Consider the following 40,779-nt stretch of genomic DNA (forward strand, 5'->3'; position numbering starts at 1 on the left):
ACAACTTTGTTGCACTTGACTTGACAATTGGGAAAAAAATTCGCATTCTTTCTCCTAAATATTTGTTAAAGGTGTCGCCGTATCTGGCGATGTATCACAAATATGAAAATCATGCTCAACCGCCAAATCAGCCTGTGCTAATTGATTGATCATTGTGATATGAGCCAATTCTTTGGTATTATTTTCTTTGCTAAGATGCCCTAGATAGATTTTCTTAGTGCGATAACCCAACGTACGAATCATGGTTTCTGCCCCGTCATCATTCGACAAATGTCCTTGGTCAGATAAAATCCGCTGCTTCAGGCTCCAAGGATAAGCTCCGCTACGAAGGATTTCAATATCATGGTTGGACTCGATCAAATACCCGTCCGCATTTTCAATAATCCCCGCCATACGATCGCTAACATAGCCAGTATCCGTCAGTAGAACAAAACTTTTATCGTCTTTCATCAGTCGGTAAAATTGCGGTGCAACCGCATCATGACTAACACCAAAACTTTCAATGTCAATATCGCCAAATGTCTTGGTTTTTCCCATTTCAAAAATGTGCTTCTGACTAACATCAATCTTCCCAAGCGCTACTTCCATAGCATTCCATGTTTCTTGATTGGCATAAATGTCTAAATGATATTTCCGTGCCAAAACGCCCACACCATGGATATGATCCTTATGCTCATGCGTTACCAAAATGGCATCCAAATCCTCTGGTTTACGGTCAATTTCACTCAATAAGCTGGTAATTTTCTTCCCAGACAAGCCCGCATCAATCAACAACTTCTTCTTTGGAGTTTCTAAATAAAAACAGTTACCGGTAGAACCTGACGCTAAAATACTATACTTAAATCCTTTCTCGCTCATGGCTATCCTTCTAATTCATCTTCTTCCCAATCATCATCTTTGACAGCTTCTTTGTCATATGGCAGAACGATTGTAAACGTTGAGCCTTTGCCATACTCGCTCTTTGCCCAGATAAATCCGTGATGTTGCTTAATAATTTCCTTAGCAATAGCTAAACCTAATCCGGATCCACCTTGTGCACGACTTCTTGCTTTGTCTACACGATAGAAGCGGTCAAAAATTTTCGGTAAATCTTTTTTAGGAATCCCTAAGCCCTCATCTGATATAGACAAAATCATTTGGGTCTCGGTTGTTTTCATACTCACTGTGATCTTACCGCCGTCAGGAGAATATTTAATAGCATTATTGATGATATTATCAATCACCTGTGTCATCTTATCCGTATCAATTTCAACCCAGATGGAGTTAATGGGGTAATCACGAATGATTTCATATTTTTTATCAGCATTCTGACTTCTGATTTTGTCAAAACGATTTAAAATAAACGTGATAAAAGCTGTAAAATTCGTCAGCTCAATATCCAAATGACTGGTAGCATTGTCAATACGTGACAAACTCAGCAAGTCTGAAACCATTCGCATCATCCGATTGGTTTCATCTAACGAAACCTTAATAAAATCTGGTGCAACTGGCTCAGACAAAGCGCCCTCATCTAATGCTTCCAGATAAGACTTGACACTGGTCAAGGGAGTACGCAATTCATGACTGACATTAGAAACAAATAGTCTCCGCTCACGTTCCTCTTTTTCCTGCTCCGTTGTATCATGCAGCACTGCAACCAGCCCTGAAATAAAGCCTGATTCTCGCCGAATCAAGGCAAATCGAACACGTAAACTTAAAAACTCTCCATTTTCATCCTGCGAATCAATGGTCAGCTCTGGAACTTTCGTAATCAAGTCTCGTAAGTCATATTCGTCTTCGATATCCAGCAGTTTTAAGATATTCATCTTTCGTGCTTCAGATTCTTTAACTCCCAACTGCTTGGTCGCCATATCATTGATCATGATAATCTGCCCACGACGATTGGTCGCAAGAACGCCGTCCGTCATATAGGATAAAATACTCGACAGGCGCTTAGTTTCTTGCTCTAAATTTTCATGCGTTAGACGGATTACCTCAGATAAATCATTGATACTATTAGTAATATCCGTAATTTCTGGACCACCTTGCATATCTAAAACTTCTGAATAATCTCCTGCAATTAAGTCTTTCACTTTTTGATTCAATTGGCGAATACGAACATTATCACGTCGGTTTTCCAAGGAAAGCAAGGTAATCACCAAAATAAATCCTAAAATGAGTAAGACAAATACAAAATCTTTTGATACAACAAATTGTCTAATATTATCAATCATTGTTTCTCATGTAATATCCAACGCCACGCCGTGTTAAAATATACTCTGGTCGGCTAGGAATATCCTCAATCTTTTCTCTCAAACGGCGAATTGTCACATCGACCGTCCGTACATCTCCAAAATAATCATAACCCCACACCGTTTCTAGCAGATGTTCACGCGTCATCACTTGCCCGATATGCGTTGCCAAATGGTAGAGCAATTCAAACTCACGGTGTGTTAAATCTAATTCTTCGCCATGCTTTTTCACGACAAAAGCATCAGTCAAAATCTGCAAATCTCCAATCACAATTTCTGTCAGAGCAGCTTCTGCTTCTTGATTTTCAATTGTCAAATCTGTCCGCCGCAAAATGGCTTTAACACGCGCCTGCAACTCACGATTAGAGAAAGGCTTTGTCATATAGTCATCCGCACCGATTTCAAGACCAATAACTTTGTCAAATTCACTGTCTTTGGCAGAAAGAACGATGATTGGCACATTACTCGTTTTCCGAATCGTTCGCGCCACCTCTAAACCATCCATTTCGGGCAACATCAAGTCCAAAATCAAAATATCTGGACGTTCTGCTTCAAACATTTCTAACGCTTCGCGACCGTCGAAGGCTGTCACTACTTCATAACCTTCTTTTACCATGTTAAACTTTATAATATCTGAGATTGGTTTCTCATCATCTACAACTAATATTTTTTTCATTCTATTCACCTTTTTCTATCTTTTCATTATACCAAATTTTCCTTAAAATTTACCAATTCAACTCATAACACATCATTTCTTTACTTTACAAATTTAAAACAAATATGTTAAAAATATGACAGCAAAGACAGGCTTTCATATCAAAAAATAGTCCAGACAAAAGCGTCTTAGACCATTCATTGAATTTTTAGGAAAAACTATGAAACGCAATACACCTGTCTTAACTTTTCACTGCTACTGTAGTAATTTCCTAAAGAAGCAAATGCTCTGAACTACTAGATGTTCATTTACTTGTCTTTCTCCAGCGAAATATCCCATAACCTAACAGCATCCCCACCAATAAACAGATAAAATAGGCTGCATGATACAGTAAAATCCATTCACCAAAGATCATAATCGTCACAAAGAACATAAGCGTTGCTAAAAGCAAAAAACGGCAAGAAAAACCATATAGTCCAGCATAGACAGCTCCCACAAGGAATGTTGCCAGCGGTGAATATATCAAAACATTATTCACCACCAATCCCTTTCGTAACAATTCGTCCATCGGTATCACGTAAACAATTCCATAAAATAACAAATAGAAAAAGAGTAGTACGGCTAAAAAAGGAAGATCGCGTTTCATTTTCCCACCTCGCTAGTTTTGGAATTTTATTTCAGGTATTTCTGTATATTTTTGATTTGTCGTTTAGACGCTTTAAACATTCGTGCTGAACCATTTACAGGAAGAGCAATCGCTTTTTTAGGAAGATAGATAACCGATTTCGCTAATCGCTTACTAACAGACTCTTCCGGATGCAAATCATTGTTGAAATCTTTTGAAATGGTTAAATCCAAATAAAATTCATAGACACGACGGCCGAAGTTTTCAGCAGAGATTTCGTATAATTTTGCAGCGAGACTTTTCTCATCCAAATCCGGTGTTGCAATAACAGCTTCCAAAATCGCTCCTGCCAAATCACGTTCTTCATAATAAAGCGTTCCAAACATCTTGTCATTGATAACGTTGTCCAGATAAGGATTTCCGTGAGCAATAATAGGAGTGCCACTCGCTAGGCTTTCTAAATATGTCAAGCCCTGTGTCTCACTCGTTGAAGCAGAAATAAAGAAATCCGCTGCTTTATAATACAATGCGGTTTCACTTGGTGCAATCATTCCTGTGAAAATCACTGCATCTGTAATGTTCAACCGTTTGGCTTGCGCTTTTAAGTCAGACAAATAAGGACCGTCTCCTGCCACTACCAACTTCACATCTGGATTTTCTTCCAAAACAGCTGGCAGAGCAGCTAAAACTGCCTGAATGTTTTTTTCATAAGAAATGCGTGATAAGCTAAGCAACATGGTTTCTTGTTTTGAAATGCCTAATTTTTCTCGTAAATCAGCAATATTCTCAGCAGTAATTTCTGGACGTTCAAATTTGGCCAACTCAATTCCAGTCGGGATAACCCGTTTTTCTACTTTTACTTTGTATTTCATGAGTAAATCATAGACAATCTCGCTCGGACAAATCACACCGTCCAAATCACTCATAAATCCACGAACAATGTATTTGACCATACTAGGACGAATGACCATACCTTTAGCAATATAACGTACATAATCTTCATACTGTGTATGATAGGTATGAACAACTGGAATCCGCAGCTCTTTCGCAATCCAAACACCCAACAAACCCAAAGAAAATTCAGTCTGAGTATGAATAATATCCAATTGATATTGACGTGCAATCTCTAAAGCCGTTGAAAAACCGCGATAAGCAATTCGCCGATCTTTAAAGGCAAAAAACGGCACGCTGGGAATTCGAATAATCTGCCAATCCTCATAACGATTGACATCCTTATCTGTCGTTGTAAAAATAAAAACGGTATGTCCTAGCTTTTCTAATTCTGTTTTTAATGTCCGAATACTGGTTGCCACTCCTGAAACCTGAGGAAAATAGGTATCCGTAAAAAGACCAATTCGCATGCTACATCTCCAATACTTCTCGATAAGCATCCACAAGCTTATAAGCCACATCATCAATTGAACGACTCTGCGCTACCTTATAGCCAGCTTCTCGCTTATCCACCTTTCTATCCAAAATCTTTTGGATAGAGTCTACAAACTCATCTACATTGTGTCCCAATTCAGCCGATTGTTCATCAATCCAGCCCTCATATACAGGAATATCTCGCAAAACTACGTGCTGATGACTAGCCAACGCCTCTAGCACCACAATCCCTTCTGTTTCTTCATAACTGGGGAAAAAGAAGAGACTGCTACCGCTCATAGCTCCTTCAAAAACAGCACCTTTAAAATAACCCGGAAATTCAACATTTTTAGGATGATTAAAAAGTACAAGATTTCTGATTTTCCGTGGAATGATCCACTTGTTAATGCTGCCCAGCCAGATAAAGCGTACATCTGGCATTCTGCGTGCTACTTCTACAAAGTCTTCTATTCCCTTGCGTCTGAAATAAAGTCCCGCACACACAACCACCTTATCTCCTTCTTGGATATGAAAATGTTTTCTAAATACTTCTTCTTTATGTGGATCTTTTTTATATTTCTGAAGGTCAATCCCATTAGAAACCACCACAATTGGTGTTGTCACGCCATAGCCCTGAATCAACTTTTTGGAATACTCAGACGGTGTAATGATAAAATCCGCCATTTGGTACATGTGAGCTAGATATTTTCCAAAGGCTTCCGCAAAAAAGTTTGACCCGATAAAGGAATTGCGAAAATCTTCTTTAGTCGAATGCCCATGCATAATCACTTTTTTCCCTTGTTTTTTTGCTTTGTGCAAAAGTCGCAAACTTCTAGGCCCATAAGTATTGATATGAACCACATCATAATCTCCTGAAGAATCGGTCGTGTAGGGAATTCCAGCCAAATCTAGAGCTTTCATCTGATGTTGCAAAGCTCGTCCAATGCCTGATTTTTCCAAAACCGCTTTACCTTCTAAATACAGTAATACTTTCATATCTTCTATTATACCCAAAAGATAGAAAAAATAAAACCACAAAGGTATAAAGCCTCTTGAAAACAAAAAAGTCTGAGACACTAGTATCTCAGACATAAACTACTCTCATAATAAACGAGTAGCAAAATGATTGGACAACAAACTTAAAATTGAAAATTTCAAGTTCTGTCTAACTCTACTTACTTTCTTGTTGAACGGCGCTCAATAAGACCATGAGCTAATACTACTTCGCGTTCTTCCAGCTCTTCCTTGTGCATAATCTTAGTCAGCATGCGCATACTAATTGCACCAAGGTCATACAAAGGTTGACCAATAGTTGTCAAATTTGGACGAGTGAAGCGTGCTACCTGCGAATCATCGCTAGTGATGATTTCAAAATCTTCTGGTACATTTACACCCTTGTCTGATAAACCATTTAACAGCCCAGCCGCCAGCTCATCACCAGTCACAAAAGCTGCTGTGGCTTTGGAAGCAATGACCCGTTCTGCTAATTGATAACCATCATCATAGCTGTATTTTGACTCAAAAACCAATCCTTCACTATAAGTAAGTTTGGCTTTCTTCAAAGCTTCTTTGTAGCCAGCTAAACGAATCTTACCATTGATATCATCCACCAAAGGTCCGCTTACAAAAGCAATTTTTTGATTATTTTTTGTAAGACGTTCAACTGCATCCATGGTTGCTTGCTTATAATCAATATTCACACTTGGTAATTGATGCTCCACATCAACCGTGCCTGCAAGCACAACTGGCGTCCGCGAACGAGAAAACTCGGAGCGAATCTTCTCTGTCAAATGATAGCCCATAAAAATGATACCATCTACTTGTTTTGAGAACAGAGTATTGACAACAGAAACTTCCTTGTTATCATCTTCATCACTATTTGCTAAAACAATATTGTATTTATACATCTCTGCAATGTCGTCAATCCCTTTTGCAAGCGTTGCAAAATAACTGCTTGTGATATTTGGAATGACAACTCCAACAGTCGTCGTCTTTTTGCTAGCAAGACCACGCGCTACCGCATTTGGTCGGTAATCCAAGCGGTCAATCACTTCCAAGACTTTTTTTCTTGTATTTTCCTTTACATTTTTATTTCCATTTACCACACGGCTAACGGTTGCCATTGAAACTCCCGCTTCACGCGCGACATCATAAATGGTTACTGTATCGTCTGTGTTCATGCTTCTTCCTTTCTATATTGAAAATATCGTTTTCACATTCCTACCAAACTCATTTTATCACTTATTGGAAACACTTTCAAGCATTTTGATAACTTTTTGAAAAATCTTGTTTTTTAGGCAAATTTTTAGCAATTTTACCAATGATTTTACAAGAAAAATGTACCCAATCTGTAAAATTTCTGAAGTGAAAAAAAGTTCTTACTGTCCTCTTGATTTTTACCTATTTTTTTGCAAAAATAGAGGGGTAGAAAGAAGGTACTAGAATGACCAAAATAAATCAAATTATTTCTTATCTGGAAACAGAAAAAGCAGATGTTGCCGTAGTTTCTGATCCTGTCACGATTAATTATTTAACAGGATTTTATAGCGACCCTCATGAACGTCAGATGTTTCTTTTTATTTTCACAAATCATGAACCACTACTCTTTGTTCCTGCTCTTGAAGTAGAACGTGCTAGTGTAATTGTTGATTTCAAGGTTCTAGGTTATGTTGACTCTGAGAATCCTTGGAAAAAAATCAAAGCAGCCTTACCAGCGGACAGCGCCCGCAAAACTGCTGTTGAATTTGATAACTTGATTTTGACCAAATACAATGGATTGCGGACCGTTTTTGAACAAGCTGAATTTACAAACTTAACCCCATGTATCAATCGTATGCGCCTCATCAAATCAGCCGATGAAATCAAGAAAATGTTTGTCGCAGGAGAATACGCAGATAAAGCTGTTAAAATTGGTTTTGAGACTATTTCTCTCGATAAAACAGAAACAGATATTATTGCTCAAATTGACTTTGGTATCAAACAACTCGGATATGAGATGAGCTTTGAAACTATGGTTTTAACAGGTGATAATGCTGCTAATCCGCATGGCATTCCTGGTGCAAACAAAGTCGAAAACAATGCCCTGCTTCTATTTGACCTTGGCTGTATGGTCAATGGTTATGCCAGCGATATGACACGGACAGTTGCTGTTGGAAAACCAGATCAGTTTAAAAAAGACATTTACAATCTAACGCTTGAAGCTCAACGGGCAGCTCTTGACTTCATCAAGCCCGGAGTAACAGCTCATGAAGTAGACCGCGCAGCACGCGAAGTCATCGAAAAAGCCGGTTATGGTGAATATTTCAATCATCGTCTGGGACATGGTATCGGTATGAGCGTACATGAATTTCCATCTATCATGGAAGGAAATGATATGGTTATCGAAGAAGGTATGTGTTTCTCTGTCGAGCCTGGAATTTATATTCCAGGAAAAGTTGGCGTTCGTATCGAAGACTGCGGTCATGTTACAAAAGATGGCTTTGAAGTCTTTACAAATACAAGTAAAGATCTGCTCTATTTTGATTAAAAACTAAAAAGAAAGCTAAAATAGTTGATTTAAGGACTGAAGCCTGTATTGGATTTAGTCCTTTTGTTTTGGGTTCTAACTTTGTTGTAATCATTGAATTAACTAATTCTAACTCGTTTAGTAATTAAATCTGTTTTCAAATCTATAAAGCATCTTAACTTTTAACATACCAAAGAAAATTTTATTGTTCTTGATGTCAATTTCTTTTTATGCCATAAAAAGATGAAGAATTCTTTTCGACAAAAAATAATGACAAAATCAATTTTACATATTGTTATATTCTATTCATAACTTATTTCATAAGAAAAAACTCCATAGTTGAATTTTTAGCCAACTATAGAGATTTGTAGAGCTACTTATTATAGCTTTTTACTCACTATGTACTTTAAAAAAATCTTTTGACAAATAGCCCTTACCCGCCACCATATCATATTGAACAAGTTTCAGGTCTTCTGCAATTTGCCGCCCCTCCTCATCCAAATCTTTTTTATCAACACTTGCTTTGTGTAAAACTTCTGTTAATAAAGCATAATAAGGTGATACTTTTGAATTGGTTTGTTCTAATAATAGAGCTGTGAAGTCACTTGAATTTACAATTGGATAGTCCAATTTAGGTGTTTCATAATTACTCCACACAAAATAGTCTGTTAAATATTGACTCTCTGGATTATTTTTGAAAGTCGACTGTGGATAAAGCCCTGGTAAATGATCTCCATAAAAAACAACTGTAATTTTTTTATTTATTTTTGAAAGTTGATCAAGAAAATCCTTTGTGGCTACATCTGTGTGGTATAATAAACGAGTATAGTTAGTTAATTGGTCATTTTCATCACTAGAAAAATTTGAATTAGAAGCTTCAATATTATTTGGTTCTTCTTCTTTCCAAGGAGAATGATTTTGCATCGTCATAACAGAGAAAAATTGATTTTGGCTATCTTTCATATTATCAAGAATTAATTGATAAGAGGAACTATCACTATAATTTACTCCTTGATAATGAACATCTAGTCCTTTTGTTATTAAACTAACAAACTTAGAATACCCTAGAGATTTATAAATAACATTTCTAGAATAATTTGTTGGGGCAGCCAAGTGAATAGCGATACGATTCTTAGCTTCAAATTGGTCGCTAATAACAGGAAATTTGTTCATTTTAGGAACAACTTCTGTATAAGCAACAGAAATACTAGGTGACAAATTATAGAATGGTAGACCAGTTAGCGATTGAAACTCCATATTTGCTGTTCCACCACCATAGCCATCTGATTTCATTAAACCACTCGTAGTTTGGTTCTTAATGTCTTGAATATTTGAAATAGGATTTTGAGAAAGCTTAACCCCTTCAACACGAGCAGGATCAGAAAAACTTTCACTCAATATGTAAACAACCGTTTGTTCTTCTATCTTATTTGTTCGTTCTGTATTTAAAATTTGAGAAGCTTTTTGATATTTTTGCTCAATTGCTTTAATTTTTTCGGCACTATAACCCTGAGGTTTATACATGGTGCTGTCTGACAGTTGCGATAACCAAACAAATGCAAGTGAACGAGAGCGAGCATTTATCGTGTTTCCATACCAATTCAAATCTTCATAATTATTAAGAACAGAAATTATAGGTATGTTCTCTTGAATTTTACCGTCTTTTCTATTTGCAAATATCCCTACAATTGAGGTTAGAAATATTACAGTTAACATCAAAATAGAGAAACGATATTTGTAATTTTGTATGATCTTACTTGCTAATATTTTGTTTCTGAAAAAATAATACAAACTTACTATTACAAGAAGTCCTAGTAAAAGATATACTATATACGAAAATCCGTTAATGAATTCTAATAGTAGTTTAGGCTCCTTTAACCAAACTATATCACTAGGTAATATCGGTTCTTGACGAAATTGGAATTTAAGGCTACTTGCTACTGTCACCCCACTAATGACTAATAAGATAAATATTGTAGAAATTAAAAAACGATTAAATATTAGATAGATAATCAAAAAAATAACAAAGAAAATAATAATTTGAAATGGAGTTGCTCCTGTTGAAAGGCGAAATTCTGCATCCCCTCTTATACTATTTTGTATTGTAAAATTAAAAACAATCGCAAATAATAGACTTAATAAGCTCGCAACTGAAAAACTAGCTTTATTTTTACAAATATCCTTTATTGCTTTTACTGAGAAAAAACTAGGAATGATAAGTAGAATCGTTAAATAAACCAGTAATCCTATTAAAGAGAAAGCGAAGTAATCGGTTATTTGAAATTTATTATTAACAATAAATTTCTTTAAAAAACTAGTCTGCTTAAGAAAGTTTAATGTTTTACTATCTAATAATACGAAATTCAATAATATCTGTGATAAAAAGAATGTTTCTAAAATATCATGATTTTCATTATCAATTCTCAAACTATTGAATTTTATATTATTTAATTTAGGAATATATTTAAAAATAATTGCTATCAACAATGTAGGAATAATAAAAACTAGCGAATTATATTGTAAAAAGTGATTAGCTTTAAAATCCCATAGATTATAAGAAGATACCGTCAAATGCATAGACATTTCTAGCAAGTAAGAAAAAATTAAATAGCCAATATAAATAAATAATATAAAAGCATATAATTTTTTATTTACAAATTTTGATATAACATATCCTAAAAATATTTCTACTGCTAGTACACATAACAAGCCTAGCGTTAGATATGAATTGATTGTTATATTTTTACTTTCTTCTAATATAAAATTTAAACAAGCCCCTATTACATTAAAAAATAAGAAGCTGATTAACAATATACTAAATTGTCTATAATATTTAATTAAAAATTTCATAATGATTGCCCAATAAAATTGATTTATCTTAATTACTAAAAGACAAATCTAAGTAGTCTTTAATAAAGAAATTTCCTCAATGTTTGTTATAAGATAAAATCAACTTGAAAAGCTTCAAGAAATAATTCTTCTTTTTAATCTTCTCAGCAAATATTTAACAGCACTCCCTGGTCCACGATAGATATATTTCAGAGCACCTTTAATGCCGCCAATATTGTCAAAGTTTATATATGTATTTGGCAGGGTATCTGGACGGATATTTAAAACGATATTATCCACAAAAGGAGTGATATAAATCTCATTTTTAGAGATTGCATAGTCATAACGTTGAGACCAAGCTAAATAAACTAAAATTCGCTCAATGGAATGTAGAATGGTATGTTGAGGCAATGGTTCTGCTGGAATATCAGCATCTTGCAAATTCAAATCAAATAAAGGCTTTAGAGCATCATATTTGAACCAAATAAAGGTTCCATAACTCATGATAAATGTATTTAATTGATTGAAATCTATAGACCGTTTAATATTCATTCGTTCCCAGAGTAAATTCATATCATCTGCAAATTTATTCTCATTCCACGGATCAACAATCTTTGTATAACGGAAAAAAGTTGGAATATCAGCAATAACTAAACCTAACCGTTCATCACTTTCCAAACTAGCCATAATTTTATCCGCCGGTTTGATTAACATATCAAAAAGTTCATTTCTCCATGAATCTCCTACCCAATGCGGATATTCTGGAGATTTTTTCGTATGAAAATGACCAATATAATCATATTTTGATAGTTCATTTTTGAGTTTTAACATCGGAATAACATCACGACCGAGATTTCCAGTAATATAAACTTTGCCTACCTTACCACGTTCTGTTAGAATCTTCTCAATTTCTGCTTTCTTTTTCTCAGAATCTGTTGTCAAAAACAAATCATAATCAAAATGAAAATTTTCAAAAGCCGTTAAAAACACTTCCAAAAGATCTACATAATAAGTATGGAGATGCACCGCAACTTTCTTTTGATTTGAATACTGAAGTTGATTATCTTTTAATACTTTTCTATCAAGCAAATATGGAGGCGTTGGTAAACTCATATCAGACATGTGAGATAAAATAAATTCTGTCGGATAATCTGATACCTTTTCAATCTCTTGCAGTAAGTAAGGGGCTAAATGTTGAGTTAAATCAAACGTTTTTATCTTAATAAAAGGAACGTGATTTTCCAACAAAACATGCGGATAATGAATTGTGAAGTTACTATGGAAGAAGTCATCCTTTAAAGGCACTGTATCCAAAATTGTCTGGTATTTAAAACCTGCATCTACAAATTTCTTAGTGTACTGGGTCTCATAATTATCAATAACCTTTTGTACATCTATATAATTTTCAATTGATTGCCAGAAGTTTTGAAATACAGTTGACTGAACGATTCTCTTTTTAAAAGAAATAAAATAAGATTGAAGATGCTCATTAATGAACAGATTTCTTTGTTTTACTTCTTGATGATTTGTCATTCCCCAAAAATCTACTTCTGGATCAGACTCATATCTTTGATAAATAGGTTCCATATCCCAAAGTGGACCAAAACAGGTATCGTTCATTACGGTAATTGAATCATATTCTTTCAACTTATCAAAACCGACTAAAGCCATGCCATCATGCCAAGCTCCAAAATCATAGCCAGTATTTTCACGTTGAATAAATTCATCAATCAGCTTTTTGTCACGAAGTTTTTCCACTTCAGATAGGCTTAACTGACTATTTGAAATAAAAATAAGTTTTTCAAATAAAGGTCGCATATGTTCAATTTGGTAAAATACATGTCGACTGATATGGTCGTATTTGTTAAAATGAACATAAATTAATAATCGTTTCATTGTCTTCTCCTAAAGAAGTTAATAATTTTAGTCGGAATTATCCAGCGTCGGCTCCCTATAACCGCATTGTGTTCATGAACTAATTCTTGATAATTACATTCTAACTGGTGAATACGCTCTTCCAAATTCGTAATGTTCTCCAGCAATTTCTGGTTAACTTCATTCGCCTCTGATAGTTCAGTCAAAACTGAACCTTCTTTCATAGGATCAGAAATATCTTTCATTTCATACGAAAAAAGAAATTCTGAATCCTCAACATCATCAATCTGATAATGAAGTTGAGGATCATTTTTCCCGAAAAGCAATTCATTAGAAAGCAAGAGTCCGTTTGTAAAGGCAACTTTCAACTCTGTTTGTTTATGATAAGTTTTTAGACTAACGTTTTTATAATAATTGGGAATCTCAGATAAATCAATTCTCAATCTAGCTGCTTCATGTGGAATCTGAAAATAAAGCTCATCTGCATACTGTAATGGGAATTTCAGACTATTTGTTTCCGAAAATTCTTCATCTGCCCGTGCATAAAAAATCGTAATACGCTGCTTCTTTATATTCAATATGGAATGATTTGGCAACGTTTCTCCTAGCAAGGAGCTAATAGCTTGTAGTGATTTCTCTGTTCTTGTTGAAAGAGATGCTAGATGTGCAAGTAAATTATCATAACACTTATCAAGCGTGTAAAGCTGTTTAGCTCTCTCACTTGCAAGAACTGCATTACTCTTATTTATATCGAAATTTTCAAGAACATCTGCCATCTCATCAGCCAATGAATCAATATTTCCTAGCTGATAGGTTGTACCTACATCAAAATACTCTTTCACTGATTTATAGCCATTATTATTTGAAACTATTGTAGGAACTCCCCTTAAAATAGATTCAATGAAAACAAGAGGAAAGGCTTCGGATTTAGAGGTGTACACACAAATATCTGAATCTGTCACTTCTGTCCACGGCTGGTCATTATAACCTAAAAATTGGACATTAGTTAATTCATACTTCTCAATAAAAGCATCGCATTCCTTTTTCGCCTCTTTTTGCCAGCCGCCAATAAAAATTAAGGGAATATCATAGCGACTCAGTTTTTTATAGGCTTTGAGAAGCTCAATTTGATTTTTATTTTCATTTATGACACCAATTGATACGATTCTTCTTTGATTAGACTTGCCCAAAACTTCAGATGTAAATTGTGTGTAAGGAATAAATGTTTCTAAATTAGCAGGATTGTTGTTTAGCGCAGCTAATGTTTGAGCTAGATTTCCTCGTACAGAAAAAACTTTATCCGAATTCTCAAAAATAAAATTCATTTTTTTAGTATAATATTGAAATTCTCTCTCTGGAAATTCATGAATAAGCCAAAAATGTGGAATATTCTCACAGGCTGCAGCTACAGCTCCTTGAAAAACATTTGCTGTGTTAGAAATAACTAAATTAATATCTTGCTCAACAATAATATCCCGTATTTCTTTAATATTCTTTTGATAATATATTACCCTTTCTTCCTTAGAAAAGAGACGATCGCCTGGTGCTTCTTCCCACCACCATTTTATCGTAGATAGTGGAAATAAATGAACATTGGCATTCGACAGCTTGCTTTCATAACTTGCATGAGTTGGGTGCCCGTTTTCAGGATAGACGTTGTAAATGTCATAGCCTATTTCAGATAAATAAACCATTAAATTCGTTATTGATTTCTCGGCTCCATTATCTAAAGTTCCAGTTGGAGAGATAAATAAAATACGCTTTACCATATTAAGCCCTCGCTTTGTAAAGTTTTATGTGTGCGATTCTTGCCAACTTCCATTTCTAACAAGTAAACCTGTTGCCGAATCTAGTGCTGATTCGTCATCCTCTGGAATATCATTCCGTTCAATAAAGACGATTGGAGCTTTTGAAGATACGGCAAAGGCTAAAACACGTTTGTCAGAATCACGAATGGTTGCTTCCAATCTTAAACGAGCATGATTTAAATAAGGAAGTTTGCATGTATAGATGACTTTCTTTTCTCCTGTTCCACTAATTTTTAAATCCATAGAATTATCATTGTAATAGCCATAATTAGTGTTTATATCAACGAACGACATAGCAATATGAGTCTTAATATCTTGAAGCTGTGTAAAAGTAAATTCAAACTTCAATTCATCGTCTGGTGTTACTTGATTTGGAGATAACAATTTTACTTCAAAATTTTCAACCAATGCAACTTGTTTCGTTTTATTCTCTGAAGCAGCAGCTTTTTCTTGTGTTGGTTGAATCGCATTATCAAAGCTATATTGATTCGCAACATCATCCGGATTTCCAATCGCCTTAATCAATCCGTCCTCAATCAAAACAGCTTTATTGCAATATTTCTTAACAGCGCCCATGTCGTGCGTAACAAGAATGGTTGTTTTCCCAGATTTTTTTCGTTCTAAGAAATAATCGTTACATTTTCTCTGGAAAGCTTCATCACCGACTGCAAGAACTTCATCAAGAATGAGAACATCACCTTGTGCTTTAATCGCGACCGAAAACGCCAAACGAACTTGCATTCCGCTTGAATAATTCTTCAGTTTTTGATTCATAAATTCATGTAACTCAGCAAAATCAACGATATCATCGTACATAGCATCAATTTCTTCTGTTGTAAAACCAAGCATGGCACCGTTCATATAGACATTTTCACGTCCAGTTAATTCTGGGTTAAAGCCGACACCAAGTTCAATAAAAGAAACCATTTTCCCATTAACAGTGACTTTTCCTTTCTCAGGGACATAAATTTGAGAAATGATTTTTAAAAGAGTGGACTTTCCTGAACCATTACGGCCAACAATCCCAAAGAAATCACCTTCTTCGACCTCAAAGTTAATATCTTTTAAAACATGTTGTTCCGTATAGCCTTTAATTCCCTTAAAATAATTGACTAAATTGGTACGTAAACTTTGCGTTGCTTCAGTAGGAAGTTTAAAATACTTGCTGACATGATCAACTTTTACTGCAATTTTTTTATCTGACATTATAAAATCTCCGCGAATCTCTTAGCATTTTTGTGGAAAATATAATACCCAATTCCAAAGATAAAGAAAGGAAGAATATAGGGTACCATAGCAACACCTTTATGACCAATTAAATCCCAGCCACGCATGCTTCCTGAAAAAACAATATAGTGCCGCAAATCTTGAATAATCTGTGCCAAAGGATTTAGCATCATGAGTTTTGCAATTGTTACCTGACCACGTTGCAAAATAAAGGTAAGAGAGTAGATAATAGGTGTCGCATACATTCCTGCTTGCATCACCACTTCCCAAATCGGACCAATATCTCTATATTTAACAAATAACGTCGCCAACACAAAAGCGATTCCTGTTGAAAATAAAATCAATTCAACAAATAATGGAATAACTGTAAGCCAGCCAATGGATACTGCTACTCCATTAACCAAAGCAAAGATGAAAACGACCAATAAATTAATAGAGTAGTTAATTGCTGCACCAACAACTGAAGAAATAACAATAATCTCTTTTGAAAAGTTCAGTTTCCGAAGCAAATCACCACGAGAAACGATAGACATCATCCCCATATTTGTAGCTTCAGAGAAGAAATTCCAAGTTACCATACCGATTAAAAGACCGATAGCATAATGTGGCGTTCCATCATCAAATCTCAAGAAGCGCACAAAAACTAAATACATAATCGTAAATAAGAGCAAGGGCTTCAAAATGGACCATAAATGCCCAATCAAGCTTCCTTGATACCGTAATTTAAAATCTGTTTTAATCATCTCGCGTAAGAGAATCATATTTTTTCGACTAAATAAGTCCATCATTACTCCTTATAAGCAAATTTTGTAAGAATGAGTGTTGTAAAGACAAAAGTGTGGAAGGCACGATTCTTTCGATAACCATATTTTTGAAGACGACGCAAGCGTTCCATAAACGGGACTTCCATGATTGTCACAAAATTTTCAATCAGTTCTTTATTTTGAGTAGCCAAAGGCAAAGCTAATAAATTCCTTGCTTGTTCTTGGCTATCTTGAATCAATTTCCAATATTTTGCAAAGAGGATATGCGGGCGAATCCAATTTTGCATTCTTTTTCTGAGTGTTCTTGCACCTAAAACATTATTTGAATGTTGCCGATACAATTCACTTGGTCGATCTATATAGACTAAATGACCAAAAGCTGCTGCCAGCAAAGCCAAATACCAGTCATGCATGAGAAGATCATGAGCTTCTTGGCCTGTCCACAAGTCAGCCAGAGCTTGGTTAATCATCGAAACGCCGCCTGTAACAGTATTTTCTGTTAATTCTTGGAGCAGTTCCGTGTTTGCATGGTCAGACTGTGTACGAATCATACTTTCATGTACGACATTTAACTCTTGATCTACAACTTTTAAATCCGTGTAAACCAGCAAAGGCTGACTGGTATCGTGTTTAATCGCTTCTTCTAGCTGCATTTCTACTTTCTCAGGTAGCCAGACATCATCTTGATCGCTAAAAAAGTAAATATCTGACTCTTGATATTTCAAAAGATAAAAGAAACTTTTGATAACACCAAGATTTTCAACGCTATCAGGATTCACAAAATGAATGCGATTATCTTTTTGACAAAAATCTTGAATAATCTCACGCGTCCTGTCTTTAGAACCATCATCTCGGATTAACAGCTGCCAGTCTGTATGGGTCTGCTGCCGAATACTTTCAATTTGTTCTGCTAAAAACCGTTCACCATTGTAGGTGGACATGAGAATAGTCACTTTCATGATAAAAATAATTCCTCGTATTCACCCACAATTTTTTCCCAAGTGTAGTGTTCTTTCATGTTTTCTTTCGCAGCTTGACCTAGATCTGAAAAGTCGGACTGTTTATCTACCTGATGAATGCAATCAACTAGGCTGTTTTCTTTCTTATCCCAGTAAAGAGCTGTTTCTTTTGCCACTTGTCGGTTAAAGTCCACACCCAAGATCAAATTCAAATCTGTCTGAGCTAAGGCTTCTAAGAGACCAGGATTGGTGCCGCCGACCTCATGACCATGAATATAAGCAAACGCTTGATTGCGAATATACTTCAATAAATCTTGATCATAAACAGTACCGACAAACTTAATCCGCTCATCTCGGTCAAAATTTGTTTTTTGTTGTAGTTCTTCAAAATAAGCACTGCCTTGATGATTGCAGACAATCAGCAAGTCTCGCTGCGTCTGTGACTTCATAAACTCGTGAATGATGATTTCATAGTTATTTTCTGGAACAAAACGCCCAACAATCAAATAATAATGTTTTTCTTTACTTGCACACGTGTCAAAAAAGTGTCGGACTTTCTCATCCTGAGCAGTTAAAGATGACAAGCGTAAATCGGTTCCATAGGCAATAAAAGTGGTTTTAGCCCACGGATAAGCTTTCTGGATATAGCTTTCAATTCCTTGATTGTCCGAAATCACCAAATCTGCATGCTTGGTCATCACTTTTTCAGAATATTTGAGGTACTTTTGAACGGGCTTAGACCACTTAGCACGTTTCCACTCAAGTCCATCAGGATTGATATAAAAGATACCATCAGCATGGTGAATTTTTCGAGCAAAAGGTGCGATAAAAGCTCCGATTGTATTTCCTAGGATATAGAAAATAGGACGCTCAATCTGTTGTTGCTTGACTAATGTAAGTGCGTAGTTGATTGCCATCATATCATAAGCAATAACACGAGCTGGACCAAGTTTTGGTGCTTTAATCGTAAAACAGTCTACGCCTTTGCAATCAAAATGATGATAAGCTTCATCATCTGATAAACAAGCTACATGGTATTGGATTTGAGGAGATATGCGGTTCTCCACTAATTTCTCAACAAAGGTTTCAAATCCACCATATTTAGCAGGAAGGCCACGACTTCCTATGATGAATACATGTTGCATGATTTTCCTCATTTCAAGATTTTGCAATCTAATCTATTATATCACTTTATAAATCGTTTGTGTAACATAAAATAGAAAAGAAAAGCAACCTTTCGGCTGCTTCTACCTTATTTCTTTCCTTGTTTATAAAATTCCTTGAGGGCATCTTGCCAAGTTGGGATGACAAAGTCGGTTGCCTTAGCTTTAGCTAGACTCATGGTAGAATTGAGTGGTCGCTTCGCTTTCGCTGGAAACTTACTAGAGTCCACTGGCAAAACTTCGACATCTGTATCTTTTAAGATTTCCACTGCAAAATCATACCAAGTCGTATCTTCTGTGGCATCATTTGACAAATGATAATAGCCAAATTCTTTTTGATTTTCTGCTAAGTACGTCATAAATTCAGCCAACGTACGCGTCCAAGTCGGACGACCGTGTTGATCATTGACAACAGTCAGAGTTTTATGTGTTTTCGCTAAATTTTGCATAGTGAAAACAAAGTTCTTTCCATAATTTCCAAAGACCCAAGCTGTGCGGATAATGTAGAAACGGCTAGAATATTTCTCAACCAATTCCTCTCCCATGCGCTTCGTGCGACCATATTCTGTCTGAGGGTCTGGTTGATCGTCTACCTCCCATTCCTGCCCAACTGGCTTATCTCCAGCAAAAACATAGTCTGTAGAAATGTAAACAAGTGTTGCACCATGCTTTTCTGCTGCTTTAGCAACATTTTCAGTTCCTGTGACATTGATTGCATAATCCAGTTCTTTACCTTCATCTTCTGCTGCGTCCACAGCTGTATAGGCAGCACAGTGGTAGACAAGACTTGGCTTCACTTCTGCAAAAACCTTCTCAACCATTTCGGCATTTGTAATATCCATTTCTGCCACGTCAACTGCCACATACTCTTCGTTGCGTTCATCTAAAAGATAACGAAGTTCTGTCCCAAGCTGTCCGTTAGCTCCTGTAATTAAAATCATTTGAAATTCCTTTCTGAATAATAAACATTCAATAAATTCATTATATCAAAAAAAGCAGAAAAAATCTGCTTTCTACTCGCTCTTCTCTTTAATCACGTAAATTGGTCTTTTTTTGGTTTCCATGAAAATTTTCCCAATGTATTTACCAAGAATGCCAATTGTCAACAACTGAAAACCACCTAGAAAAAGAATAATCGACACCATAGAAGGCCAGCCAGATGTTGGATCGCCAAAAATCAACGTACGAACAATGACAATCATGATAAGGAAGAATGCCAATAAACAGGCAGCAACACCTCCCAAAAAAGCTATTGTCAAAGGGGCATCTGAAAAGTTGATAATCCCTTCTAAAGAATAATTCAATAATTGCCAGAAACTCCAACTGGTTTTTCCTGCAACTCGTTCTACATTCTTATATTCCAAATATTCCGTTCTAAATCCAACCCATGCAAATATTCCCTTGGAAAAACGATTGTACTCAGAAACTTCTAAAATGGCATCTACCATTTGTCGGCGCATGAGACGGAAATCCCGCGCACCGTCCACCATTTCAACTTGACTAATTTTATTGATCAATTTATAAAACATCTTAGCAAAAAAGCTACGAATTGGAGGTTCTCCATCACGCGTTGTCCGTCGTGTCCCCACACAATCCAAATCTGGATTCTTCTCCAGCATGGATTTCATTGTAAGTAAAAGTTCCGGAGGATCTTGCAAATCCGCATCCATGACAGTCACTAAATCACCAGTTGCATGTTTGAGACCCGCATACAGAGCTGCTTCTTTTCCAAAATTTCTCGAAAAAGAAAGATAACGAACACTATTATTTTTCTGATTGAGTTCTCGTAAAATAGCTAAGGTTCTATCTTTTGAGCCGTCATTGACAAAGATGTATTCAAAATGATCATTTAGCTGAAATTTAATTTTTTCCATTTCCGCATAAAACAACTGAAGCGACTCTTCCTCGTTAAAACAAGGAACGATGATTGAAATTGTCATTTTAGCCTCCTTATGTCGTTAAATATATTCTAACATAAAAATAAAAAGTTAGGAATAAAGCCTAACTTTAAAAGGACTATTTAAAAATAAATGATTTGCTAACTATTCACAAGCGACCCCATCTCCATCTCTATCCAATTTACTACTATAACCAGGCTGTCCACGATAAATAGGAGTTACACCGGCTCTTCGAGCAGCTTCACAATTTGGATACATTTCTGGATTAGCTATATTTCCTGAATTAGAAGACGATTGATGAGAGGTTGGAGCTCCTAACCCAATAGCATACCAACTAATACCTTCATAACGCCAACCAACGTTAGTTAAATGCACTTTTTCTGCTTCAGATAATGTGTAATGATGACTACCTGCTCTAGCATTTGGATTATAAAGTCTATACAATGGATACTGGCCAGAAGATTTCCAAGCCACTCCTTCATATCTCCATCCTGACTTAATCAGAAAATCTCTTTCATTAGCATTCAAAGTATAATGATGATCGCCAGCATTAGGATTGTACATTCTATATACATCTTGTCCTTGCAAAGGAGCAACCCAACCACTCCCCTCATAACGCCAGCCAACTCTTGAAAGCATTTCTTTTTCATTCCAATTAGCTGTATAAAAATGTTCGCCACTATTTGGATTATACAGACGGTACATTTCTAAGCCTTCATTGTCAGCGCTAGCCTTTTCAACTCCTAACAGTGTCATTAATATCAATAAAACAAAACCGCTTAGTGCTTTTTTCATTTTACATCACTCCTAACTTTAGCTATCAAATTTTAAGACCATAATATTGAAGTACTGTTAACACAACAGACATCATTATAAAGACCAATGCAATAAATAAAACAAAGGTATCTCTTTTCTCCTCTTCTTCTGAAGAGAGTGTAGGGTATATCGGCACAAATAGCTTAATACTATTAAACGTTAAACCTAAAAGTAAGATAACCCCAGTAAAATATCTACCTTGAACACCTTGAATAGCAATTTCATTAACTTTCCCCCACATTAAATAGGCTGTCATCAAAATGCCAAACGTAATTCCAACACCGACTAAAAAAGTTCCATATTTACTAATTTTAGGTAAAGGATTATATTGAGGTATCATAAATATGACACAACTGATAAATATTAAATAGAACCATAGTAAGTTTCCTAAACCATAGGTTAACCAGCCAAATGTAAACAGGGAAGGGATTTTATTTGGAATTAAATTCACCCACTCTTGCACAATCATTCTTGAAAATTCATTCATATGTCCTATTGTGTATTTAATCTTTTCAACTGGGTTTACATCAGAAGTTACCTGATTCATATTAATATTACTAGATAAACGCAACCAAAAGAAGCTTAAAATTCCTACTAGCAAAATGAGCCCAATAATAAATACATAAGTATACCGATCTGGTAATTTCTTTTTTGGTATAAATAATAACAATCCTATCAATAATACATATGGCAATTTCATGGTAGTCATTATTAAACATAATGTTGCAAATAATAGAATATCTAATAAAGAAACCTTATCTTTTTGAACATACTCACAAAACAAAGCAATAATCAAAAAGAGAAACCCGTTCACCATACCGTCTGTACTGAAAGAAGATGCTAAATATACACTCATTGGTAGCATCCCTAGACTTGCGAACAATAATTCTTTCCCCTTAGCTTTTTTTATAGCTAACCTAATTAACAACGCATAAGCCAAAAGATTACATAAACGCCCTAAAATGATTGAAGATAGAACACTTGATCCTAAAATCTTAGCGATTGTCAAGCCAAATACTTGGGGTAAATAAGGAATAAACGATGAAGCATTCGTTGCTAAAAATTTAGGATAACGTGCAGTTTGTGAAGAGGTCTTAACTTTATCTAACCCAGAATGTATCAACGGTTTTTTAAATACTTTTTCAGCTTCTACAGCATCCTTAGAAACTCTAAACTCTGAAGACTTTTTGGGAAGATAGAGGTGCGCTTCTGATATGTACAAAGCTCTTGAATAATGAGCAGTCTCATCAGGAACATCTAAAACAGGAGTTAAAATAACAAAAAGCCCCCCCGAAAAAAGAATACTCCAAAATACCTTATTATGCAATTTTCCAGGTAAACAAATAGTTATGCTAAATACCAAACCTGTTATAAACAATAAAGTCCTTGGAATGGTAGCCGTTGAACCACCTAAATAAAAATAAGTAAGGAATAACAGACCCCATAATCCAAATAAATATTTCCAGCGTTTTGTTATATTCAATACAAAAGAATAAAACCAGTCTTTTATATTGAACATAAACGACCAATTAATAGACTTCTTTATCACAATTACCCATTCTCCAATCTTTTTTAATAGAATATTAGCGTTTTTTTGCCAACAATAACAACCCAAACCACTCATTCTTCAATACTTTTAAAAACAATGGTACAACATAAGCTAGTTTAGAGTGAATATTTACTTTTTGTACACCTTGTTTGATATATTTATTCTTTTCCCAGTTTTTTCCAAAGTACCTTTCCATAAAGAGGATAATATCTTTAAAATCTTGTTTCTTCACTTCTGGATATTTCAACAATCTATAGGTATGACCAACACATAGATGTTCCAAGGCCAAATATTGTAATTCTTCTTTATATTTATCAAAATCATCACCAAATAGAACAAACAGATATTCCAAAGCATCATAGATATCAAAAATATTTGACTTGCTTGAATTCATGATTGAACCAGAAGTATCAACTGTATATCGGTATAAATATTTTTTTATATAAGAAATACTAGTGCATTTTGAAGTCATATAGGGCATTAAGGCAACATCTTCATAAATTTTCCCTTTTGGAAAATAATTGAAATCAAAAAAATGTGACTTATAAATTCTAGTCCAAGAAGCGTGTTTTGTTAGCATGAATAAACGAATATTATTATCTGAATCTTTACTATCATTAAAGAAAGGATTGACATTTAAATGTTTTATCAATTTCTCATCACTATCAATTAAATCAAAATCAAAATAAATAACATCATTTCCTTTTGCTAACAAAAACTCCGTTAAATAATTAGGATATATACAATCATCTGGATCAATAAAAGTGGTATATTCACTATCACAAACTTGATTTAATCCATAGTTTCTTGCATCTGACACTCCTCCATTTTCTTTTGAAAACAGTTCAATAAATGGATATTTTTCAACATATTCCTTAATAATCTCTTCCGAATGGTCTGTACTCCCGTCATTAACACAAATAACGCGGATCGCGCATTTCTCTAAATTGTCTTGATTGACAATACTATCTAAGCATCTTCTTAAATATTTTTCTGTATTATAAACGGGAATAATGACAGTTAAATCATATTTCATTCTTATTTCCTTTTTCTCCCAGCTACCATATAAATGCCAAAAATACCGACTAAATAAGCGGTCATAACAATCAGAAAGCTGAGTGCTGCACCTAACATACGATAATGATAAATAAATGGTTCTGTTACCAACTTAGTGATAACTAATAAAACGATATATAAACCTACTAATAAGTGTTGCTTTCGAACAATGGTTAGAATATTTTCAAAAACAATGGCTAAAGCATATAAAACTCCTGCAAAGATTAGAATTGCAAAAGGAAGAGTGTATTGTGATAACGCCACTCCAAATACCAAACTAAGAATTGGGGTGCCTATGAAGTAAGCCACTATCGTAACGGCTATCCCACCTATAAATAAATAGAGCAAGAGTTTTTTCACAATTAGAGAAAATTCTACATACTTTTCTCGATTCCACAAAATAGCCATTTGGGTTATTAGGGGTCTAACCATTAAAATGATGAGACTCATAAAAAAAACAGGCATAAAAAGAATGTTAAAATCACGTTGCATGCCAGTCTGCAAAACTCCTTGATTTAGGCCTTTTTCAATAATAATCTTAGGCTCGTTTAAAATATATAATAAAATAAATCCATTCACAAATAATGGCCAACAAGCCAGAAAAATATCTTTTATATCTTTTTTGTAATTGCTAGAGAAGAGTTCTTTCCATTGAATCGTTTCAAAATATTTAAGAAAACTGGTTTCATAAAAAATGATAACTAAGCCATTCCAAATGACTAAAGAAAATAAACCTACAATCACAGACTTCGAAAGCAAAATACTAAGAAACAGGACAACTACACTAGTGGAATAACGGTAAAACATTGTTTTCCCAGCTATATCCATACGTTCTCTTTGTTGAAATAAGCCTTGAAATAAATCAGATACCGCATCCCACATACGATACAAAATCATTAAAAATGTCAGTAAAATCGTTTCAAAAGAATAACGGCCTTCTCCGACAATATATAAATAGGGATATAATGTGACCAACATCGCTAAAATTGTTATCAACCTAGTTTGAAAATATCCTATGAAAGAATGCTTTTGATTCACATCCGTTCCTTGATAATTTCTGACTTGGAAAAGTCCGATAACAATCCAAAGAGTCCCAATGGAATTCGCCAAGCTAAATTGGTCTGCTACTTTGGCAGAAGTTAATCTTGTTACAATCAGTAGATAAAGGACAGAAACTCCTGAAGCTGCTAAATTCCCCAGTAAATTCCAAAAATAAATCTCTTTAGCAGAAGGATTAGTTTTTATTTTCATCTTTCTCCCTCAGTGCGATTGTTTGAACTAAATTTTTAAATTTCGTATCTAATTTAGATAATCTAAGAGTGAGTTGGAATTGATTGATGAGCAATAAGAAAATGACAAATAAAAAGATAAAATTGACTGCTGATACAATTCCTAATGCACTTGCGATAGCTTCTGCTAGACCTGGGAAAATGCTAAATACTAATAAAATTAAAGAGAAAAATACCCAAAATATAGCATCGTTGATTTGAACTTGTGATTTTCGAATGCTACGTAAAATAAAGGCACAAGTCATAATAGAGACAAAAATCAATACAATTTGAAACCAAATAGTCATTTAATGTCTACCCTCTCTTTCTGAAATTCTGAATAATCAAGATAGATACAAACATGTGCGTCATATATTGAATAGAGCGAGAAAGTGTCAGATAACTCTCACCAGCTTGTCTCTCTTCCATTCGCACTTGGGCTTCTGCTACTTTCACACCATGACGAATTAGATATGAGACGGTATCTGGCTCAGGTCCATAATTGATATTGAGAGCAAATTCTTTGATAAGTCCTTCAGAAAACATCCGCATACCAGAGGTTGGATCGTTGATTGTCTTTCCTGTGGTTAATTTAATGGCTGCACTAATGAGAATATTCCCCATCATCCGCAAAGACGTTTCGCGCTTTTCCGTCACAAAACGAGATCCAATAACCATTTCATAGCCTTCGTTCATTTTTGCTTCTAAAACTGAGATATACTCAGGCAAATGTTGACCATCTGCGTCAAACTGCACTGCTTTTTTATAGCCTTGCTCATAAGCATATCTAAGTCCTGTTTGAAATGCGCCTGCCAATCCTAAATTGACCGGCAAATCCACAATATTATAACTGTTTGCATGGCAAATGGCTGATGTTCTATCTTTTGAACCGTCATTGATAATCACATAATCATACTGTGAATAATTCCTGATGATATTGTTGACAACATTCTCAATAGAGCCTTCTTCATTGTAGGCAGGTATAATAATCAATAAATCCGAAGATTTCACTTAATCTCATTCTCCTTCAAAATCATATAACCCCATTATACTATATCCACGCGGCATTTTCTACTATTTCCATAAAAGAATCAAGAAATCTACTATAAAGACAAACCAAAATCACTCGTCATGCAAACGAGTGATTTTGTGCTAATGTCAAGAAAAGCTCTGCATAATTTCCTAAAAAGAGTTCCTCTGCACTATAAATTATCTGAGATTTGACGGATGAGAAGCCACTTTGAGACAGTTTTCCTTCCAAGTCAGCAAGATGAAAGCCATGATGATTTACGTCTGTTTTAACAAAATCTGCAATAAAAAGTTGTCCGTCTTCTACAAGATGATTTCTAAACATCGCTAGAGTCTTCTCAATATTTGGCATATGATGAAGAACACGACTAACCACGATGATGTCAAACAATTGGTTTAATGGTTTTGTCAACAAATCCTGCTGTAACAAATAAACATTCTCAATAGCTTGTTTTTCCACTTTTAGGCGAGCTTGCTCAAGCATTTTTTCAGAAATATCAACAAGCATGACTGACTTGGATTGAGTTGCCAATGGCAGGCTCACCAATCCTGTACCACCGCCAAAATCTAAAATGCACTTGTCAGAGAAATCTACAATTTGTTTCTCCACTTCTTGGCGAATAAGATTGGCAATAAATATATTTTTTGGAGAATCGAATGATCCTGCTTTATGATTAAAATGATGTTCCATATTTTTAGTTTAACACAAAGAACATTATTCCACTAGAAAAATGCTTAACTGGTTTTCTAATTTTTTAGTAAATTTACTTTCAAGTCATCATGCAAAAACTTCAGAACAGCGAGTTCTGGTCAACTTCCACAAGGTTGATTAGATACTTCTCACAAGCTTGAATAGAAAATACCTCGCAAGCATTATTCGCAACTTCAACGCAATGTTTTGAGTAATCAACTACTGTGCATCAAGCTTATTTCTATGCAAAAAGCGAGGCTGAGAAACTACTATCCCAGCCTCGTCTACTATTGACATATTTTTTATTTAGTCATCAAATCCATTTGGGTGTTTGCTTTGCCAATGCCAAGCATCTTGGCACATGCGTGTAATATCAAATTGTGCTTCCCAGCCTAATTCCTCTTTTGCTTTTGTAGAGTCGGCATAACAAGTGGCAATGTCACCAGGGCGGCGGTCAACAATCTTATAAGGGATTGGTTTGCCGACTGCTTTTTCCATATTTTGGATAATTTCTAAAACAGAATATCCTTTGCCGGTACCAAGGTTATAGATATTTAGACCAGCAGTTCCTTCAATTTTTTGCAGAGCAGCCACATGTCCTTTTGCCAAATCCACCACGTGAATATAGTCACGAACACCGGTACCGTCAACTGTTGGATAGTCATTACCAAACACTTGCACTTCTTTTAATTTTCCAACAGCAACCTGCGTCACATATGGCAAGAGATTATTTGGAATGCCATTTGGATTTTCACCCAAATCACCACTTTCATGAGCACCAATTGGATTAAAATACCGAAGCAAGACAACATTCCAGCTTGAATCAGCTTTATAAATATCTGTCAGCATTTCTTCAATCATTAGTTTTGTACGTCCGTAAGGATTGGTGACTGACAGAGGAAAATCTTCTAAAATTGGAACGGTATGAGGGTCTCCATAGACAGTTGCAGAAGAGCTGAAAATGATATTTTTGCAATTGACTTCTTCCATAACACGTAGTAATGTCAATGTTCCTGTAATGTTGTTTTCATAATAAGTCAATGGAATTTGTGTTGATTCACCAACTGCTTTCAACGCTGCAAAATGAATCACACCTGTTGGTTGTTCTGCTTTAAAGATTTCAAGCAAGGCTTTCTTATCACGAATGTCCACTTGATAAAATGGAATTTTTTGACCAACAATTCGTTCTACAACTTCTACACTTTTTTTGCTGCTGTTCACTAAATTATCAACAATAACAACTTCGTGTCCAGCATTGACTAACTCAATAACGGTATGCGTTCCGATAAATCCGGCTCCACCTGTTACTAAAATTTTATGTTTCATGATTCTCCTTTTAAGACAAAACTTCAATAGTTACTTTTTATTTTAATACTTTTTGAGTCTTGGCATAGTTGGCTTCGACAGCTTCCTTTTCAGCTTTCCACCAATCTTGGTGATCCGTGTACCATTTGATTGTTTCTTTCAATCCAGCCTCAAAGTTGGTAAATTCTGGTTTCCAACCTAGTTCATCACGCAACTTGCTAGCATCAATAGCATAGCGCAGGTCGTGACCCGCACGGTCTGTTACATGATCGTAAGCGTCAGCTGGTTGTCCCATTTCTTTGAGAATGAGCTCTAGCACTTCTTTGTTATTCTTCTCACCATCTGCACCAATTAGGTAGGTTTCACCGATTTTCCCTTTTGTGAGAATGGTCCAAACCCCTGATGAATGGTCATTGGTATGAATCCAGTCACGAACATTCTTTCCTTCACCATAAAGTTTTGGACGAATGCCTGAAAGGATATTGGTAATTTGGCGCGGAATAAATTTTTCGATGTGTTGATATGGTCCATAGTTATTTGAACAATTAGAAATAGTTGCCTTGACACCGAAAGAGCGTACCCAAGCTTTGACAATCAAGTCAGAAGCTGCCTTAGTTGAAGAATAAGGTGAGCTTGGATTGTATTTGGTTTCTGGAGTGAATTTTTCGCTCGGTCCTTCACCATGCCCCGGAAGATCTTCACGAAGAGGAAGGTCACCATAAACTTCGTCAGTAGATACATGGTGGAAACGAAGATCGTATTTACGAGCCGCTTCAAGAAGCGTATAAGTTCCGACAAAGTTCGTATCAATAAACGGACGTGGGTCATTAAGTGAGTTGTCATTATGGCTTTCTGCCGCATAGTGAACAATAGCATCTGCATTCTTAGCCACTTGGTCAACAATCGCTGCATCAGCAATATCTCCAACGACCAACTCCACGCGGTCGCCTAGAATTTCTTCAATGTTGGCACGGTTACCAGCATAAGTCAGTTTATCCAGAACGGTAATATGCACATCTGGAAAGTTATTGTACACATAATGGACAAAGTTAGAGCCGATAAAACCAGCACCACCTGTCACTACAATATTTTTATATTCAGTCATGAAAAGATTTTCTCCTATCTTCTGAGGGTATTATAACATATCTTTGGTCAAAGGTTTAACATCCTTAAGCATTGGATGATTCTTATCTGCTTCAGATACTTCTGCTTGGTCAAGATTTTCCCATTCAATGCCAAGAGCGGGGTCAGCATAGTTGACAAAGGCATACTTAGGTTTCAATTCCAATGCCCAGTAGTCATTGACCAAATAGCTATAAGAAACCGTATCTGACAATACTTGAAAGCCATTTGCTACACCGCGAGGAACGAAAATCCCTTTGCTGGCATCAATGACCGTTTGGTAGGTATTTCCGAATGTTTCCCCTTCACGCAAATCAACCCAAGAACCGAGAACTTTTCCGCCATCTGCGACAGAAATGTACTTATCCCAAGGTTCTGCATGAAGACCACGGAGCACATTTTTGCAGGAAAAGCTGACATTGTTTTGGAGCTTACCTTCAGCAAAAAAGCTTTCTGGAAAACCAAGGGGTACCATTTTTTCTTTTTGAAAGTTTTCCTTGAACCAGCCACGATTGTCCCCATGAACTGGAATATCAAATTCCAGCATGCCAGGAATGGCTTCAATCTTACGAGCTGCTAATTTTTTTTCAAAAAATTGTTCAGACATGTCTTATTCTTCTCCAATCAAACGTAATAAGTAGTGACCGTATTCGTTCTTTTTAAGTGATTGTGCCAAATCATGCACTTGTTCTTTAGTGATATATCCCATACGGTAGGCAATTTCTTCTAAGTTTGCTACTTGAACATTTTGCATACGTTGGACGGTTTCGATGTATTGAGCAGCTTCTAATAAGCTCTCGTGTGTACCGGTGTCCAACCAAGCAAAACCACGTCCCATAAGCTCAACAGACAAATCGCCGCGGTCTAAGTAAGCCTTATTGACATCAGTGATTTCCAGCTCTCCACGTGGACTAGGCTTGATATTTTTAGCAATTTCTACTACGTCATTGTCATAGAAATAAAGTCCTGTAACTGCATAGTTAGAACGTGGCTGTTCTGGTTTTTCTTCGATAGAGATTGCATTCATATTTTCATCAAATTCAACCACACCGAAACGCTCTGGGTCTTTTACTTGATAACCAAAGACAGTCGCTCCGTTTTCCTTAGAAGCAGCTTTTTGCAGCATTTTACTAAGGCCTGGACCATGATAAATATTATCACCTAAAATCAAAGCCACATGGTCATCTCCGATAAAGTCAGCCCCGATGATAAAGGCTTGGGCCAAACCATCTGGACTTGGTTGCTCAGCGTAAGAAAGTTTGATACCAAACTCCGAGCCATCACCCAACAAATCCTCAAAGCGAGGGAGATCTGTCGGTGTTGAGATAATCAAGATGTCCTTGATACCAGCCAGCATGAGGGTTGATAATGGATAATAAATCATGGGTTTGTCATAAACCGGCATGAGTTGTTTAGACGCAGCTCTAGTCAAAGGATATAAACGTGTACCAGAACCACCTGCAAGGATAATACCTTTCATAATGAGTTTCCTCTCTTAAATGTATTCTACTTATTTTACCATTTTTGAAAGCGGATGTCATCCTTCAAGAAAGAGAGCATGTTCATTCAAAGCTTTTCATACTTAATAAAAATTAAAAACGAAACCAAAAATCTGCCAAGATAGAACTGTTGTTATCTGGCAGATTGATAAAATAGACGCTTGATTTCAAAAAAGTATCTGCTATCCCAAAGCCACATCCAATACCATCATCAATACAAAGCCCACCATGAGACCTAAAGTCGCAACATCTGTATTGCCATTTGTCTGAGAATCTGGTATCAGCTCCTCCACGAAGACGAAAATCATGGCTCCCGCCGCAAAAGACAGGGCATAGGGTAGAATAGCCGTCATTGTCATAACCGCATAAGCACCAAGAACCGCTCCGATAGGCTCAACAATAGCCGATATCGAGCCCCAGTAAAAAGCCTTAAGACGCGATTCCCCATCTGTCCGTATAGGAATGGACAAGGCTGCCCCTTTCGGCACATTTTGGAGACCAATTCCCAAAGCCAGACCTACGGCTCCGATAAAGACTTCTGGACTGGAATTGCTGGATAAGGCACCAAAAGCCACTCCTACTGCCAAGCCTTCTGGAAAATTGTGTATGGTAATAGCCAGAAAAAGCAGGGCTGTTTTGGACAGTTTATTCCGGCTGTGCTCCGGCAGACTTTCTGCCTCAGATACATCCTTTTTGCTAAGGTGTAAATGGGGTACTACCGCATCAATAAAGCGCAAGAAGAAACCACCCAACAGAAAACCAAGGGCGGCTGGCATCCAAGACCAGACTCCATAGTTACCTTTTGCATACTCAATTGAAGGCTGCAAGAGCGACCAAAATGAAGCTGCAATCATGACACCAGCTGCAAATCCCATCATAATATCCAGCAGCTTACGACTGACTGTTTTAAAGAAAAAGACAACCGCAGAGCCTACAATGGTACAGCCCCATGTAAAGAGTCCCGCCAAAAAAGCCTGTAGCACCACAGGCTGCTCCTGCAACCAGTTCATAACAACTTCATCTCCTCATTATCTTTCATCATACAATATCGTCTTGGTTTCTTTGATGTAATGGTTCTCTTCATCCCAATAGTGAATCCGCTCAAAGGAGCCTTTTCGCCAGTACAAAGGAAGCCTATCTCTGATGTCGTCCTGCATGTCGAGCTGGTCCAGTTCATCAATTGACCACCATTTGGGCTGACCTTCCCGTGATTCCGTTAGCAGTTCCCCTTCAAAATCCTCACAGAGAAAATCATAATAGACATAACGCTCTGCTTTTGCTGGATTGGTAAAACCTGAAATGCCTTTAAGCTGTAATTTCAAAGCCGTCAATCCCGTTTCCTCTTTCAACTCACGAGCTGCTGCTTCAAAAAAAGATTCTGGAAACTCAACTTTTCCACCTGGCTGAATCCAACCTTTAAAATCATCATGCTGTCGATTGAGCAAGAGAACTTGATTCTCTTTTTTCACACAAACATTGACCCAATTTAAAATATTCTCTGTCACCTATTTCTCTTTCTTAATGTAGCTTTCAATGGGATAATCCGCTAGATTTAAACTACCGTTTTTTCCCTGAATTATCTGAACTAAATGATATCCGATGAGAGGTCCTGTCGTCAAGCCAGACGAGCCTAAACCACTAGCTGCAAATACCTGAGGAAGATCTGGCACCTGACCAAAGAAGGGAGAAAAGTCACTAGTATAGGCTCGAATTCCGACCCGTTCGTTCACCACTTTCGCCTGAGATAACCTAGGAAAATAGTAGAGAGCTTCCTGTTCCATTTTATCTAACATGACCTGATCTACTTTAAGGTCATAGCCCATTTCATTTTCGTGTGTAGCTCCCATACTGATTTTGCCATTTTGAAAAGGAATAATATCTAGCTCTCCTTCTGGCATAACAACTGGATAATCATCTGTCACCAGAGCAGTCTGATAATCTCGCAACTGCCCTTTTTGTGGACGAATATCCACTTGATAACCTAATGGACTCAAAAACTCGGGCAACCAAGCTCCTGTTGCCAATATAACTTGGTCAAAACAACAACTATCAACCCAGAAAGCCCCATCTCGAATGTCCAAACTTACTTTCTTTTGAATTACTTCTGCACCGCTAGCCGTAAGCAAAGTCTGAGTCAATAATGAGCCTTCCACGCGTGCTCCTCCAGAAGCATAGAGCAGCCGGTCAAAACCTTTAAGATTTGGAAAGTACTCTGCTGCTTCCGCCCGTGAAAGTAGCCGCAAGTCGCCAATGAGCGGTGACTCTTTTCGCCGTTGGTCTGCCAAGTCATAGAGTGCCTCCAAGCTCTCCTCTTTTTTCTTCAGCAAAAAGACGCCAGTCTGCTGATAAAACTCCGTTTCAAAACCGTCCTTCTGTAAATCAGTTATCAAATCCAGATAAAAATCTGCTCCCAGTCGCGCCATACGATACCATGCTTTATTGCGCCGCTTAGAAAACCACGGACTGATAATACCAGCTGCTGCTTTGGTTGCCTGACCTATTCCATGGTCAAAAACTGTTACCTGATAAACAGGATTTTTTGATAGATAATAGGCAGCAGTTGATCCAACAATCCCCGCTCCGATAATCGCTACTTTTTTCATACAATTTCCTACTTAGATATGTTTAAAAGGATTTGTAGAAACTTGACTGGCTAAAAATTCAACTTCCCAACCCTCTTCTACTTTCCAGTCTTGAAACTTTTCAACCAATTTTTTTACAAAGAACACTTCTATATGGTGACCCGGATCCAAAGCTAGAAGCCCCTCGCTCAGCATATCCTGTGCTGTATGGTAGTAAATATCACCTGTAATATAAAGCTGAGCGCCCTTTGCTAAAGCCTCCTTGTAAAAGGACTGACCACTGCCACCACAGATTGCCACTTTCTCAATCATTCGCTCCAGATCCACAGCCGAATAAGTCACCAAACGCAGACTATCCAGACCAAAAGTTTCCTTAACCTTGCCTGCAAAGTCTCCAAAAGTCTGAGGTGCAATCTTGCCAATACGACCAATGCCGTGTCCAGGAACCGTTTCGCTAAGATAATCCGTATCAGTGATTTCTAGTAGATCACAGAACCAGTCATTGAGACCGTCATCCACAATATCAATATTGGTATGGCTGACATAGACTGCAGTATCGTGCTTAATCAGATCGATGTAAATCTGATTCTGAGGTCGGTCTGCCACTAAATCCTTAATAGGTCGAAAGATCGGTGCGTGCTTAACCAAAATCAAATCTACATCTTTTTCAATCGCCTCTGCAACTGTCTGCTCGCGGATATCCAAAGCTACCAGTACTCGCTTAACTTCCTTATTCAGAGTTCCAATTTGCAGTCCGCAGACATCTCCCGTCATGGACAGATTCTTAGGACAGTATGCTTCATAACGGTTAATAAAATCACTTGCCAGCATGCAGTACCTCCTTGATTTGCTTGATTCTTTGGGACATAGCAGAGCGTTCCGTTAGATTTTTCTCGGGGATTTTAGCCAAAGCTTTTTCCAGCTTGTCTACTTCTCGCTGCCATTTATCTAGAAAAACAGCTGATTGCTCCCTCATTAGATAAGGTCCGAAGCGTTCTTGTTTAGCATTCAACACTTGATGCCCCTGTTCAGCTATCATTATCTCGTAAAATTTCCCATTTTCTTCCACAATAGCTTCCTCAATAATTTGAAAATTATGACCACATAACCACCTGCGAAGTTCATCTTCCCGATTGTTAGGCTGAAGAATCAGGCGCTTAACAGATGCCAATTTTGCACTGTCATTGTCTAAAATATCTGCTATCAATCCTCCTCCCATTCCTGCAATAACGATAACATCAATCTGATCTTCTGCATCAAAAGCTGCCAAACCATTTGCCAAGCGAACATCAATTTTATCGGACATCTGATTATCTGCTACATTCGTCACCGCAGACTGATAAGGTCCCTCAACAACTTCACTAGCAATAGCCGAGGAAGTTCTTCCCTGCTGAATTAGATAAATCGGTAAATAAGCGTGGTCACTTCCTACATCCAAGATTTTGGCATCCTGTGGTACAAAACCAGCTACTTTTCTCAAACGTTTTGAGATATTCTTTACTTGCATGATAACTCATTTCTAAAATAATCGTTTCACTTAGTATATCATTTTTAAGGAACTAAAAAAAGAGTCTATTCCAAGGGAACAAACTCCGACATCTTAATCTCGCCACAAATCCATAGCCTTCAAAAAATCATCTGAGACAGTGATATTTTGCGGATTTGCCGCTTCACGTTCTTCTCGCTTCGCTTCTACCTGTGCTACTGTTGTAATGCCTTCACGGCGCCAATTCCGTAAAATAGCTTGGATGTATCTCCAGTTTGCCTTTCCATTAAAAACAGCTTCACGAAGAGCAGCAGTAACAAGTTCAGGATTGATCTTGTCATCTTGAATCGTTTTTGTTAAATCTTCAATTTCAAACGGTGTCAAGAGGCGACCTAATTCTTGCTGGAAAGTCTCGACCAAGTCTTTTAAAACATTTTGAGAAACAGTTTGCGCAACGCTTGAGCGACTTTCTACAATTTCATCTAATCGTTCAAGCGCTGGCAGCGCATCAAAAACTGCTTCAATTTCACCATTGAGTGCAATTGTTTTATACTGCAACAATCCTTTTTCTGTCAAATTTGACATAGAGCGATTGACCTCTGCAACGGATTTCCCGATACTTTCTGCAATCTGAACAGGAGAAATCTCTTCTAGCGACGTTGTATTTTGCAAATAGAAAAATTGCCAGACCAAAAAGTCATCACTATTATCAAATATTTCATGAAAATAAAAAAGAAGCTCAGTTGGCAATACTAAATTGCCCGTCTTATACGCTGATAAATAAGTCATAACACCTCTTATAAATAAGCAAACAAGGAAGCGTCATTTGCTGCATTTGCTGCATTTTCCCAGTCAAATGGCGTTTCTTGATAAACAGCATAATTAATCCAATTGTTGAAAAACAGCGCCGCAGCCAGATTCCATCGTAAACAGGGGACTGAAGTAACATCATCATTTTTGAAATAATTTTCTGGAATATGCGGATTCAGCCCTGCGTCTACATCACGCAAATATTCTTTTGCCAAGGTCTCGCGGTCATATTCCAAATGACCAAAGCTATACACTTCGCGAAGATCACGACTTGCCACAACGGAGACACCAACCTCTTCTCCACAAGCTAAAATTTCCAAATTACTCTTGTTTAAAATATCCTCTTTGCGAACTTCTGTATAACGCGAATGAGGAGCTGCGTATTCATCATCAAAACCACGAAACAGCAAATTTGGTTTTTCTGATATGGATTGACTATAAATACCGGACAACTTGCGCTTCATCTGGTGTTTGGCAATGCCATAACGAGCATAAAGAGCTGCTTGCGCTCCCCAACAAATATGCAACGTTGAGTAAACATGCGATTTGGACCAGTCAATAACTTGTCGAAATTCTTCCCAATAATCTACTGCTTCAAAAGGCAAATGCTCGACTGGCGCTCCAGTGACAATCAAACCGTCAAAATAACGACCTTTGATCTCATCAAAAGTCTTATAAAAGGTCTCCATATAGTCCGCACGTGTCGTTTTGAAGGTATGAGAAGTCATATAAAGAAATTCAATCCGAAGTTGCAATGGCGTATTTGCTAAATGACGCAACAACTGCGTTTCTGTTACTGTTTTTTGCGGCATTAAATTCAAAATCAAGATATTCAGAGGACGAATATCTTGGTGTTCTGCACGCTCATCATCCATAACAAAGATATTCTCAGATCTTAAAATGTCAACAGCTGGTAATTTCTTATCAATTTTAATAGGCATGAAAATATCTCCTTTTACTTTCTGCTTTTATTATACTGAAAGGAGATATAGTTTTCAATTATACTTTTTCTACAACAAGATATAGCTTTTACTTATACCTTAATAATGCATGAGAACTTTGTAATCGTAGTTACCAATAGCTTCGCGTCCCTTCAATTCATCCAATTCAATAAGGAAAGCGCAACCTGCAACGATACCACCTAAACGTTCAACCATTTCAATTGTTGCTTTAACCGTTCCTCCCGTTGCAAGAAGGTCATCAACAATCAGTACACGCTGTCCAGGCTTGATAGAGTCTGCGTGCATTGTTAAGGTATCTACACCATACTCTTTTTCATAACTAGCTGAGATAACCTCACGAGGCAATTTCCCAGGCTTACGTACTGGAGCAAAACCAACTCCAAGCTCATAAGCTACCGGACATCCAACAATAAATCCACGCGCTTCTGGACCGACAATCATATCAATTTTCTTGTCCGTAGCATATTGGACAATTTCACGAATAGCATAGCTGTAGGCATTCCCATCTGCCATTAATGGGCTAATGTCACGAAATAAAATCCCTTCTTGTGGGTAATTTTCAATGGTTGCAATATAATCTTTTAAATCCATAACTGTCTTTCTATCAAAAAGTTTTTACTCTCTATTATATCATGTTTTTTAGGAAATGGGGCAGAAAACATACTTGCTTTCAAAAAATAGTCACAGCACAGTCATTCTCGTCTTTTGCTATTTTAAAATAATACTTGCAACAATTGGACTGACAATCACATACATAATCCCTGTCACCCCAATAGCTAGACCAGCCATAGCTCCTGCAACTTGTCCGTATTTAAAGGCTGTCCCTGTCCCAACAGCATGTCCCGTTCCTCCAAGAGCTAAGCCTACTGCAACAGGATCTTTGATTTTTAAGATTTTTAAAACAGTCGGACCGATCACACTTGTCAAGATTCCCGTTGCAACTACAACTACCAACGTCACTGTCGTCAGCCCTTGCATTTTATCTGTAATTCCAACCGCCATAGCTGTTGTTACTGATTTGGGAAAGAGTGAAATTGCTAAGAAAAAATCCATTCCAAAAGCCTTGGCGACCAAGGCCGTAAAACTAGTATTCACTACCACCGCTATAAAAGTACCAATCAAAATGCTTCTGGCATGGTGTTTCATGAGATGAAATGTTTTATACAAAGGAATTCCCAGTGCAACCGTTGACGGCACAATGAGATTATTCAAATACGCCCCGCCTACGTAGTAATTCTTGTAAGAAATTCCTGTCAATTTTAAAAATACAATGACAAATATGGTGGCTAGAAGTAAAGGGGTTGTCAAAGGATGCGGAAATCTGCGAAAAATCAACATTCCTACCAGATAAGCAAAGATTGATAAAGCCAAACCAAATAAAGGATTGCCCCACAAATTAGACATTTCTTGTTTCTCCTTCTCCGTAATCTCCTTCAAAGCGATTTTTGATAAAATGAACAACCACAGCAATGACAACCACATTGATCACAATCGCTCCAACAATAATCAAAACAATCGGCAGCAGATAAGGCGCAATGACATGAAATTTATCCATAATTCCGACCGCTGGCGGCAAAAATAGAATCGTCATATTGGCTAATAAAAAATTTCCCACCATACTCACATGCCGCAATCTGAAAATTTTAAATTGCAAAGCCAAAAAAAGAAGAATAAGCCCAATAATACTCCCCGGAATAGGCAAATGAAAAAGATAGGAAATCCCTTCTCCTATCAAAGAAATTGAAAAAATAATCATCAATTGTACGTATAATTTCACGAGAAACCTCCAAACTTTCTAGTTACAGTCTACTACTTTTCAGAAAAATTTCAATATTTTTCAAAAAATAAATGAGTGAATCCGTTCTCTTCACTCATTTTATCTTCTAGTAAAAAAAACGCCACTAACGAGCGTTTTGTAACAAAACGGAAGACATGGGATTCGAACCCACGCACGCTTTCACACGCCTACTGCGTTTCCAACACAGCCTCTTAAGCCTCTTGAGTAATCTTCCATATTTAACAATGGAGCCGGTGGGAATTGAACCCACGTCCAAACACCTGCCAACACATTTGTCTACAACCATAGGTTATGTATTGGATTTAACTTCGCTTTGACACATAACTCAAGCCCAAGCCAAGCGAGTCTATCAGTCTCTTATCAAGCCCCTAGACAAGGCTTAATCGTATCTCGCTATTATTAAGACCGGTCATCGAACACGAGCGATCCGAATCTGGTCACGCTGGCTGTTTTTTAGGCAGCTAAAGCGTAAGAATTATTATTTTTTGCAGTTATATTTAACTGGCGCTTTACATCCGCTCGATGAGTCGCAAAATGTGCCTCATAATGCCTGTCGAATCCGTAACGACCCCAAGACATAAAAATATTATACCATATTTTTTAATAATATTTCAATTTTTAAGTCCATTGTTTTTTAAATCTACTTTTTTACAGGAACTTTTATGCTATACTAAAAAGGAAATTGGTTGAAAGGATTTCTATCATTTATGCTGCTTCATTTGATTTGGTTTATCCCTGCTTTTCTTTTTGTCATCTTATTTTGTATCGAACCCAGACGACTTTTCAATGCTTATCTGCTTAGTGTCGTTCTAATTTTATTTGCCGCTATCGTTTCTGGTTTGTTTGTGATGCATATGGAACAACTTGTCAATAGAAATCTGGCAATGCTTTCTTTGCTCATCTTAGCACTTTTCATTCCTTTGAGTGTTATAATTTCAACCATTTATCTCATTTTTAATGGCAGACAGATGATGACCTTTGAAGGCAGGCGTTTAGCAAACCTTCTCTCCCTCTTTTATGGACTCGCTATTGCTCTTTCCCTAGCGCTTACTTTTTTCTTTCCTCATTTTATCTTTCTTCATAAAATCCTATCTCTTACAAATGGACTTCTAATTTATGGTAGCTATCTTTATGTGACCTATATCCTTTACGGTTTTGTTTATAATGTATTGCCCGTCATAAAACATCCAGACTACATCATCATCTTAGGGTCTGGTTTGATAGGAGACAAGGTTCCACCTCTTCTCGCTCAACGACTCGAAAAGGGGAAGACGATGTATGAAAAATTTCATAACCATCCCAAAATTGTCGTTTCTGGAGGACAAGGTGTCGATGAACCAATAACCGAAGCAGAAGCAATGGCGCAATATTTAAGGCAAGTAGGTATTCCACAAGAAGATATTATAATTGAACGGCAGTCAACCAATACCTTAGAAAATTTGCGTTTTAGCAAAGCAATTTTGGATGAGACACGTGAGAAAAATTATCGTTGTCTAGTTGTCACCAATTCTTTCCACTCCTTGCGAGCGGGTATTTACATGCGAAAGATTGGTTTGAAAGGACGTAGTATAGGTTCCCGAACAGCACTTTATTTTCTACCATCATCTTGGATACGTGAAACGCTTGGACTGATCGTGCTTTATTGGAAATGGCACGCTATTTTTCTTGGATTGTATTTCATTGTTTGGCTTACTAACCTCTTTCGATAAGGCGTAATTTTACTTAACGGAATGAACAATTCGTAGAAAACGATTGAAGCTGTCGACCGAGGCGACAAAGTAAACTGAAACTGGTTCAGACCGTCGACCAGGACGACGAAGTAAACTGAAACTCATTCGCCTCGTCCGCTCGGCTGACACTATAAACCCAAACTCATTCACTTCGTCCGCCCAGCTGACACAA

Annotated in this window: 39 protein-coding genes, 1 tRNA gene and 1 other RNA gene; 2 read left to right on the forward strand and 39 right to left on the reverse strand. The window is 36.7% G+C overall.

Features of this window, described 5'->3' with window-relative positions:
* Positions 1–54 precede the first annotated feature (54 nt).
* The 7 genes from HMPREF2984_RS00005 to ccpA form a co-directional block, all read right to left on the reverse strand.
* The gene (locus HMPREF2984_RS00005) at positions 55–858 is read right to left on the reverse strand and encodes an MBL fold metallo-hydrolase (RefSeq protein WP_003027672.1); all 804 of its coding nucleotides are present in this window, start codon (positions 856–858) and stop codon (positions 55–57) included.
* A gap of 2 nt (positions 859–860) precedes the next feature.
* Positions 861–2,213, reverse strand: coding sequence for a cell wall metabolism sensor histidine kinase VicK (vicK, locus tag HMPREF2984_RS00010; protein WP_049533030.1), 1,353 nt, complete (start codon positions 2,211–2,213; stop codon positions 861–863).
* Positions 2,206–2,907 carry a response regulator YycF gene (gene yycF / locus HMPREF2984_RS00015; protein ID WP_059220602.1) on the reverse strand — a complete coding sequence of 234 codons (702 nt, stop codon included), beginning with the start codon at positions 2,905–2,907 and terminating at the stop codon, positions 2,206–2,208. The genes vicK and yycF overlap by 8 nt, the downstream gene beginning before the upstream one ends.
* A 283-nt stretch (positions 2,908–3,190) precedes the next feature.
* Positions 3,191–3,532: a hypothetical protein gene (locus tag HMPREF2984_RS00020; protein ID WP_049533028.1), complete on the reverse strand. Its 342-nt coding sequence runs from the start codon at positions 3,530–3,532 to the stop codon at positions 3,191–3,193.
* A gap of 26 nt (positions 3,533–3,558) precedes the next feature.
* Positions 3,559–4,872 carry a glycosyltransferase family 4 protein gene (locus HMPREF2984_RS00025; protein ID WP_070669930.1) on the reverse strand — a complete coding sequence of 438 codons (1,314 nt, stop codon included), beginning with the start codon at positions 4,870–4,872 and terminating at the stop codon, positions 3,559–3,561.
* A 1-nt stretch (position 4,873) separates the two neighbouring features.
* Entirely contained in the window at positions 4,874–5,872 is a 999-nt protein-coding gene (locus tag HMPREF2984_RS00030) for an LTA glycolipid anchor biosynthesis glycosyltransferase, IagA/BgsA family (RefSeq protein ID WP_049533026.1), read from the reverse strand.
* A gap of 179 nt (positions 5,873–6,051) precedes the next feature.
* Positions 6,052–7,056 carry a catabolite control protein A gene (gene ccpA / locus HMPREF2984_RS00035; RefSeq protein WP_049533025.1) on the reverse strand — a complete coding sequence of 335 codons (1,005 nt, stop codon included), beginning with the start codon at positions 7,054–7,056 and terminating at the stop codon, positions 6,052–6,054.
* Between the two features lie 263 nt (positions 7,057–7,319).
* Here ccpA and HMPREF2984_RS00040 point away from each other — a divergent pair, with 263 nt between their 5' ends.
* Entirely contained in the window at positions 7,320–8,402 is a 1,083-nt protein-coding gene (locus tag HMPREF2984_RS00040; protein WP_070669932.1) for a M24 family metallopeptidase, read from the forward strand.
* A gap of 369 nt (positions 8,403–8,771) precedes the next feature.
* Here the strand turns inward: HMPREF2984_RS00040 and HMPREF2984_RS00045 are convergent, their stop codons facing one another.
* The 32 genes from HMPREF2984_RS00045 to ssrA form a co-directional block, all read right to left on the reverse strand.
* Positions 8,772–11,231, reverse strand: a complete 2,460-nt coding sequence (locus HMPREF2984_RS00045; RefSeq protein ID WP_049533023.1) for an LTA synthase family protein — start codon at positions 11,229–11,231, stop codon at positions 8,772–8,774.
* Between the two features lie 114 nt (positions 11,232–11,345).
* The gene (locus HMPREF2984_RS00050) at positions 11,346–13,106 is read right to left on the reverse strand and encodes a rhamnan synthesis F family protein (protein ID WP_003040103.1); all 1,761 of its coding nucleotides are present in this window, start codon (positions 13,104–13,106) and stop codon (positions 11,346–11,348) included.
* A complete protein-coding gene (locus HMPREF2984_RS00055) occupies positions 13,103–14,854 on the reverse strand; it encodes a glycosyltransferase (protein ID WP_003039972.1) in 1,752 nt (583 codons plus the stop codon). The genes HMPREF2984_RS00050 and HMPREF2984_RS00055 overlap by 4 nt, the downstream gene beginning before the upstream one ends.
* 24 nt (positions 14,855–14,878) lie before the next feature.
* The gene (locus HMPREF2984_RS00060; RefSeq protein WP_049533022.1) at positions 14,879–16,099 is read right to left on the reverse strand and encodes an ABC transporter ATP-binding protein; all 1,221 of its coding nucleotides are present in this window, start codon (positions 16,097–16,099) and stop codon (positions 14,879–14,881) included.
* Positions 16,099–16,905 (reverse strand): ABC transporter permease, encoded by an 807-nt coding sequence (locus HMPREF2984_RS00065; protein ID WP_003040405.1) that lies wholly within the window; start codon positions 16,903–16,905, stop codon positions 16,099–16,101. Before HMPREF2984_RS00065 ends, HMPREF2984_RS00060 begins: the two co-directional genes overlap by 1 nt.
* A 2-nt stretch (positions 16,906–16,907) precedes the next feature.
* Complete coding sequence (locus tag HMPREF2984_RS00070) at positions 16,908–17,843, reverse strand: glycosyltransferase family 2 protein (RefSeq protein WP_049533021.1); 936 nt, start codon at positions 17,841–17,843, stop codon at positions 16,908–16,910.
* Positions 17,840–18,988 (reverse strand): beta 1-4 rhamnosyltransferase Cps2T, encoded by a 1,149-nt coding sequence (gene cps2T, locus HMPREF2984_RS00075; protein WP_049533020.1) that lies wholly within the window; start codon positions 18,986–18,988, stop codon positions 17,840–17,842. Before cps2T ends, HMPREF2984_RS00070 begins: the two co-directional genes overlap by 4 nt.
* Positions 18,989–19,095: 107 nt before the next feature.
* Complete coding sequence (gene rfbD / locus HMPREF2984_RS00080; RefSeq protein ID WP_070669934.1) at positions 19,096–19,947, reverse strand: dTDP-4-dehydrorhamnose reductase; 852 nt, start codon at positions 19,945–19,947, stop codon at positions 19,096–19,098.
* A 72-nt stretch (positions 19,948–20,019) separates the two neighbouring features.
* Complete coding sequence (locus HMPREF2984_RS00085; RefSeq protein ID WP_003040427.1) at positions 20,020–20,946, reverse strand: glycosyltransferase family 2 protein; 927 nt, start codon at positions 20,944–20,946, stop codon at positions 20,020–20,022.
* Positions 20,947–21,048: 102 nt separating this feature from the next.
* A complete protein-coding gene (locus HMPREF2984_RS00090) occupies positions 21,049–21,660 on the reverse strand; it encodes an excalibur calcium-binding domain-containing protein (RefSeq protein ID WP_224785085.1) in 612 nt (203 codons plus the stop codon).
* A gap of 64 nt (positions 21,661–21,724) precedes the next feature.
* Complete coding sequence (locus HMPREF2984_RS00095) at positions 21,725–23,239, reverse strand: DUF2142 domain-containing protein (protein WP_229311906.1); 1,515 nt, start codon at positions 23,237–23,239, stop codon at positions 21,725–21,727.
* A gap of 64 nt (positions 23,240–23,303) precedes the next feature.
* A complete protein-coding gene (locus tag HMPREF2984_RS00100) occupies positions 23,304–24,305 on the reverse strand; it encodes a glycosyltransferase family 2 protein (protein ID WP_003040081.1) in 1,002 nt (333 codons plus the stop codon).
* Between the two features lie 2 nt (positions 24,306–24,307).
* A complete protein-coding gene (locus tag HMPREF2984_RS00105) occupies positions 24,308–25,576 on the reverse strand; it encodes a lipopolysaccharide biosynthesis protein (RefSeq protein WP_003040348.1) in 1,269 nt (422 codons plus the stop codon).
* Positions 25,560–25,901 carry a DUF2304 domain-containing protein gene (locus HMPREF2984_RS00110; RefSeq protein WP_003037340.1) on the reverse strand — a complete coding sequence of 114 codons (342 nt, stop codon included), beginning with the start codon at positions 25,899–25,901 and terminating at the stop codon, positions 25,560–25,562. The genes HMPREF2984_RS00105 and HMPREF2984_RS00110 overlap by 17 nt, the downstream gene beginning before the upstream one ends.
* Before the next feature lie 7 nt (positions 25,902–25,908).
* The gene (locus HMPREF2984_RS00115; RefSeq protein WP_003030449.1) at positions 25,909–26,604 is read right to left on the reverse strand and encodes a glycosyltransferase family 2 protein; all 696 of its coding nucleotides are present in this window, start codon (positions 26,602–26,604) and stop codon (positions 25,909–25,911) included.
* Positions 26,605–26,722: 118 nt separating this feature from the next.
* Positions 26,723–27,313 carry a class I SAM-dependent methyltransferase gene (locus tag HMPREF2984_RS00120; RefSeq protein WP_049533016.1) on the reverse strand — a complete coding sequence of 197 codons (591 nt, stop codon included), beginning with the start codon at positions 27,311–27,313 and terminating at the stop codon, positions 26,723–26,725.
* 306 nt (positions 27,314–27,619) lie between these two features.
* Positions 27,620–28,639, reverse strand: a complete 1,020-nt coding sequence (gene galE, locus HMPREF2984_RS00125) for a UDP-glucose 4-epimerase GalE (RefSeq protein ID WP_022526671.1) — start codon at positions 28,637–28,639, stop codon at positions 27,620–27,622.
* Between the two features lie 37 nt (positions 28,640–28,676).
* On the reverse strand, positions 28,677–29,723 hold the full coding sequence (gene rfbB, locus HMPREF2984_RS00130) for a dTDP-glucose 4,6-dehydratase (protein WP_070669936.1): 1,047 nt from the start codon (positions 29,721–29,723) through the stop codon (positions 28,677–28,679).
* A 30-nt stretch (positions 29,724–29,753) separates the two neighbouring features.
* Positions 29,754–30,347, reverse strand: coding sequence for a dTDP-4-dehydrorhamnose 3,5-epimerase family protein (locus HMPREF2984_RS00135; RefSeq protein WP_070669938.1), 594 nt, complete (start codon positions 30,345–30,347; stop codon positions 29,754–29,756).
* 3 nt (positions 30,348–30,350) lie between these two features.
* A complete protein-coding gene (gene rfbA, locus HMPREF2984_RS00140; protein ID WP_003027717.1) occupies positions 30,351–31,220 on the reverse strand; it encodes a glucose-1-phosphate thymidylyltransferase RfbA in 870 nt (289 codons plus the stop codon).
* Between the two features lie 201 nt (positions 31,221–31,421).
* Positions 31,422–32,249, reverse strand: coding sequence for a ZIP family metal transporter (locus HMPREF2984_RS00145; protein WP_070669940.1), 828 nt, complete (start codon positions 32,247–32,249; stop codon positions 31,422–31,424).
* Positions 32,250–32,267: 18 nt separating this feature from the next.
* A complete protein-coding gene (locus HMPREF2984_RS00150) occupies positions 32,268–32,744 on the reverse strand; it encodes an 8-oxo-dGTP diphosphatase (protein ID WP_070669942.1) in 477 nt (158 codons plus the stop codon).
* The gene (locus tag HMPREF2984_RS00155; RefSeq protein WP_070669943.1) at positions 32,745–33,842 is read right to left on the reverse strand and encodes an NAD(P)/FAD-dependent oxidoreductase; all 1,098 of its coding nucleotides are present in this window, start codon (positions 33,840–33,842) and stop codon (positions 32,745–32,747) included.
* 12 nt (positions 33,843–33,854) lie between these two features.
* Positions 33,855–34,652 carry a Nif3-like dinuclear metal center hexameric protein gene (locus HMPREF2984_RS00160; RefSeq protein ID WP_049533010.1) on the reverse strand — a complete coding sequence of 266 codons (798 nt, stop codon included), beginning with the start codon at positions 34,650–34,652 and terminating at the stop codon, positions 33,855–33,857.
* On the reverse strand, positions 34,639–35,328 hold the full coding sequence (locus tag HMPREF2984_RS00165) for a tRNA (adenine(22)-N(1))-methyltransferase (protein ID WP_049533009.1): 690 nt from the start codon (positions 35,326–35,328) through the stop codon (positions 34,639–34,641). The genes HMPREF2984_RS00160 and HMPREF2984_RS00165 overlap by 14 nt, the downstream gene beginning before the upstream one ends.
* A 93-nt stretch (positions 35,329–35,421) precedes the next feature.
* Positions 35,422–36,096 carry a DnaD domain-containing protein gene (locus HMPREF2984_RS00170; RefSeq protein WP_049533008.1) on the reverse strand — a complete coding sequence of 225 codons (675 nt, stop codon included), beginning with the start codon at positions 36,094–36,096 and terminating at the stop codon, positions 35,422–35,424.
* Positions 36,097–36,104: 8 nt separating this feature from the next.
* Entirely contained in the window at positions 36,105–37,058 is a 954-nt protein-coding gene (gene metA / locus HMPREF2984_RS00175; RefSeq protein ID WP_070669945.1) for a homoserine O-acetyltransferase MetA, read from the reverse strand.
* A 99-nt stretch (positions 37,059–37,157) separates the two neighbouring features.
* On the reverse strand, positions 37,158–37,670 hold the full coding sequence (locus tag HMPREF2984_RS00180; protein ID WP_003025236.1) for an adenine phosphoribosyltransferase: 513 nt from the start codon (positions 37,668–37,670) through the stop codon (positions 37,158–37,160).
* Positions 37,671–37,787: 117 nt separating this feature from the next.
* On the reverse strand, positions 37,788–38,483 hold the full coding sequence (locus HMPREF2984_RS00185; protein ID WP_049516752.1) for an LrgB family protein: 696 nt from the start codon (positions 38,481–38,483) through the stop codon (positions 37,788–37,790).
* Positions 38,476–38,856: a CidA/LrgA family protein gene (locus HMPREF2984_RS00190; RefSeq protein WP_003037448.1), complete on the reverse strand. Its 381-nt coding sequence runs from the start codon at positions 38,854–38,856 to the stop codon at positions 38,476–38,478. Before HMPREF2984_RS00190 ends, HMPREF2984_RS00185 begins: the two co-directional genes overlap by 8 nt.
* Positions 38,857–39,003: 147 nt before the next feature.
* Positions 39,004–39,091: transfer RNA gene (locus tag HMPREF2984_RS00195), tRNA-Ser, on the reverse strand.
* Positions 39,092–39,099: 8 nt separating this feature from the next.
* Positions 39,100–39,449: a transfer-messenger RNA gene (gene ssrA / locus HMPREF2984_RS00200) on the reverse strand.
* A gap of 135 nt (positions 39,450–39,584) precedes the next feature.
* Here ssrA and HMPREF2984_RS00205 point away from each other — a divergent pair.
* Positions 39,585–40,586: a YdcF family protein gene (locus HMPREF2984_RS00205; RefSeq protein ID WP_070669947.1), complete on the forward strand. Its 1,002-nt coding sequence runs from the start codon at positions 39,585–39,587 to the stop codon at positions 40,584–40,586.
* The last annotated feature ends 193 nt before the right edge of the window (positions 40,587–40,779 follow it).

This window comes from Streptococcus sp. HMSC066E07 (assembly GCF_001814695.1).
GTDB classification, from domain to species: domain Bacteria; phylum Bacillota; class Bacilli; order Lactobacillales; family Streptococcaceae; genus Streptococcus; species Streptococcus hominis.

Excerpts from the sequence above, each read along its gene's own strand:
- HMPREF2984_RS00005 (WP_003027672.1), bottom strand. The coding sequence starts at position 858 with ATGAGCGAGAAAGGATTTAAGTATAGTATTTTAGCGTCAGGTTCTACC.
- vicK (WP_049533030.1), bottom strand. The coding sequence starts at position 2,213 with ATGATTGATAATATTAGACAATTTGTTGTATCAAAAGATTTTGTATTT.
- yycF (WP_059220602.1), bottom strand. The coding sequence starts at position 2,907 with ATGAAAAAAATATTAGTTGTAGATGATGAGAAACCAATCTCAGATATT.
- HMPREF2984_RS00020 (WP_049533028.1), bottom strand. The coding sequence starts at position 3,532 with ATGAAACGCGATCTTCCTTTTTTAGCCGTACTACTCTTTTTCTATTTG.
- HMPREF2984_RS00025 (WP_070669930.1), bottom strand. The coding sequence starts at position 4,872 with ATGCGAATTGGTCTTTTTACGGATACCTATTTTCCTCAGGTTTCAGGA.
- HMPREF2984_RS00030 (WP_049533026.1), bottom strand. The coding sequence starts at position 5,872 with ATGAAAGTATTACTGTATTTAGAAGGTAAAGCGGTTTTGGAAAAATCA.
- ccpA (WP_049533025.1), bottom strand. The coding sequence starts at position 7,056 with ATGAACACAGACGATACAGTAACCATTTATGATGTCGCGCGTGAAGCG.
- HMPREF2984_RS00040 (WP_070669932.1), top strand. The coding sequence starts at position 7,320 with ATGACCAAAATAAATCAAATTATTTCTTATCTGGAAACAGAAAAAGCA.
- HMPREF2984_RS00045 (WP_049533023.1), bottom strand. The coding sequence starts at position 11,231 with ATGAAATTTTTAATTAAATATTATAGACAATTTAGTATATTGTTAATC.
- HMPREF2984_RS00050 (WP_003040103.1), bottom strand. The coding sequence starts at position 13,106 with ATGAAACGATTATTAATTTATGTTCATTTTAACAAATACGACCATATC.
- HMPREF2984_RS00055 (WP_003039972.1), bottom strand. The coding sequence starts at position 14,854 with ATGGTAAAGCGTATTTTATTTATCTCTCCAACTGGAACTTTAGATAAT.
- HMPREF2984_RS00060 (WP_049533022.1), bottom strand. The coding sequence starts at position 16,099 with ATGTCAGATAAAAAAATTGCAGTAAAAGTTGATCATGTCAGCAAGTAT.
- HMPREF2984_RS00065 (WP_003040405.1), bottom strand. The coding sequence starts at position 16,905 with ATGGACTTATTTAGTCGAAAAAATATGATTCTCTTACGCGAGATGATT.
- HMPREF2984_RS00070 (WP_049533021.1), bottom strand. The coding sequence starts at position 17,843 with ATGAAAGTGACTATTCTCATGTCCACCTACAATGGTGAACGGTTTTTA.
- cps2T (WP_049533020.1), bottom strand. The coding sequence starts at position 18,988 with ATGCAACATGTATTCATCATAGGAAGTCGTGGCCTTCCTGCTAAATAT.
- rfbD (WP_070669934.1), bottom strand. The coding sequence starts at position 19,947 with ATGATTTTAATTACAGGAGCTAACGGACAGCTTGGGACAGAACTTCGT.
- HMPREF2984_RS00085 (WP_003040427.1), bottom strand. The coding sequence starts at position 20,946 with ATGACAATTTCAATCATCGTTCCTTGTTTTAACGAGGAAGAGTCGCTT.
- HMPREF2984_RS00090 (WP_224785085.1), bottom strand. The coding sequence starts at position 21,660 with ATGACACTGTTAGGAGTTGAAAAGGCTAGCGCTGACAATGAAGGCTTA.
- HMPREF2984_RS00095 (WP_229311906.1), bottom strand. The coding sequence starts at position 23,239 with ATGTTCAATATAAAAGACTGGTTTTATTCTTTTGTATTGAATATAACA.
- HMPREF2984_RS00100 (WP_003040081.1), bottom strand. The coding sequence starts at position 24,305 with ATGAAATATGATTTAACTGTCATTATTCCCGTTTATAATACAGAAAAA.
- HMPREF2984_RS00105 (WP_003040348.1), bottom strand. The coding sequence starts at position 25,576 with ATGAAAATAAAAACTAATCCTTCTGCTAAAGAGATTTATTTTTGGAAT.
- HMPREF2984_RS00110 (WP_003037340.1), bottom strand. The coding sequence starts at position 25,901 with ATGACTATTTGGTTTCAAATTGTATTGATTTTTGTCTCTATTATGACT.
- HMPREF2984_RS00120 (WP_049533016.1), bottom strand. The coding sequence starts at position 27,313 with ATGGAACATCATTTTAATCATAAAGCAGGATCATTCGATTCTCCAAAA.
- galE (WP_022526671.1), bottom strand. The coding sequence starts at position 28,639 with ATGAAACATAAAATTTTAGTAACAGGTGGAGCCGGATTTATCGGAACG.
- rfbB (WP_070669936.1), bottom strand. The coding sequence starts at position 29,723 with ATGACTGAATATAAAAATATTGTAGTGACAGGTGGTGCTGGTTTTATC.
- HMPREF2984_RS00135 (WP_070669938.1), bottom strand. The coding sequence starts at position 30,347 with ATGTCTGAACAATTTTTTGAAAAAAAATTAGCAGCTCGTAAGATTGAA.
- rfbA (WP_003027717.1), bottom strand. The coding sequence starts at position 31,220 with ATGAAAGGTATTATCCTTGCAGGTGGTTCTGGTACACGTTTATATCCT.
- HMPREF2984_RS00145 (WP_070669940.1), bottom strand. The coding sequence starts at position 32,249 with ATGAACTGGTTGCAGGAGCAGCCTGTGGTGCTACAGGCTTTTTTGGCG.
- HMPREF2984_RS00155 (WP_070669943.1), bottom strand. The coding sequence starts at position 33,842 with ATGAAAAAAGTAGCGATTATCGGAGCGGGGATTGTTGGATCAACTGCT.
- HMPREF2984_RS00160 (WP_049533010.1), bottom strand. The coding sequence starts at position 34,652 with ATGCTGGCAAGTGATTTTATTAACCGTTATGAAGCATACTGTCCTAAG.
- HMPREF2984_RS00165 (WP_049533009.1), bottom strand. The coding sequence starts at position 35,328 with ATGCAAGTAAAGAATATCTCAAAACGTTTGAGAAAAGTAGCTGGTTTT.
- HMPREF2984_RS00170 (WP_049533008.1), bottom strand. The coding sequence starts at position 36,096 with ATGACTTATTTATCAGCGTATAAGACGGGCAATTTAGTATTGCCAACT.
- metA (WP_070669945.1), bottom strand. The coding sequence starts at position 37,058 with ATGCCTATTAAAATTGATAAGAAATTACCAGCTGTTGACATTTTAAGA.
- HMPREF2984_RS00180 (WP_003025236.1), bottom strand. The coding sequence starts at position 37,670 with ATGGATTTAAAAGATTATATTGCAACCATTGAAAATTACCCACAAGAA.
- HMPREF2984_RS00185 (WP_049516752.1), bottom strand. The coding sequence starts at position 38,483 with ATGTCTAATTTGTGGGGCAATCCTTTATTTGGTTTGGCTTTATCAATC.
- HMPREF2984_RS00205 (WP_070669947.1), top strand. The coding sequence starts at position 39,585 with ATGCTGCTTCATTTGATTTGGTTTATCCCTGCTTTTCTTTTTGTCATC.